The 57,308-nt window shown below is 66.3% G+C and carries 51 protein-coding genes and 1 riboswitch (2 of these 52 cut by a window edge); of the genes, 27 read left to right on the top strand and 24 right to left on the bottom strand.

Annotated elements, in window-relative coordinates; all coding sequences use genetic code 11:
- Positions 1-948, top strand: partial view of a cell division protein PerM gene (locus tag BACI349Y_RS13885; protein WP_159632603.1) — the 3' portion only. It extends 369 nt beyond the left edge of the window; 948 of the gene's 1,317 nt are visible here — the last part of the coding sequence; its start codon lies beyond the left edge, outside the window; it ends in the stop codon at positions 946-948.
- A 13-nt stretch (positions 949-961) separates the two neighbouring features.
- On the opposite strand, the gene BACI349Y_RS13880 is transcribed toward BACI349Y_RS13885, so the two are convergent.
- Entirely contained in the window at positions 962-1,393 is a 432-nt protein-coding gene (locus BACI349Y_RS13880; protein WP_159632602.1) for a hypothetical protein, read from the bottom strand.
- Positions 1,394-1,432: 39 nt separating this feature from the next.
- On the opposite strand from BACI349Y_RS13880, the gene purN reads away from it, so the two are divergent.
- A complete protein-coding gene (gene purN / locus BACI349Y_RS13875) occupies positions 1,433-2,023 on the top strand; it encodes a phosphoribosylglycinamide formyltransferase (protein ID WP_159632601.1) in 591 nt (196 codons plus the stop codon).
- Between the two features lie 120 nt (positions 2,024-2,143).
- Positions 2,144-3,082 (top strand): hypothetical protein, encoded by a 939-nt coding sequence (locus tag BACI349Y_RS13870; RefSeq protein WP_201302528.1) that lies wholly within the window; start codon positions 2,144-2,146, stop codon positions 3,080-3,082.
- A 68-nt stretch (positions 3,083-3,150) separates the two neighbouring features.
- Here BACI349Y_RS13870 and BACI349Y_RS13865 read toward each other — a convergent pair whose 3' ends face one another.
- Positions 3,151-4,503 (bottom strand): MFS transporter, encoded by a 1,353-nt coding sequence (locus BACI349Y_RS13865; RefSeq protein WP_159632600.1) that lies wholly within the window; start codon positions 4,501-4,503, stop codon positions 3,151-3,153.
- Positions 4,504-4,645: 142 nt separating this feature from the next.
- Between BACI349Y_RS13865 and purH the strand changes: the two genes are divergently transcribed.
- Positions 4,646-6,331, top strand: coding sequence for a bifunctional phosphoribosylaminoimidazolecarboxamide formyltransferase/IMP cyclohydrolase (gene purH, locus BACI349Y_RS13860; RefSeq protein WP_159632599.1), 1,686 nt, complete (start codon positions 4,646-4,648; stop codon positions 6,329-6,331).
- Between the two features lie 85 nt (positions 6,332-6,416).
- Here the strand turns inward: purH and BACI349Y_RS13855 are convergent, their stop codons facing one another.
- Together BACI349Y_RS13855 and BACI349Y_RS13850 are read right to left on the bottom strand one after the other, a co-directional pair.
- The gene (locus BACI349Y_RS13855; RefSeq protein ID WP_201302447.1) at positions 6,417-6,590 is read right to left on the bottom strand and encodes a hypothetical protein; all 174 of its coding nucleotides are present in this window, start codon (positions 6,588-6,590) and stop codon (positions 6,417-6,419) included.
- Complete coding sequence (locus BACI349Y_RS13850) at positions 6,574-7,542, bottom strand: trypsin-like serine peptidase (RefSeq protein WP_159632598.1); 969 nt, start codon at positions 7,540-7,542, stop codon at positions 6,574-6,576. The genes BACI349Y_RS13855 and BACI349Y_RS13850 overlap by 17 nt, the downstream gene beginning before the upstream one ends.
- A gap of 329 nt (positions 7,543-7,871) precedes the next feature.
- Between BACI349Y_RS13850 and BACI349Y_RS13845 the strand changes: the two genes are divergently transcribed.
- Positions 7,872-10,091 (top strand): NADP-dependent isocitrate dehydrogenase, encoded by a 2,220-nt coding sequence (locus tag BACI349Y_RS13845; protein WP_159632597.1) that lies wholly within the window; start codon positions 7,872-7,874, stop codon positions 10,089-10,091.
- Between the two features lie 87 nt (positions 10,092-10,178).
- Here the strand turns inward: BACI349Y_RS13845 and BACI349Y_RS13840 are convergent, their stop codons facing one another.
- From BACI349Y_RS13840 to BACI349Y_RS13790, 11 genes are all read right to left on the bottom strand, one after another.
- The gene (locus BACI349Y_RS13840) at positions 10,179-10,682 is read right to left on the bottom strand and encodes a hypothetical protein (protein WP_159632596.1); all 504 of its coding nucleotides are present in this window, start codon (positions 10,680-10,682) and stop codon (positions 10,179-10,181) included.
- Positions 10,679-11,974, bottom strand: a complete 1,296-nt coding sequence (locus BACI349Y_RS13835; protein ID WP_159632595.1) for a serine/threonine-protein kinase — start codon at positions 11,972-11,974, stop codon at positions 10,679-10,681. The genes BACI349Y_RS13840 and BACI349Y_RS13835 overlap by 4 nt, the downstream gene beginning before the upstream one ends.
- A 286-nt stretch (positions 11,975-12,260) precedes the next feature.
- Positions 12,261-13,541 carry a hypothetical protein gene (locus BACI349Y_RS13830; RefSeq protein WP_159632594.1) on the bottom strand — a complete coding sequence of 427 codons (1,281 nt, stop codon included), beginning with the start codon at positions 13,539-13,541 and terminating at the stop codon, positions 12,261-12,263.
- Between the two features lie 90 nt (positions 13,542-13,631).
- Complete coding sequence (locus BACI349Y_RS13825) at positions 13,632-14,591, bottom strand: hypothetical protein (protein WP_159632593.1); 960 nt, start codon at positions 14,589-14,591, stop codon at positions 13,632-13,634.
- A gap of 207 nt (positions 14,592-14,798) precedes the next feature.
- The gene (locus BACI349Y_RS13820; RefSeq protein WP_159632592.1) at positions 14,799-15,869 is read right to left on the bottom strand and encodes a Gfo/Idh/MocA family protein; all 1,071 of its coding nucleotides are present in this window, start codon (positions 15,867-15,869) and stop codon (positions 14,799-14,801) included.
- Positions 15,870-16,013: 144 nt separating this feature from the next.
- Positions 16,014-16,721, bottom strand: a complete 708-nt coding sequence (locus BACI349Y_RS13815) for an ABC transporter ATP-binding protein (RefSeq protein WP_159632591.1) — start codon at positions 16,719-16,721, stop codon at positions 16,014-16,016.
- 2 nt (positions 16,722-16,723) lie between these two features.
- The gene (locus tag BACI349Y_RS13810) at positions 16,724-18,157 is read right to left on the bottom strand and encodes an ABC transporter permease (protein ID WP_159632590.1); all 1,434 of its coding nucleotides are present in this window, start codon (positions 18,155-18,157) and stop codon (positions 16,724-16,726) included.
- Between the two features lie 199 nt (positions 18,158-18,356).
- Positions 18,357-19,451, bottom strand: a complete 1,095-nt coding sequence (locus BACI349Y_RS13805; RefSeq protein WP_159632589.1) for a substrate-binding domain-containing protein — start codon at positions 19,449-19,451, stop codon at positions 18,357-18,359.
- Positions 19,452-19,500: 49 nt separating this feature from the next.
- Positions 19,501-20,784 (bottom strand): multiple monosaccharide ABC transporter permease, encoded by a 1,284-nt coding sequence (mmsB, locus tag BACI349Y_RS13800; RefSeq protein ID WP_159632588.1) that lies wholly within the window; start codon positions 20,782-20,784, stop codon positions 19,501-19,503.
- Between the two features lie 44 nt (positions 20,785-20,828).
- A complete protein-coding gene (gene mmsA, locus BACI349Y_RS13795; protein ID WP_159632587.1) occupies positions 20,829-22,388 on the bottom strand; it encodes a multiple monosaccharide ABC transporter ATP-binding protein in 1,560 nt (519 codons plus the stop codon).
- Positions 22,389-22,519: 131 nt separating this feature from the next.
- Positions 22,520-23,710 carry an ROK family transcriptional regulator gene (locus BACI349Y_RS13790; RefSeq protein ID WP_159632586.1) on the bottom strand — a complete coding sequence of 397 codons (1,191 nt, stop codon included), beginning with the start codon at positions 23,708-23,710 and terminating at the stop codon, positions 22,520-22,522.
- 235 nt (positions 23,711-23,945) lie between these two features.
- Between BACI349Y_RS13790 and BACI349Y_RS13785 the strand changes: the two genes are divergently transcribed.
- Complete coding sequence (locus BACI349Y_RS13785) at positions 23,946-24,806, top strand: nitrilase-related carbon-nitrogen hydrolase (RefSeq protein ID WP_236560834.1); 861 nt, start codon at positions 23,946-23,948, stop codon at positions 24,804-24,806.
- Between the two features lie 35 nt (positions 24,807-24,841).
- Here BACI349Y_RS13785 and BACI349Y_RS13780 read toward each other — a convergent pair whose 3' ends face one another.
- Positions 24,842-26,449 carry a PucR family transcriptional regulator gene (locus tag BACI349Y_RS13780; RefSeq protein ID WP_159632585.1) on the bottom strand — a complete coding sequence of 536 codons (1,608 nt, stop codon included), beginning with the start codon at positions 26,447-26,449 and terminating at the stop codon, positions 24,842-24,844.
- A gap of 197 nt (positions 26,450-26,646) precedes the next feature.
- Between BACI349Y_RS13780 and BACI349Y_RS13775 the strand changes: the two genes are divergently transcribed.
- On the top strand, positions 26,647-28,173 hold the full coding sequence (locus BACI349Y_RS13775; protein WP_159632584.1) for an amino acid permease: 1,527 nt from the start codon (positions 26,647-26,649) through the stop codon (positions 28,171-28,173).
- Positions 28,170-29,906, top strand: a complete 1,737-nt coding sequence (locus BACI349Y_RS13770; protein ID WP_201302446.1) for a flavin monoamine oxidase family protein — start codon at positions 28,170-28,172, stop codon at positions 29,904-29,906. Before BACI349Y_RS13775 ends, BACI349Y_RS13770 begins: the two co-directional genes overlap by 4 nt.
- On the opposite strand, the gene BACI349Y_RS13765 is transcribed toward BACI349Y_RS13770, so the two are convergent.
- Positions 29,903-30,430, bottom strand: a complete 528-nt coding sequence (locus tag BACI349Y_RS13765) for a gamma carbonic anhydrase family protein (protein WP_159632583.1) — start codon at positions 30,428-30,430, stop codon at positions 29,903-29,905. The two genes, BACI349Y_RS13770 and BACI349Y_RS13765, sit on opposite strands and share 4 nt — an antisense overlap.
- An 82-nt stretch (positions 30,431-30,512) precedes the next feature.
- Positions 30,513-31,373 (bottom strand): formyltetrahydrofolate deformylase, encoded by an 861-nt coding sequence (gene purU / locus BACI349Y_RS13760; protein WP_159632582.1) that lies wholly within the window; start codon positions 31,371-31,373, stop codon positions 30,513-30,515.
- 43 nt (positions 31,374-31,416) lie between these two features.
- A riboswitch (ZMP/ZTP riboswitch) is annotated at positions 31,417-31,502 on the top strand.
- 146 nt (positions 31,503-31,648) lie between these two features.
- Here purU and glyA point away from each other — a divergent pair.
- The 10 genes from glyA (at position 31,649) to BACI349Y_RS13710 (ending at position 40,589) form a co-directional block, all read left to right on the top strand.
- Positions 31,649-32,947: a serine hydroxymethyltransferase gene (glyA, locus tag BACI349Y_RS13755; protein ID WP_159632581.1), complete on the top strand. Its 1,299-nt coding sequence runs from the start codon at positions 31,649-31,651 to the stop codon at positions 32,945-32,947.
- A gap of 3 nt (positions 32,948-32,950) precedes the next feature.
- The gene (locus tag BACI349Y_RS13750; protein ID WP_159632580.1) at positions 32,951-33,853 is read left to right on the top strand and encodes a bifunctional methylenetetrahydrofolate dehydrogenase/methenyltetrahydrofolate cyclohydrolase; all 903 of its coding nucleotides are present in this window, start codon (positions 32,951-32,953) and stop codon (positions 33,851-33,853) included.
- 183 nt (positions 33,854-34,036) lie between these two features.
- Positions 34,037-35,173 (top strand): sensor histidine kinase, encoded by a 1,137-nt coding sequence (locus BACI349Y_RS13745; protein ID WP_159632579.1) that lies wholly within the window; start codon positions 34,037-34,039, stop codon positions 35,171-35,173.
- Positions 35,170-35,835, top strand: a complete 666-nt coding sequence (locus tag BACI349Y_RS13740) for a response regulator (RefSeq protein WP_159632578.1) — start codon at positions 35,170-35,172, stop codon at positions 35,833-35,835. Before BACI349Y_RS13745 ends, BACI349Y_RS13740 begins: the two co-directional genes overlap by 4 nt.
- A gap of 152 nt (positions 35,836-35,987) precedes the next feature.
- Positions 35,988-36,305 (top strand): SHOCT domain-containing protein, encoded by a 318-nt coding sequence (locus tag BACI349Y_RS13735; protein ID WP_236560833.1) that lies wholly within the window; start codon positions 35,988-35,990, stop codon positions 36,303-36,305.
- A 75-nt stretch (positions 36,306-36,380) separates the two neighbouring features.
- Positions 36,381-36,944 (top strand): hypothetical protein, encoded by a 564-nt coding sequence (locus BACI349Y_RS13730; protein WP_159632577.1) that lies wholly within the window; start codon positions 36,381-36,383, stop codon positions 36,942-36,944.
- Between the two features lie 10 nt (positions 36,945-36,954).
- On the top strand, positions 36,955-37,788 hold the full coding sequence (locus BACI349Y_RS13725; RefSeq protein WP_159632576.1) for an exodeoxyribonuclease III: 834 nt from the start codon (positions 36,955-36,957) through the stop codon (positions 37,786-37,788).
- A gap of 15 nt (positions 37,789-37,803) precedes the next feature.
- The gene (gene trpS, locus BACI349Y_RS13720; protein ID WP_159632575.1) at positions 37,804-38,847 is read left to right on the top strand and encodes a tryptophan--tRNA ligase; all 1,044 of its coding nucleotides are present in this window, start codon (positions 37,804-37,806) and stop codon (positions 38,845-38,847) included.
- A gap of 121 nt (positions 38,848-38,968) precedes the next feature.
- Positions 38,969-39,556, top strand: coding sequence for a 2'-5' RNA ligase family protein (locus tag BACI349Y_RS13715; RefSeq protein ID WP_224027288.1), 588 nt, complete (start codon positions 38,969-38,971; stop codon positions 39,554-39,556).
- A gap of 58 nt (positions 39,557-39,614) precedes the next feature.
- Positions 39,615-40,589: a YihY/virulence factor BrkB family protein gene (locus tag BACI349Y_RS13710; protein WP_159632573.1), complete on the top strand. Its 975-nt coding sequence runs from the start codon at positions 39,615-39,617 to the stop codon at positions 40,587-40,589.
- 51 nt (positions 40,590-40,640) lie between these two features.
- Here the strand turns inward: BACI349Y_RS13710 and BACI349Y_RS13705 are convergent, their stop codons facing one another.
- Entirely contained in the window at positions 40,641-42,749 is a 2,109-nt protein-coding gene (locus BACI349Y_RS13705; protein WP_236561051.1) for a hypothetical protein, read from the bottom strand.
- A gap of 461 nt (positions 42,750-43,210) precedes the next feature.
- On the opposite strand from BACI349Y_RS13705, the gene BACI349Y_RS13700 reads away from it, so the two are divergent.
- Complete coding sequence (locus BACI349Y_RS13700) at positions 43,211-44,512, top strand: ABC transporter substrate-binding protein (RefSeq protein WP_159632572.1); 1,302 nt, start codon at positions 43,211-43,213, stop codon at positions 44,510-44,512.
- Positions 44,513-44,540: 28 nt separating this feature from the next.
- Here BACI349Y_RS13700 and BACI349Y_RS13695 read toward each other — a convergent pair whose 3' ends face one another.
- The 5 genes from BACI349Y_RS13695 to sdhC all read right to left on the bottom strand — a co-directional run bounded on the left by BACI349Y_RS13695 (position 44,541) and on the right by sdhC (position 48,957).
- Positions 44,541-45,314, bottom strand: coding sequence for an alpha/beta hydrolase family protein (locus BACI349Y_RS13695; protein WP_159632571.1), 774 nt, complete (start codon positions 45,312-45,314; stop codon positions 44,541-44,543).
- Positions 45,315-45,419: 105 nt separating this feature from the next.
- Complete coding sequence (locus BACI349Y_RS13690) at positions 45,420-46,202, bottom strand: succinate dehydrogenase iron-sulfur subunit (protein WP_159632570.1); 783 nt, start codon at positions 46,200-46,202, stop codon at positions 45,420-45,422.
- 1 nt (position 46,203) lies between these two features.
- Positions 46,204-48,003: a succinate dehydrogenase flavoprotein subunit gene (gene sdhA / locus BACI349Y_RS13685; RefSeq protein ID WP_159632569.1), complete on the bottom strand. Its 1,800-nt coding sequence runs from the start codon at positions 48,001-48,003 to the stop codon at positions 46,204-46,206.
- A 108-nt stretch (positions 48,004-48,111) separates the two neighbouring features.
- Positions 48,112-48,573, bottom strand: coding sequence for a succinate dehydrogenase hydrophobic membrane anchor subunit (locus BACI349Y_RS13680; RefSeq protein WP_159632568.1), 462 nt, complete (start codon positions 48,571-48,573; stop codon positions 48,112-48,114).
- Between the two features lie 3 nt (positions 48,574-48,576).
- Positions 48,577-48,957 carry a succinate dehydrogenase, cytochrome b556 subunit gene (gene sdhC / locus BACI349Y_RS13675; protein ID WP_081620212.1) on the bottom strand — a complete coding sequence of 127 codons (381 nt, stop codon included), beginning with the start codon at positions 48,955-48,957 and terminating at the stop codon, positions 48,577-48,579.
- 275 nt (positions 48,958-49,232) lie between these two features.
- Between sdhC and BACI349Y_RS13670 the strand changes: the two genes are divergently transcribed.
- The 8 genes from BACI349Y_RS13670 to BACI349Y_RS13635 form a co-directional block, all read left to right on the top strand.
- Complete coding sequence (locus BACI349Y_RS13670; protein ID WP_159632567.1) at positions 49,233-50,366, top strand: mannose-1-phosphate guanylyltransferase; 1,134 nt, start codon at positions 49,233-49,235, stop codon at positions 50,364-50,366.
- Between the two features lie 97 nt (positions 50,367-50,463).
- Positions 50,464-51,681 carry an amidohydrolase gene (locus tag BACI349Y_RS13665; RefSeq protein WP_159632566.1) on the top strand — a complete coding sequence of 406 codons (1,218 nt, stop codon included), beginning with the start codon at positions 50,464-50,466 and terminating at the stop codon, positions 51,679-51,681.
- 129 nt (positions 51,682-51,810) lie between these two features.
- A complete protein-coding gene (locus tag BACI349Y_RS13660) occupies positions 51,811-52,245 on the top strand; it encodes a MarR family winged helix-turn-helix transcriptional regulator (RefSeq protein WP_159632565.1) in 435 nt (144 codons plus the stop codon).
- Positions 52,246-52,288: 43 nt separating this feature from the next.
- Positions 52,289-52,720, top strand: a complete 432-nt coding sequence (locus BACI349Y_RS13655; RefSeq protein ID WP_159632564.1) for an organic hydroperoxide resistance protein — start codon at positions 52,289-52,291, stop codon at positions 52,718-52,720.
- On the top strand, positions 52,717-53,733 hold the full coding sequence (locus tag BACI349Y_RS13650) for an NADP-dependent oxidoreductase (RefSeq protein WP_159632563.1): 1,017 nt from the start codon (positions 52,717-52,719) through the stop codon (positions 53,731-53,733). Before BACI349Y_RS13655 ends, BACI349Y_RS13650 begins: the two co-directional genes overlap by 4 nt.
- Before the next feature lie 266 nt (positions 53,734-53,999).
- Positions 54,000-55,112, top strand: coding sequence for a BMP family lipoprotein (locus BACI349Y_RS13645; protein WP_159632562.1), 1,113 nt, complete (start codon positions 54,000-54,002; stop codon positions 55,110-55,112).
- 226 nt (positions 55,113-55,338) lie between these two features.
- The gene (locus tag BACI349Y_RS13640) at positions 55,339-56,934 is read left to right on the top strand and encodes an ABC transporter ATP-binding protein (RefSeq protein ID WP_159632561.1); all 1,596 of its coding nucleotides are present in this window, start codon (positions 55,339-55,341) and stop codon (positions 56,932-56,934) included.
- Positions 56,927-57,308, top strand: partial view of an ABC transporter permease gene (locus BACI349Y_RS13635; RefSeq protein WP_159632560.1) — the 5' end (the start) only. The gene runs 1,013 nt beyond the window's last position; 382 of the gene's 1,395 nt are visible here — the first part of the coding sequence; its start codon is at positions 56,927-56,929; its stop codon lies off the right edge, out of view. Before BACI349Y_RS13640 ends, BACI349Y_RS13635 begins: the two co-directional genes overlap by 8 nt.

The following is a 57,308-nucleotide window of genomic DNA, read 5'->3' as shown; positions in this document are numbered from 1 at the left end:
CAGGCGCTGCTTGGCTCGTGGGCAGTGTATGCAGCGTTCGGCGCCGCTACCGGGTTCGTCTGCCGCAGCGCCGACGTCGGCATCAACCTCTGGTTCGCCATGCTGGTTCCCCTGGTCCCGTTCGGGCTGGGAATGGTGGTTGGCGCCCGGAGGGAGGCCGGGTCCTGGAGCCGGCTCATCGGCGTTGACGCGGTGGACTGGATCTCGCGCACCAGCCAGCACTCACGCTGGGCCGGATCGTACTTCGCATCCGCGGCGAAAGCGGGGTCCGTCGCCGTGCTGTCCGCCCTCACCCTCGCCGCAGTCCTGCTGGCGGCAGACCTGTTCATCCACTGGAACCTGGTGGTTTCCGTTTATGAAGCGCTCGACGCCGGCCCGGTGGGAGGTGCCGCCCTCACCATCGCGCAGCTAGGTTTCCTGCCCAACCTTGTGGTGTTCGCCCTCGCCTGGACGTCGGGCGCCGGGTTTGCGATGGGGGCGGGCTCCCAGGCCGGGGCGCTGGGGACCGCCGTCGGGCCGCTTCCGTCCATACCGGTCCTGGCTGCCATCCCGTCGGGGTCCCTGGACTACGCCTTCGTGGCCCTGGTTGTTCCGGTGCTGGCAGGTGTCATGGCGGGATGGTGGTTCCTGCGGGAGGGCGAAAACCACTTCGACGAGTGGCTCGCCATCAAGGTGCATGCCCGCTGGTTCACCGCCACCGTCTCCACGCTGGTGCTCGGCGTGCTCGTGGGCGTGGCGGCGGGCCTGCTGACGGCCTGCCTGGCCTGGATCGCCAGGGGGTCAGCCGGCCTTGGCCGCCTGACGGCCATTGGGCCCGACCCCCTGTGGACCGGCCTGTGGGTGGCTGCCGAGGTAGGCATCGGCGTCGTTGTCGGTTACGCTGCCGGACCGTGGCTGGAGCGGGAGAACACCGGGGCGGCGGAACACGATGCGGAGCTGGTCCACTAGGACCAGGCCGCCGCTAGCGGACCTTGGTGGGCAGGAGGTCCTGGAACTGGGCCATGCACGCATGGGTGGCCCGGTCCGTCAGCGCCCGGCCCAGGCACGCCTGGTACTCGCGCACCTGGTCAAACAGGACCATGGTGGTGACGATCAGCAGCACCATGACGGCGGCCACCACCAGTCCGGAAATGGTGCCGAGGAGAACCAGCCTGGATTCCTTGAGGCGGATTGACCGGACCAGCAGGACGATCCCGAGGACCAGGCCCGCGGCGGTCAGCACGGTCGCCAGCCACAGGTAGCCGACGTCCAGCTGGTACACGAAGAACGATCCGAGGACCGAGACCACGAACATCCGGAACAGGGTGCGGGTCTTGGCAAGGGAGGCTTTCGCCGCCTCGCTGAGCGGGGGCCTGACCTGCTGCTGCCCGCTCCGGCCAGGTTCGCTGTTCATGTTTTCCAGCGTACGCGAGCCTGCACCTAAGCTGGACCAATGCGTATCGTCGTCCTCGTTTCCGGAACCGGGTCCAATCTTCAGGCAGTTATCGACGCCGTCAAGGCCGGGGACCTCGACGTGGACATCGCAGCGGTGGGCGCGGACCGCGAGGGAACCTACGGCGTCGAGCGTTCCGCTGCCGCCGGGATCCCCACCTTCGTGGTGGACTTCAAGGCCTACCCGGACCGCGCGGACTGGAACGCAGCACTGACCCGGGCTGTGGCCGCCTACAAGCCGGACGTGGTGGTTTCTTCCGGGTTCATGCGGATCGTCAGCCCGGAGTTCATCGACGCTTTCCACGGCAAATACCTCAACACACACCCGGCACTGCTCCCCGCTTTCCCCGGTGCGCACGGCGTCCGGGATGCCATGGCGTACGGCGTGAAGGTCACCGGCTGCACCGTGCACTGGGCAGACGCCGGCGTGGACACCGGCCCCATCATTGCCCAGGAAGCCGTGGCCATCGAGGACACGGACACCGAGGAAACCCTGCACGAGCGCATCAAGGTGGTGGAGCGCCGGCTGCTGGTCTCCACCCTGGCCGCCCTGGCGGCAGACCCTTCATTCGCCGCGCCCCAGCCCAACTAGGTCGCGCCAAGTGTCGTTTTACCCCCTCAAAACGACAGCTGGCGCTACCTACATTGTTTGAGTGGGCCGAGCCTGTGGATAACGTCCAGCAAGGACAGTTGCGGCTGCCACCATGGGCTGATGAAGGTTCCTCGTCCCATGCCCGGACAATTTGAGTCGCTGCCGTTCACCTTCCGGGAGGCAGTCGACGCCGGCATCACCCGCCGCCGGCTACGTCACCGCGGCTTGCAGCGGCCCAGCAGGGGCGTCCGGGTGCCGGACTCCTGCGGCCGAACGGATTTGGCCGCTTGCCTCCGGCCCTACACCCTGGTGACGGAATTTGCCGCGGCTTCCCACGCATCCGCTTTTCTGTTGTGGCAGTTTCCAGGGTTCCTGCCAGGCTGCAACGAACCGCTGTTGCATGTCTCCCGTCCCGACACGGTGGCCATCATGCGCCGGCCCGGTGTGAGGGGCCACCGGGGACAGTTTTTCGACGACGAGATTGTCAGCCACCAGGGCCTGCTGGTCACGTCGCGGACCCGGACGTGGCTGGATTGCTCCCGCAAGATGGGCATTGAGGAATTGACTGTTGTTGCAGACCATCTGATCCGATACCCGCGCCCGGAATTCGAAGGCAGATTCGAACCCTATGCAACGCTTGAAGATCTGGCCGAGATGCTGGACAGGCACAAGGGAACACCCGGAATACGCAAGGCCCGTCTTGCCCTTGATTTGGCCAGGGTGGGTTCCGACTCCGCACAGGAAACCAGGTTGCGGCTGGCTCTGGAGTATGCCGGCTTGCCCGAACCTCTACTGAACGTGCCCACGCCGCTGGCCCCCGGCGTCGTACGTCAACCCGACCTGAGCTATCCCGAACAGAAGGTGGCGGTGGAATACGACGGTGAGGGACATTCGGCAGCGGGACAGATTGAGCGGGACATTGCCCGCGAAGAGGATTTCGGACGCGGTGGATGGGTTCTTGTGCGAATCTCAAAGCGGCACATGGAACAAGACGCGAAGCTGGCGGTGGCAAAAGTGCAGCGGACCATGCTGGCCCGCGGCTGGTTGCCCGGAGGCTAGAACCAGGTAGCGCCAAGTGTCGTATTGAGGCTCCAGAACGACACTTGGCGCTACCTGGTTGGGAAAGGTTACTCCAGGCGGGCCTGGCGGGTTTCGGGGGAGAAGAACGCCATCCACAGCACGGAGGCCAGCACCAGGGCACCGGCCAGGGCGAAGGATGTGGCCAGCCCGAGTTCCGGCCAGAAGTAGTTGGCGAAGATCAGCGGCCCAAAACCCGCACCGAGCCGGGAGAATGTGGACGCCCAGCCGAATCCGGTGCCGCGCAGTTCGGTGGGATAGAGCTCGGAGACATACGCATAGAGCACCGGAATGGCCACCTGCACCACGAACCCGAACACCAGCAGCCAAAACACCGCGGCCGTGGGGATGTCCACCACGAATGCCACGATCACCAGGGTCAGCGCGGACAGCGGACCGGTGATGGCAAGGATCCATTTGCGCCCCACACGTTCCACCAGGAGCGCCGCCACCACCACGCCCAGGAAGCCGACGGCGGCCATGGACGCCGTGGTGACGAACGCCTTGTACTCGGCGAAACCTGCGCCGATAAGGATCCTCGGCATCCATGTCAGGGACAGGTAGTACACCAGCAGGATGCTGAAGAACAGGGCCCAGGCGGCAGCCGTGATCTTCCAGTTGAACTGCCACACCGAGCGCAGCTGGGTCCAGGCGCTGCCGGCGGAAAGCCGGGGAACGTCCCGGGCGTCGGGAAGGCTGTAGGCGCGGGGTTCCGCCCCGGTGGCTTCCACCAGCCCATCGATGATTTTGGCGGCTTCTTCCCGCCGCCCCTTCCTGATCAGGAACAGCGGGGATTCCGGCACGCTCCGCCGGATCCAGAAGACCAGCAGGGCGGGAAGCACCATCACCAGCATGGTCAGGCGCCAGTCGCCGTAGAGGGCCACCAGTCCGGCGGAGACGAACCCCGCCAGGGCTGCGCCGATGGGCCACCAGCCGTCCATGGCTGTCAGCACCTTGCCGCGCTGCTTCCGGGGGGTGAACTCACCCACCAGGGCGTAATCCACGGGAATGCAGCCGCCCAGGCCAAACCCGGCCATGAACCGGAAGACGCAGAACCAGATGAAGTCAGGGGCGAACGCGCCCAGGACGGTGAAGACCGAGAACAGCAGCAAGGTGGCGGTGAAGGCCTTCTTGCGGCCCACGGTGTCCGCGATCGTTCCCCAGATGAAGGCACCCAGGGCCATGCCGATCAGGTTTGCGGTACCCACCCAGGCGGCCTCTCCCGCGGAGAGCGACCAGTGCTTGGACAGCAACGGAATCAGGATGCCGTTCAGGGTCACATCCCAGGCGTCGAACATGAAGCCGAGGCCCCCGATCAGGAAGATCCTGCCCTGGACTTTCCATCGCCAGGGCAGTTCCTGGACCACCTGTTCGCCGCTGGGCACAGTGGTGTAAGTGTTCATCGCCGCCTCCTGTTCAAAACTCTAGCCCGCCCCCACGGCGTTCACACTCCGGCTGACACACCGGCCAACCGCGCCTTCGCGATAAACTGGCCCTATCCCCACCAACCGCGGCCCTGTTCCGCGAGATAAGACGGAGACATTTGTGAGCTTCACGCAGCATGAGCGCGTATCCATTGACCGTGTACCCATCCGCCGGGCCCTGATCTCGGTTTACGACAAAACCGGTCTGGAGGAGCTCGCAACGGGCCTGCACGCCGCGGGCGTAAAGCTCGTCTCCACCGGTTCCACGGCCAAGAAGATCGCCGCCGCGGGCATTCCCGTGCAGGAGGTTGAGGAAGTCACCGGTTCGCCCGAGATGCTGGACGGCCGCGTCAAGACGCTGCACCCGCGCGTCCACGGCGGAATCCTGGCGGACCGCCGCCTCCCCGCCCACATGGAAACCCTCGCCAGCATGGACATCGAAGCCTTCGACCTGGTGGTGGTGAATCTCTACCCGTTCGTGGAAACCGTCAAGTCCGGTGCCGCGCAGGATGACGTCGTGGAGCAGATCGACATCGGCGGCCCCGCCATGGTGCGGTCGGCCGCGAAGAACCACGCCGCCGTCGCCATCGTGGTGGATCCGTCCTTCTACGGCCAGGTGGTGGAGGCTGCCGCCGCCGGTGGCTTCGACCTGAAGACGCGCCGCCGCCTCGCTGCCAAGGCATTCGCCCACACCGCTGCCTACGACAACGCGGTGGCCACCTGGACCGCCAGCCAGTTCCTGGACGAGGACGGCGACGGCGTCATCGACTGGCCCGCCTACGCCGGCCTGTCCCTGGAGCGTTCCGAGGTCCTGCGCTACGGCGAAAACCCGCACCAGCAGGCCGCCCTGTACGTGGACAAGGCTGCGCCGATGGGCATCGCCCAGGCGGACCAGCTGCACGGCAAGGCCATGAGCTACAACAACTTCGTTGACGCCGACGCCGCCCTGCGCGCCGCCTACGACTTCGCTGAGCCCGCCGTCGCCATCATCAAGCACGCCAACCCGTGCGGTGTGGCCGTCGGGTCCGCCGATGCCGCGGACCCCATTGCCGATGCCCACGCCAAGGCGCACGCCTGCGATCCGGTCTCGGCGTTCGGTGGCGTCATCGCCGCGAACCGCACCGTGACTGCCGGCATGGCTAACACCGTCAAGGACATCTTCACCGAGGTGGTCATCGCTCCCGGCTTCGAGCCCGAGGCCGTGGAGATCCTCTCCAAGAAGAAGAACATCCGCCTGCTCGCCCTGCCCGAGGGCTACGGCCGCTACCCCACGGAGTTCCGCCAGGTTTCCGGCGGCATGCTGGTCCAAGTCACGGACAAGGTGGACGCTGAAGGCGACAACCCCGCCAACTGGACCCTCGCCGCCGGTGAAGCCGCGGACGACAAGACCCTCGCGGACCTCGCCTTCGCCTGGACCGCCTGCCGGGCCGCGAAGTCCAACGCCATCCTCCTGGCAGAGAACGGCGCCGCAGTGGGCATCGGCATGGGCCAGGTCAACCGCCTGGATTCCTGCCGCCTGGCCGTGGAGCGGGCCAACACCCTGGGTGTCACGGTGGAGTCCGACGTCGACGGTGCCGGCGGCGCTTCCAACGCGAGCGGTTCAGGCGCACCTGAGCGGGCCCGCGGTGCCGTGGCCGCCTCCGACGCGTTCTTCCCGTTCGCCGACGGACTGCAGATCCTGATCGACGCCGGCGTCCGCGCCGTGGTGCAGCCGGGCGGTTCCGTCCGGGATGAGGAAGTCATTGCCGCAGCGAACGCCGCCGGCATCACGATGTACTTCACCGGAGCCCGCCACTTCTTCCACTGATAGCCACGCTTCATCGCGGGCCCGGATTAACGAGACGGCGCCCGTCCCCTGTGCAGGGGACGGGCGCCGTCGTCGTTGTGCTGGTTCAGTCCTGGTCGTCTTGGCCGGGGCCGGGCTCCGGGAGCTGAATCTCCCGGGGCTTCGCCGCCGCCATCCGCTCCTCTGTCCAGTACTCGAGGACTTCCTCGGGGGACTGGTTCAGGTCCACGTGGCTGACGGGATCCTCCTTCGGATCAGGTGCCTTAGGACTTTGCTGCACTGTTGAAGGTTGCCTGGATGACTTTGCCCCAGTACGGGCCGTACATCACCGCTGAGCCGTTGTAGCCATAGCTGTTGATGGAGTTCTGTACGCCGTCTGAGCCGATGCCGATGAACCACGGGCCGCCCGAGGAGCCGCCCGTCATGTCGCACGGGATGCCCTGGGTACCGAACTGGGGGTTGTTCGGGTCATCCGTGGCCGTACCGGTGCAGCTGAACAGTGACGTGCCGTTGAACGGCGAGGCCTGCGGGTAGCCGTACGAGGTGTAGGTCAGGCCCCGTGCCTGGTTGAAGGCAGTGCCAGAGCCGCCGACAACGTCGGTGAGCCGGTCACCGTTGCTGTCCGTATTCACGACGGCGAAGCCGGTGTCGTAGGTCATGTCGCCGTTGGAGGCCCACTGGGTGGGGGCGTACAGGGCCCTGGCGGTCCACTTGCCGTAGGGTGCCGCGCCGTTGTCGTAGGCGGGCACGAAGACGAAGTTGGTGGCGTACGCGCCCGGGCCCTCGTTTACGCAGTGACCGGCGGTAGCCACGGTGCTGCCGTTGGTCGAGGCGACGGCGTTGCCCGAGCACACATAGTTGGTGCCGCCCATGGTGAAGAAGACTTTGCCGATGTGGGAGACGGGATTCTCGCTCTGGGCAATGGTGGGCTTGCCCTTGGTCCCCTTGGTGGAGGAAGGCTTGCCCTTCTCGACCAGGGCGGCGCTGGAGCGGTTGCCGCGGCCCAGCGCCTTGCCGGCCAGGGTGTCACCTGAGACGGCGCTCTGCATGCGCTCCGGAGTCCAGTAATCCGCTGCGCCGTCGGCATTGAGCGTGACGCCGGCCACGGACGGGGCTTCATGTCCATCCGACGGTGCGGGCGCGGCAGAGGCCCCGCCGGCCGAGGTGAGTGCCAGCACGGCGGCAGCCGAGAAAGTCAGGAGGCCGGAAGCCAGAGACCTGGTGCGTGTCATTGTTGTCCTGTCTGAACGGGGTTTGGGCCCTGGATCGGGAGTGACTTAGCGAATTTATCGCCACCGGACAAGTTTGTACACAGTAGTGAGATATCAAATACCGGCTTAGGACCCTTTCACTGCCCCGGCCGCCCCCTTGGTGGCGACGGCGGCCCCGGCACCCGGGCGTGTCCCGCCGTCGGCCGTTCTCCATCGCTGTAATCCTGCCCACCGCCGGGGTAACGCTGGGACTCCGGTACGGTTCAACGCCATGTCCTCGGGTAAGTTGTACATGGTGAAATAGACCGAATTTTTCACAACCAAGCCGACCCACAGGGAGACGCCCGCGCATGTCCAAGATTATCTACACCCACACCGACGAAGCGCCGATGCTGGCTACCTATTCGTTCCTGCCCATCATCGAGGCGTTCGCTTCGACTGCAGGTGTGGAGGTGGAGACCCGCGACATTTCGCTCGCCGGCCGCATCATTGCTGTGTTCGGTGACTACCTCACCCCGGAGCAGCAGATCGGTGACGCCCTTGCTGAACTCGGTGAGCTGGCGAAGACGCCGGAAGCCAACATCATCAAGCTGCCCAACATCAGCGCCTCCATCCCGCAGCTGAAGGCGGCCATCGCCGAGCTGCAGGGCAAGGGCTACGCCCTGCCGGATTACCCGGACAACCCCTCCTCCGACGAGGAAACCGCCATCCGCTCGCGCTACGACAAGATCAAGGGCTCCGCCGTGAACCCGGTCCTGCGTGAAGGCAACTCGGACCGCCGCGCGCCGCTGTCCGTCAAGAACTACGCACGCCAGAACCCCCACTCCATGGGCGCCTGGACCTCCGACTCCAAGACCAACGTGGCCACCATGGGCCAGGACGACTTCCGTTCCAACGAGAAGTCCGTGGTCATCGAGTCAGACGGCACCATCGCCATCCAGCTGGTCCGTGAAGACGGGTCCGTGAAGGTCCTGAAGAAGGCTTTCCCGGTCCTGGCCGGTGAGGTCATCGACGGCACCGTGATGCGCGCCGCCGCCCTGGACGAGTTTTTGAAGGCCCAGGTTGCCCGCGCCAAGGAAGAAGGCGTGCTGTTCTCCGCGCACCTGAAGGCCACCATGATGAAGGTCTCGGACCCCATCATCTTCGGCCACGTGGTCAAGGCCTACTTCTCGGAACTGTTCCAGACTTACGGCAAGCAGCTCTCCGCCGCCGGCATCAGCCCCAACAACGGCCTTGCCGCCATCCTCAGCAGCCTCGAGGACCTGCCGGAAGACGTCCGCGACGGCGTGCAGAACCTGATCAAGAAGGGCCTGGAAGACGGTCCCGCCCTGGCCATGGTGGACTCTGACAAGGGCATCACCACCCTGAACGTCCCCAGCGACGTCATCGTGGACGCCTCCATGCCCGCCATGATCCGCAGCTCGGGCCACATGTGGGGCCCGGACGGCAAGGAAGCGGACACCCTGGCCGTGCTTCCGGACAGCTCCTACGCCGGCATCTACCAGGTGGTCATCGATGACTGCCGCGCCAACGGCGCCTACGACCCCACCACCATGGGCACCGTGCCCAACGTCGGCCTCATGGCACAGGCGGCCGAGGAATACGGCAGCCACGACAAGACGTTCGAGATCCAGGAAGCCGGCAAGGTACAGGTCGTTGACGGCTCCGGCAACGTCCTGATCGAGCACGAAGTCTCCGAGGGCGACATCTGGCGCGCCTGCCAGACCAAGGACGCCCCCATCCGCGACTGGGTCAAGCTGGCCGTCACCCGCGCCCGCGCCTCCCAGACCCCCGCCGTGTTCTGGCTGGACGAGGAACGTGCCCACGACGCCAACCTGATCGCCAAGGTCAACGAATACCTGAAGGACCACGACACCGAGGGCCTGGACATCCAGATCATGGCCCCGGTCAAGGCCACTGCCTTCACCCTGGAGCGCATCCGCAAGGGCCAGGACACCATCTCCGTCACGGGCAACGTGCTCCGCGACTACCTGACGGACCTGTTCCCCATCCTGGAACTGGGCACCAGCGCCAAGATGCTCTCCGTCGTCCCGCTGATGAACGGCGGCGGACTCTTCGAGACCGGCGCCGGCGGCTCGGCCCCGAAGCACGTCCAGCAGCTGCTCAAGGAAAACCACCTCCGCTGGGACAGCCTGGGTGAGTTCCTGGCCCTGGCCGTGAGTTTCGAACACCTGGCCACCACCACGGGCAACGCCCGCGCCCAGGTCCTGGCCGACACGCTGGACCGCGCCACCGGCACCTTCCTGCTGGAGAACAAGTCCCCGAGCCGCCGTGCCGGCGAACTGGACAACCGTGGCAGCCACTACTTCCTGGCCCGCTACTGGGCCGAGGAACTGGCCAAGCAGACGGACGACGCCGACCTGGCCGCCGCGTTCAGCTCGGTCGCCAACGAGCTTTCCTCCAAGGAGGAAACGATCGTGGGCGAGCTGGCCGAGGCCCAGGGCTCACCTGTGGACATCGGGGGCTACTACCGCCCGGATGACGCCAAGGCTTCGTCCGTGATGCGTCCTTCCGCCACCCTGAACAAGGTCATCGCCAGCCTGGCCTAGTACCGGCTGGTAAGGCAGAGAGAAGCGGTGCCCCGGTTTCCACCGGAGCACCGCTTCTTTTGCTTTGTCACTTAGCCTGGGCGCGGTTCAGTTCTTGCCTTTGCCCTTGTCACCGTTGTTCTTGCCGCCGTCCGCTCCGTTGCCGCCGGCACTGCCCTGTGCCGGGGCCGGTGCGGGAGCTGCCTGAGACGCAGGTGCGGGGGAGGGATCCTGGGCTGCCTGGGCGGCGGCAACGCGGGCGTCTTCGGCAGCCTTCGCGGCCGCCGCCTGCGCGGCAACCGCTTCGGTGAGGTCTGCCCGGACGGCGGTGGCCACGGTGGTGATGCTGCGGCGCCGCTCTTCGGAGACCTGGCCCTTCGCCTGGGCAGCCGAAAGGTCCGCTTCGAGGCCCTCCAGTGCCTTGAGCGCGGCTGCGGGATCGTTTTGGGAGGAAGCCTGGGTTACCTCAAGGACCCGCGCCTGGAGCTGTGTTGCCGCTTCGCGCTGCAGCCCGCTCCCAGGGGCGGCACAGGCGTTGAGGAAGGTGGCTGCCAGCAGGGCCGCCACGCAGGCCAGCAGCAGCCGGCCCGGCACGGCCTGCCGAAGGGTCACGGCGCCACGCTCTTTTGAAGTTCCTGCAGGTGGTCGCCCAGGACACCGGTCACCGTGGGGTAGGGGACGACGTCGGCGGGCCGGGCGGAGATGCTCATCATCACCGCGGCAGCGGCTGCGGCAATCACCAGGGCAGCGAGCACCACGGCAAGCCAGATCCGCTGGTTCCGTGAGAGGCGGGGCTTGCCGGCAGCCTTGGCCGGGGAGGGGGTGGCCGCCGTCCCGGAACCGGATTGCCGGACAGAATCAGATGCGGGCGCAGGATCAGATGCGGTCGCAGGAGCCTGGGCCGACGGATCGTCAGAGGACCCCGTCGCTCCGGTGGCCCCGGCTGCCTCCCGGACGTCATCCACCGACTCTTCGGCAGTGATGGTCGGAGGGTGGAAGGGCATGGCCGGCAGTACCCGCGTGGTCTCCGGCACCAGTTCTCCGGGCGTTGAGGCCGGGGAAACCAACGCCTGGCGGAGGGCGGTCTCGATGTCGGCGGCCGATGGCCGCTCCAGCGGCTCGACGGTGGTCATGGAACGGATGAGGTCGGCCCACTCCGCGGGGACGTCGTCGGGAATTTCCGGGGCGCGGTGAAGCCGGGCAACCGCGGATTCCACCGCGCTGCCGGGGTATTCCACGGTGCCCTTGATGCATTCCAGCAGCACCAGCCCGAAGGAGTAGATGTCCGTGGCTGACGACAGCGGCTTGCCCAGGGCCTGTTCCGGGCTGAGGTAGGCGGCGGTGCCCACCATGGTGCCCGTGGCAGTGAGCCGGGTGGAATCCACGATCCTGGCGATGCCAAAGTCCGTGAGTTTGGGCCGCAGAGGCTCGCCGGGCCGGATCTGGACCAGGAGGATGTTGCCCGGTTTGATGTCGCGGTGAATGATGCCCAGACCGTGCACATAGGCCAGCGCGTCCGCGATGCCCGCGCCGATGACGCTCAGCTCTTCAAGGGGTACCCTGCTGTGCCGGATACGGGCGCGCAGGTCCTGGCCCTCCACGAGCTCCATGGTCAGGAACGGCCGGGGCTCATCCGGAATGCGGTCATCGATACCGGCGTCGAAGAGGGTTACCAGACCGGGGTGGTTGAGTGTGGCGAGGAGCCGGATCTCCGCTTCCTGGCGCTTGAGTTCATCCGCGTCCGGGGCCTGCGGGGCGAAGAGCTTCAACGCGACGTCGCGGCCCAGGTTTTCGTCCCGCGCACAGTACACCGATGACATTCCGCCGCGGCCGATGACATCACCCAACCGGTAGCGACCGCCGACAACTTCATTCTTGATGGAGCTAGGCGATTCCGCCACCATGACCGTTCCTCCCGGTGCGCTGCGGCACTGTCGTACCTCAAATTATACGGGCGGTGAGGTGGAAGCAGCGATTGACCAGGCTTTCCCGTTCCGGCACGCCGACGGCCCGGCGGCGATTTTACGAACCTTCGCCGCCGGACCACCGGCTTCAAGGACATGTGTGCTGACGACATGTTTCTTGTGCTGTTGTTGTGTTTCGGGGCTGCTGTCCTCCTTCCGTCAGCCCGCCGGGTGCTGCCGCTTCAGGCGCACAGTCGCGGGCGGTTACTGTCCTGCCGTGGGGCCGCTAGGACACCTTGCGCTTGCGGAGCGCCAGGAGTCCGGCGGCCAGGAGCAGCAGGGCCAGGGGGACCAGCGATCCGTCCCAGCCGGTCTTGGCGAGGCCGGTGTGGGCAGCGCCTCCGTTGGCAAGGGCGGCATTACCGGCGGCCGTGGTGCCGCGGGGGACCGATACGGTACCGATTGCCCCGCTCACCGCGGTTGAGCCGGCCGGTGCTGCCGCGAAGCCCTCTGTTCCTGTATCACCGGCGCCACCGCTGGAGTCGCCGCCCGTGATGTCCGAGCCCGGGGTGCTGGTGCCGGGATCCATCGTTCCGGGATCAGCTGTTCCCGGGTCAAGGGTTCCGGGGTCAAGGGTTCCGGTGTCGCCCGTGGTTCCGTCACCCGGGGTGGTGCCGGGATCGGAAGTTCCCGGCGTGCCTGTGGTGTTGTCGCCGATGAGCCCGATGCCGAGGTCGATGCCAAGGTCGACCACAGCATCCAGGCCGCTGCCGTCTGCTGTCCCGGCGCCCACAGCAGCACCAAGGTCCGCGCCTGCATCGATGACACCTGCCGTGTCACCGTCCGTGACAGCCCCGAGGGTGATGTCGAGGGCTGCGTCCACCGTGCTGCCGGCACCGGTGGCGTCACCATCGGTGAGGCCGCCCAGGCCCAGGCCTGCGGCTGCATCGACCGCGAGGTCTGCCACGGTGCCGTCCGTAGTCCCGGTGCCGGTGGTGCCGAGGCCGAGGTTGACGTCTGCTGCCGCTGCCAGGTCGGTGGTGCCGGTGGTTGCGGGGTCGGTGGTCGTCGCGGTCCCGAGGCCGAGGTTGACGTCTGCTGCCGCTGCCAGGTCGGTGGTGCCTGTGGTGGCAGGATCAGTGGTGGTCACTGTGCCGAGGCCGAGGTTGACGTCTGCCGCGGCTGCCAGGTCGGTGGTGCCGGTGGTTGCGGGATCAGTGGTGGTTACAGACCCGAGTCCGAGGTCCACGGCGGCACCGACGGCGAGGTTCGCCGTGGTGCCGTCCGTTGTTCCGGTGGCGATGGCGGCGGGATCAGTGGTCGCCACAGTCCCCAGTCCGAGGTTGACGTCCACTGCGGCGGCGACACCTGTTGATCCGGCCGGCGTTGGGTCACCCAGCAGGCCCAACGACGTCGAGTCAGCGGGTGCCGCCGCCGAGATAAGGGCGGAGGCGGAAAGATCCGTCCCGCTGGTGGTGTCCGCCGCGTTGGCGGTGGCGCAGCCGAAGGCCAGGAGGCCGCCGGCAAAGAGGGTGCTCAGCAACCCCCTGCGAAGGGTGCAGTTCATGGTGTTTACTCCTGAAATAGTTGAGTGTCCGGGCGCTGGACAGCTGCCCGTAAAGCCGCGTGCTGCCCTCGGGAGGGCAGAGGGCCTCAACTAGTCAGGGGAAGAGCCGGGGTCGAACGACACCGGCGCAGGGGCATGCTCGGAGGACCGGTCGGCGCGAACACTTCCGGCCCGGTCAAAATCGAAGTCGAAAGGGTCGAGCCACGCAGCGGCAGGGGACGCTCCGCCCGCTGATCCTCCGCTGCCCGTGCCGGACGCCGGGGCTGCCGGAGCCTGGGCACGCAGGGGCAACGTGTCCGGCAGGGGCTGCTCCTGGACGGCGCCAGCCGTCACGGATTCCCCGGACTGCGGCGCCGCCGTATGGGCCAGGATGCCCGCGCCCGCGGCTTCCATGAACGCGCCGGGGTGGGCTGCTGGTGCCGTGGATGAGACTTCAACAGCCTGGTCAGATTCCGGGGCCGTGTTCATGGCACCCGGCGCATCGTCCACGGCTGCCGGTTGATCCTGCGCGGGAGCAGGGACCACCTCGGCGGGAACGTCCACTTGCACGGCATCCAAGGGCGGGACGGGCAACGGAACAGTTCCGGTCAAAAGATCTGAAACCGGTTGGAGCACAGGCTCCAGGACCGGAACCGCCTCGGCTGCAGGGGCTGCGACTTCCTGGGCTACACCGGCAGCCACGGTATCGGCCAGCTCAGCAAGGGGAGCCGAGACCTCTGAAACCGTTCCGGCCGGAACCACTTGGTCCACCACGGGAACGGCGGCAATAAGGTTGTCCGCGAGGCCGGCAACCGGCGTTACGACAGGCTGCAGCAGCCCGGGGGACGCGGCTGGTCCAGCCGCCGACCCGGCAGGGGCCGGTGAAACCGCAGCTGCAAGATCCTGGCTCAGGGAAGACACCGAACTGGTGGCGCCGCCGAGCAGTGAAGTGGAATCGGTGCCGGCATCGGCAGTTGCAGCCGTAGATGAGAGAGTCAACCAGGTGGCCGCGGCTGCTCCTGCCAGGAGCAGTGGGCGCAGGGCATGCCATGGCGAACTACTACGAGCCATGCGTACCACCCCCCAGTGACCGGCGCAATCGATGCTTTCTAAATGCTAAGACTGCTTATCGCCTGAAGTCCAGCATTCACTAAAGGGAATTTACAAATGCCGGACACGGGCGCAGAAAACTGTCAAGGCAGAATCGGGCAGCCACAGTGGTGTGACCAGCGGGCCAAAGCTGCCCGCCGCCGTCGAACGCAGCCTTTGATGATCCTGCTAGTGGCTGTCGTTGGGGTAGGTCACGCCGAGCTGTGCGCGCACACCGTCGAAGAGGCGCATGGTGTTCAGGGTGTCCTCAAGCGGCATGACCGGACTCTCAGTCAGCCCCTGCTGGACACACCTCATCACCTCGCGCAGCTCGTAGGCGTAGCCCTTTCCCACGACGTCGAAGGTCTCCGTCCGGCGGTCCTCCCACCCCTTCGCGATGACCAGTTCGCGGGGGTTGTTGATGGAGCCCACGCTTTGCAGGAAGCCCAGGCTGCCGGCCACCGTGGCAGTGCGGGGTCCGTGGGCCAGCAGGGAGGAGGTGAGCTGGACCTGGGCGGCGTGGCCGTAGCCAAGGCTCAGGGCGTTCTGCGCATCGACGCCGTCGTCGTTGACGAAGCCCGTGGCGCTGACGGTCTGCGGGAAGCCAAGCGTGCCGAGCGCCCACAGGAGTGGGTACACGGACAGATCCAGCAGTGCGCCCCCGCCGTCCTTCCGGGCCCACAGCCTGGCGGTGGGGGAGTACGGTGCCGGGAACCCAAGGTCAGCGGTCACCCAATGGATGTCGCCCAGCTCTCCGGAAGCAGCGATGTCGAAGGCACGCTGCATCGAGGGCAGGAACCGGCTCCAGACCGCCTCCATGAGGAAGAGCTTCCGGCTGCGCGCCACCTCGATGAGTTCCGCCGCTTCCCGGGCGTTGATGGTGAAAGCCTTCTCGCACAGCACGTGCTTGCCGGCGTTGAGGGCGGCGAGAACCATCTCGTGGTGCTGCGCGTGCGGGGTCGCGACGTACACAACATCCACGGCGTCATCGGCCAGCAGCCGCTGGTAGCCGGGCACCCCGCCGTCGTCCCCGTACGCCTTGGAAAAGTCGTACGCCACGGCGAACGCGTCCGCGGTGTCCTGCGCCCTGGAACTGACCGCATACAGCTCGGCGTCATCAAGCAGCGCGAGATCCTGCGAGACGGCGCGGGCAATGCTGCCCGTGGCGATGATTCCCCAGCGCAGGGGAGCCCCGGTGGCGGACCGGGGATCCTGGTTGGGCTGGCTGGAAAGCCACGGCTTTGCGATCGGAGCAGTCATAGCTGCAATCCTGTCACAGGGCCGCCGGACGGCCCCGGAATTCCGCGCCCCGTGCGGTGGCTGGCAGCGGAAAGAGGCCGACGGCGGGAGGACGCTTTGGGCGTTTCCCCCGCCGCCGGCCCTGCCGGGCCCGGTTTCTCCGGGTCAGGCCGTGGCGGCGACGGCGCTCCGTCCCCGGACCGGCTCTTCCGTCAGCTGGCCCTGCTGCAGGCGGAACCGGCGGTCGGTCTTGTTCGCCAGGACCCTGTCGTGGGTGACCACCAGGATGGTGGTGTTGTGGTCGCGGCTCAGCGAGTTGAGGAGCTCGATGATGTGGTCGCCGGTCTGCTCATCCAGGTTGCCGGTGGGCTCGTCCGCCAGGATCAGTTTCGGCTCATTGGCCAGGGCGCGGGCAATGGCCACGCGCTGCTGCTCGCCGCCGGAGAGCCTGTTGATCCGCCGGTCGTGCTTGGACGGATCAAGCTGGACCTGTTCCAGCAAGTCCTTGGCGCGCTGCAGCCGCGCGGCCTTGCGGACCCCGGCGAACTCCATGGGCAGCATGACGTTGTCCACGGCGGACAGGTTGGGGATCAGGTTGAACTGCTGGAACACGAAGCCGATGTCCCTGCGCCGGTATTCCGTCAGCTTGGTGTCCGGCAGGCTTGCCAGGCTCACGCCGTCCACCACGACGTCCCCGCTGGTGGGTTTGTCCAGCGCACCCAGCAGGGACAGCAGGGTGCTCTTGCCGCTGCCGCTCTTGCCCACGATGGAGGCCAGGGTGCCCTGCTCCAGGACAAAGCTGACATCGTTGACCGGCTTGATGGTGCGGTCACCGGAGTTGAAGGTGCGGACCAGGTTCTTGACTTCAATCATGGCTATTCTCCTCGCAGGACTTCGATGGGACGGATGCGCGCGGTAAGCAGCGCGGGTACCAGGGCGCCGATAATGGCCACGCCGAACACGGCGGCGATGCCACTGGCGATCACGCCCGGCGATGCGCTCGCGGTGACCGAGTTCAGGAGCTGGGAGGCGCCGCCGAAGGGGCCGCCCTGGCCGCCCGGGAAGCCGCCCGCCCCGCCGGGGCCGCGGCCCGTGCTGGCAGTGGTTGTGGTGGTGTTGCTGCTGATCAGGGCGGACGCGATGCCGCCGCTGGCGAAGGATGCTATGGCTGCGCCCACTGCGCTGCCCAGGGCCGCGAGGACCAGGGCTTCGAGGACGAACTGCAGGCCGATGGTGCGGTTGGGTGCGCCGATGGCTTTCAGGACCCCGATTTCGTGGCGGCGCTCGCGGACCAGCATCACCATGATGAGCAGGATGATCAGCCCGGCGGTTCCGAGGGCGGCGATGAAGGCGATGAAGGAGATGTTCTTGACGCTGTCCAGGGAGCTGACGGCGGTCTGCAGGTTCTGCCCCTGGGTGACGTCTGCCTTGTCGGTGCCGAGGGCGGCCTGCAGGGCCGTCTTGGTGGTCGCGACGTTGTCCATCGAGTTGACCGTGACGATCATGCTGGACAGTTCACCGGGCGTCCCGGCGAGTGTTTGGGCCGTGGGGAGGGTGACATAAACAGCGTTGTTGCCGAAGGCCGTTCCGGCGTCGAACAGTCCGGTTAGCGTGTAGGTCTGGTCATTGATGGTGAAGGTGGAGCCGACGGATAGGCCGTTCTTCTCCGCCAGGGTGGTTCCCAGCAGCGCCCCGGTGGAGGCTGCCGAGTAGTCGCCCAGCCCGGTGCCCTGGGTAATGTTCAGGGTTTTGCCGGTGGTGTCCACTTCAGCGCCGATACCCGTGGCGGTGATCGGCAGCGACCGGACCGGCTGCTGCGTGCTTCCGGTGGATCCAGTGGTTCCGTTGGCCTGCTGGTTGCGGTTGCCCAGGGTGCCTGCGTCCACCGCGGCGGTAAGGCTCGTGGTCAGGGTCGCTGCGGCCTGGCCGCCGGGGCCCGCCTGCCCGGTTTGGCCGCCCGGTGCGGTTTGTCCAGCCTGCGCCGTTTGTGCTGCGGCAGCAGCCGCGTTCCGCAGCCGCAGGGATGAGGTCCCGACGACGGCGCTGACGTTGGGGACGCCGGCGGCGGTGGCTGCCTGGTCGGCTGTGAGCGGCTCTCCGCCGCCTTCGAAGCCTTGGCCGCCGGCGGGGTTGACGGTCAGGACGGTGCCGACGGAGGCGTTGAGCTCCTGCACTTTCGCCCCGACTGCCTGGTTCGCCACCAGCATGGCCAGTGCCAGGCCAATGGCGACGGCCAGCACCGCAACAACAGCTGCGGTGCGGACCTTGTTTCTGAAGGCATTGCCTACGCTTCGGGCAAGGACGCTCACGTTACTCCTATGGCTCAGGTGCCGGCGCGGGAGGCCGGCTTCCCATCAACCCTCGCCGGGCATCCTGTGCCGCAATCCGGCCGGACCTGTGTTTGGCCTGTGAAGGATGTTGCTGTTGAGGCAGGACGCAGGAAAGCCCGGTCCTGTTGAAGGACCGGGCTTTCCGCTTGCCGGGGTTTACCCGGCGTTACCGACTGTGTTACTTGGTGATCGGGCCGAGTACGGGATCGTCCGTGTAGGCCGTCTTGACGTTGGCCGAGGTCACGATGACCGGCTCCAGCAGGTAGGCGGGAACAACCTTGTTGCCATTGTTGTAGGACTTGTCGTCGTTGACCTCAGGCTTCTTGCCGGCCTGCAGGTCCTTGACCATGGTGATGGCGTGCTCAACGAGCTTGCGGGTGTCCTTGTTGATGGTGGAGTACTGCTCGCCTGCGATGATCGACTTGACCGACTCAACCTCGGAGTCCTGGCCGGTGACAACCGGGATCGGCTTGCCGGCAGCCTTGACCGAGGTCAGGATTGCGCGGGCCAGGGTGTCGTTGGGGGAGAGGACGCCGTCCACGTTGGCGCTGGTGTAGCTGCCGCTGAGCAGGGTGTCCATGCGGCGCTGGGCGTTTTCAGCCTTCCAGCCCTGGGTCACGGCCTGCTCGAAGCTGTTCTGCCCGGAGACGACCTTCAGGGTGCCGTCGTCGATCTTGGGCTTCAGGACGCTCATGGCACCGTTGAAGAACACCTTGGCGTTGGCATCGTCCGGGGAACCGGCGAACAGTTCGATGTTGTACGGACCAGTGGGCTTCTTCGCCTTCATGCCGTCCAGCAGGGCCTGGCCCTGGAGCACGCCGACCTTGAAGTTGTCATAGGCCACGTAGTAGTCCACGTTGTCCGTGTTCAGCAGGAGGCGGTCGTACGCGATGATCGTGGCGCCGGCGTCCTTGGCCTGCTTGAGCTGGGTACCCAGCTGGGAGCCGTCGATGGCGCCCACGATAATGACCTTGGCACCCTTGGTGACCATGGCGCTGATCTGGTTCTGCTGCTCCGACACGCCGCCGTTGGCGAACTGGACGTCAGCCTTGAACCCGGCACCGTTGAGGCCGTCGTTGAACAGCTTTTCGGCCAGGACCCAGTTTTCACTGGTCTTCTGGGGGAGGGCAACGCCGATGGAGGACTTTTGGTCGAATCCCGTGGCACCGGTGCTGGACCCGCCGGACGGCTCCGAGCGGCCGCAGCCCGTCAGCGCCAGTGCTGCGATGGCAGCTACCGCTGCGGCCTTTCCTGCTTTACCAAACATTCGCATTGTTGGTTCTCTTTCTTTGAGTGATGGAACGGTATTCAGGCTGCAAACTTCAGGCTTCCCTGGCGATCGCTTCCTTGGTGGAGGTGGTTTCGTCGGGCTGGATGGGGCTGCTGGGTCCGCCGGAGGGACGGTTCATGTTCCGGGTCAGCATGCCGATGATGGAGCGTTTGCCCTGGGACTTGTTGTAGACGTCGAAGGCGACGGCGATCAGGAGCACCAGGCCCTTGATGATCTGGGTGAGGTCGGCGCCGACGCCGAGGAGCTGCAGGCCGTTGTTGAGCACTGCCATGACCAGGCCACCAATGATGGAGCCGACCACGGTACCCACACCGCCGGTCACTGCCGCGCCGCCAATGAAGACGGCGGCGATGGCGTCCAGCTCCCAGCCCACGCCGTCGAAGGGTCCTGATGCGGTGGAGCGGCCCACGAAGATCATGCCGGCCAGGCCGGCCAGGATGGACATGTTCATCATGACCAGGAAGTTGACCTTCTTGGACTGGACGCCGGAGAGTTCGGCCGCATGCCGGTTGCCGCCGACGGCGTAGACGTGGCGGCCCAGGATGGTGCGGGAGGAGATGAAGCCGTAGATCAGTACCAGCACGGCCAGGATTAGGCCGGGGATGGGGAACGAGGTGCCGGGACGGCCGGTGGCGAAGAGGTACGTGGCGTAGAGGATGGCGGCGCAGATGAGCACCAGCTTCAGCACGGTGACCCACATTTCGGGGACCTCGGCGCCGAGCGCCTTGGCCCGGGCCCGGGAGCGGAGTTCGCCCACCACGACGAAGACCGCGACTGCGACACCCATCAGGATCGTGAGGTTGTTGTAGCCGGTGTCCGGACCCACCTCGGGCAGGTAGCCGGAGCCGATGTACTGGAAGTCGTTGGGTACGGGAATGGTGTTGGACTTGCCCACGAACTGGTTGAAGCCGCGGAAGAGGAGCATGCCGGCCAGCGTCACGATGAAGGCGGGGATGCCCACATACGCGGTCCACCAGCCTTGCCAGGCGCCGATGACCGCACCCAGCACCAGGCCCAGCAGGACGCCTGCCCACCACGGGATGCCCCAGTCGCGGATGGCGAGGGCGACGGTGACGCCGACGAACGCGGCGACGGAGCCGACCGAGAGGTCGATGTGGCCTGCGATGATCACCAGCACCATGCCGATGGCCAGGATCAGGATGTAGGAGTTGCCGTTGAAGAGGTTGATGACGTTGCCGGGGGTCAGCGTCCGGCCTTCGGTGGCGAACTGGAAGAAAATGATCAGGGCCACGAGGGCAAAGATCATGCCGAATTGGCGGGTGTTGCCGCCAAACAGCTTTTTGAGGGCGTTCATGGTGTCAGTCCTTGTGTCCGGAAGGTTCTGGATGGGCCAGAGGGTCAGGCGGCTTTTCGGGTGGCGGAGGTCATCAGCTTCATCAGGCTTTCCTGGCTGGCCTCGTCTTTGTTCAGGACACCTGTGATGGCGCCTTCGAAGATGGTGTAGATGCGGTCGGACAAGCCCAGGAGCTCGGGCAGTTCGGAAGAGATGACGATGACTCCCTTGCCCTGGTTGGCCAGCTGCTGGATGATCCCGTAGATCTCGTATTTGGCTCCGACATCGATGCCGCGGGTGGGTTCATCCAGGATCAGCAGGTCCGGGTCGGTGAACATCCACTTGGCCAGGACCACCTTCTGCTGGTTGCCGCCGGACAGCTTGGCCACGCCTTCCTCCACGGAGGGCGTCTTGGTGCGCAGTGACTTGCGGTACTGCTCGGCCACCGTGAACTCCTGGTTGGGGTCAACCACCGAGTTGTGGCTGATCTTCTTCAGGGCGGCTGCCACGGTGGTGGTCTTGATGTCATCGAGGAGGTTCAGGCCCAGGGTCTTGCGGTCCTCGGTGACGTATCCCAGCCCGGCGTCGATCGCCTGGCGGACGTTCTTGAGGACCACTTCCTTGCCGTCCTTGTAGATGTGGCCGTCAATGAAACGGCCGTAGGAGCGGCCGAAGACGGAGCGGGCCAGTTCGGTGCGTCCGGCGCCCATGAGGCCGGCGAACCCTACGATTTCTCCGCGGCGGACGTAGAAGTTGGAGTTCTTGCAGATCAGGCGGTCCTGGACGTTGGGGTGGCCCACGGTCCAGTTCTTGACCTCGAAGAACACCTCTCCGATCTTGGGGGTGTGGTCCGGGAACCGGGATTCGAGGGTGCGGCCCACCATGCCCTTGATGATGCGGTCCTCATCCACGCCGTCCTTCTTGACGTCGAGCGTCTCGATGGATTTGCCGTCGCGGATGATGGTGATGGAATCGGCGATCTGCTCGATCTCGTTGAGCTTGTGGGAGATGATGATCGACGTGATGCCCTTGGCCTTCAGGCCCAGCATCAGGTCCAGCAGGTGCTGTGAATCCGATTCGTTCAGGGCTGCGGTGGGCTCGTCCAGGATGAGGATCTTCACGGACTTGTTCAGGGCCTTGGCAATTTCCACCAGCTGCTGCTTGCCGACGCCGATTTCCTTGATGGGGGTATCGGGGTCGTCCCGCAGGCCGACCCTGGCCAGGAGGTCCAGGGACCGCAGGCGGGCCTCGCCCCAGTCGATGATGCCGCGCTTGGTGGGCTCGTTGCCCAGGAAGATGTTCTCCATGATGGACAGTTCGGGGATCAGCGCCAGTTCCTGGTGGATGATCACGATGCCGGCGTGCTCGCTGGCCCTGATGTCCCGGAACTGCTGGACCTGCCCCTGGTAGACGATGTCGCCGTCGTAGCTTCCGTACGGGTACACGCCGGACAGGACCTTCATGAGGGTGGATTTGCCGGCGCCGTTTTCGCCGCAGATGGCGTGGATTTCGCCTGCCTTCACCCGGAGGCTCACGTTCGACAAGGCTTTAACGCCGGGAAATTCCTTGGTGATGGACCGCATCTCGAGAATGACCGGGTCCGCGTGCGTGGTCTGGGACGTCATGAGCCCTAACCCTCCAATGCAATGACTTCTTTGTCCGGCCGGCAAAGCGCAGGGCCGTCTGAACCAAAAGTAAACTGGATCACAGCTATTGTCGTCAAGTCTTTAACGCAATTGCTGGATAACGAAATGGTCTACGCCTTGCGGATCCCGGCGTGCTGGAACACCAGGGCGGCGGCGCCAAGCGCCTCCGCCCGGTCCCCGAGCGAGGACATGGTGAGGGTTGTCGTCTCGCCGATCACGGGCACTGCATGGCGGATCAATCCTCTGCGGATGGGGTCCAGCAGAATGTCGCCCAGGCCCGCCAGGGGCCCTCCCACCACGATGACCTCAGGGTTGATCAGGTTGGCCACATTGCCCAGTGCGCGGCCCACGGCCAGTCCGGCATCGTCCACGACCCTAAGGGTGGCGGAGTCGCGGTTCAGGGCCTTGCGGACAATGTCGGCCGGAGTCATCGGCGGGTCTTCGCCGCGGCTGAGGAGCTCGATCATGGTGGTGGTGGAGGCGATGGTTTCCAGGCAGCCGCGGTTGCCGCAACGGCACACCAGGCCCTGCTCATGGATGGTCGCGTGCCCTATTTCGCCGGTGATTCCCACGTTGCCGTAGTAGGGGGCGCCGTTGAGGATCAGGCCGGCACCGATGCCCGATCCGATCTTCATGAACATCAGGTTGCTGACCCCGGAGTGCTGCCCCCACGTCACCTCGGACCAGGCGCCGAGGTTGGCGTCATTGTCAACAAAGACGGGGATTCTCAAGGTTTCCTCAAGGTGCTGGAGGATGTTGATGCCTACCCATTCGGGAAGGATTGCGCCCTGGGCCACCGTCCCTGTCCGGCGGTCGATGGGGCCCGGAATTCCGACGCCGGCGCCCACGACCGAGGAGCGCTCCACCCCGCTTTCCCGCAACAGTTTCTCCAGGAGCGCCACCGCGGCCTGGATGCCGTCATCCGCCTGGTGGCCCAGGGGGAGCATTATCGATTCTTCGGCGATGACGTGGTAGCTGAGCGAGGCGAGGACCACCCGCAGGTGCCGCCGGCCGAAGTCGATGCCCACGGCCACGGCGCCGTTGCTGTTCAGCCGCACGTTCAGTGCCCGCCGCCCGGAGCTGGTGATCGGCTCGGTGGATGCCAGACCGGAATCGAGCATGATCTTGACGATGTTGGAGACGGTGGCGGTGGACAGCCCCGTCTGCCGGGCCAGTTCCGCCTGGGTGGACGGGCCGCCCATCAGGGTCTCGATAATCCGCTGCTGGTTCAGCTGCCGCAGGGCGGACTGCGATCCGGGATTTTTAGGTTTGCTCCTCGTTGAGCGCGTAGTTGCGGACATGCTAAGAAGATTGCCCTACCGCTGCGCTTGTAGTCAAGAAGTTAACGCATGGCTGCGTCGAATGCAGTTGGGAACGGTACGCAGGGCCCACGCCGGATCCCCGTGCATTCCGTCCCGGCATGCCTGCGGGTGGGTCCAAACGACCCGTCATCCGCCGCCTGCGGCTGGCTAGGCTGGTAGGCGGAAACAATCCAGCCCAGCCCTGTTCCCGTGGCCGGGCATGAAGAAGGTGGTAATGATGCTGCTCTCCGTCCTGCAGGCGAATGCGGTGGTCCTGGATATTGGGGCCAACCTGCGCACCGTGGACGATGCCGCCCGCTGGGCCGCGCAGGCCGGTGCCGACGTGCTGCTCACGCCGGAACTGTTTCCCGTGGGCTATGCCCCGCTGCGGCTGCGCAGCGAACTGGATCCGGCGGCCCTCCCCGCCATCCGCGCCCGCCTGGCGGACACCGCGCGCCGGCACAGGATCGCGCTCGTCTACAGCCTGCCCGTCCCGGTGCGCACTGAACCACCATCCGCCGGTGCGGCCGGATGGCACATTTCAGCCACCCTGGTGGACGCCCACGGCATGGAAATCCTCAACTACGCCAAGGTGCACCTCTTTGGCAACGAGGAACGCGAGGCATTTGTCGCAGCCGCGGAACCTCCCGCCGTCGTGGATTTCCACGGCATCCCTACCTCACTGCTGATCTGCTACGACATCGAGTTCCCCGAGGCCGCACGGGCGGCTGCTGCCCGGGGTGCCGAGCTGCTCCTGGTGCCCACCGCATTGTCGGCCGGCTTCGAGGCAGTACCGCAGGTGCTTGTCCGCGCCCGTGCGCTGGAAAGCCAGCTCACTGTGGCGTACGCCAACCACTGCGGAAGCGAGGACGCCTACGCTTTTGGGGGCGGAAGCGTGGTGGCGGGGCCCGACGGGACGCTCCTCGCCGAGGCCGGCGATGCCCCGGCGCTGCTGTTTGCCGAGGTGGGCACGGAGGCCGTCCGGGCAGCACGCAATGCAGTCCCGTACCTGCGGGAACGCCGGCCCAGGCTGTACCGGGAGTGGGAGGCAGCCCTGCTGCGGGAACCGGGCCACCCTGGGGGCATCGGCGCCTAGCCGCTGCCCGTCAGCCCGTCAGCCAGTCCCGTCCCTCAGTCAGCCCTGCCCGCCAAGCTGTCTGCGTACTGCAGCGCAATCCACAGCTCTGCCCGCACCTGTGCCTGGTTCAGGTCCATCTGGAGCAGCTCGCCAAGGACGCCGATCTGCCGCCGAACGCTGTTCCGGTGCAGGCCCAGCAGTTTGGCGGACGCGTCCCAGCTGCCGTTCTCGCTGAGCCAGCCGCGGAGGACAGACAGCAGCGGATGGCGCCGGTCCGGCTCCAGCGCCAGGACCGGCTGCAGGAGGCGTTCGGCCAGCAAAGTCCCGGCCTCACGGCCCAGCAGTCCGGTGACGGACCAGGACACCTCATCGGCCCGGATGCTCTGCCCGCTTCTCTGGACCTGGCCGCGCAGGGAGGTGGCCCGCTGGTAGGCGGCGGACAAGCCGGCGAGCTCGGTCGGTTCGCCCACCACCAGGCGCCACCCGAGCTTCTCCACATCGGCAAGCAGGGCATCATCCACCCTGAGCCGGGTCACGGCGGCGAAGCCGTAGTCAGTGATCTCCACCAGTTTTGTGTCGAGCATCCGGCGCCACTGCAGCAGTTCCCGGACGGGGCCGTCTCCTGCCGGCCACTGGGGCGCTTCCACGTTGATGCCCTGCACAACCCGCATGGGCGCGGACCGGGTGGAGGAAAGGCTCTGCGCCAGCAGGTCCTTGAGCCCGTTCACATGCCTGGTCCCGCCCGCGGTGAGGCTTTCGGGGTGCAGCAGGACGGCGGTGGCCAGCTGGCTTGGAGCCAGCGACCCGCTGGTGCGTTGCCGCACCAGCAGTTCGAGCAATCCGACCGCGGACTGGACCACGTTGTTCTGTGCGGGGGTCAGCGGAACGTCGGAGCCCAGAACCAGGGCGCCAAGATTGGCATCCTTGGTGCTGCGCAGCGGGTGGCCCACCACCAGCGCCGAGCCCGGCAGGTCAAAGCCGTCCATCTCCACCCGGGGGCCCCGGCCGGACAGCAGCCGTTCCAGCATCGGTTCCAGCAGGGAAAGTTCGACGGCGGTGCTGCCGCCGGCACTGGTGCCGCGTGCCCGGACCCGGCCGTCCGCCCCCACCATGACCGCCCATACCGGCACGCGCTGGACCAGGGCGGCCAGCAGTTCATGCTCCGGCCTGGGGGAGAGGACGGCCCGCATGAGTCGCCGGTTGGTCTCCGCCAGCTGCCGGAAGACCCGGGCATTGTCAGTCTCCAGGAGCTGTGAGAACTGGAGGCCGATCGCCGCGAACGGAAGCGACTCAGGCACCTCGAACAGGGTGAGGTTGTGCCGCCGGCACGCGTCCAGCACCACGTCCGGGACGGCATCGAAGTAGGGCCTGATCCCGAACCCGAGGGCCGCCACCTTGGCCTCCACCAGCCGCCGGACATACGCATCCACCCTGGCCGGAGTGCCGCCGTCGCCCAGGAAGGGAAGCCCGGCGGTGAGCAGGAACTCACCCTCCGGCAAATAGGGTGTGGGGTCCTCCAGTTCGCTGGGTTCAACCCACCGCAACAGACGGCCGCCGCTGCCGCCGTCGTGGAGCGTTTTCAGCAGCGGCGGCAGCTGGTCAAGGAACTGCTGGAGGGTGACGAAGCTCAGCCGTCCGGACTCCGCGGGTCCCACAGTCATGGCTCGCACCGGCGTCGACCGGCACCCGGCAGCCGGCGCACCCGGCGGCTGCAGGCGCCGGATTGCAGGATCCGCTGCGTTTGTGCATAAAGTCTCACGGTGGATCACTATAAGTCATTTTGCACCAGGTTGAGAGTTGGCTCACATGCCAATGTTGGTCAGGGGAAACCGACAACTACTCTGAAGGGACGTCAACGGTGACTGTGCCTGTAACCACCGAAAAACCCATCGCGCCAACCATCGGACGGCCCGGCCTCCGGGCCCAGCTGCTCCGGCGTAAACCAATAGGCCACATGGTCAGCGAAGCCGAAGGCGCCGGTGGGGGAACCGGCCTGGTGCGCAGCTTCGGCGTCCTGCACCTGACGATGATCAGCGTGGGTGCCACCCTGGGGACGGGCATCCTGGTGATCCTCGGCGAATCGGTTCCACTGGCCGGACCGGCCATCTGGATTTCATTCATCATCGCCGGCCTGGCCGCGCTGCTCTCCGCGGTGTCGTACGCCGAGATGGCCGGCCTGGTCCCGGCCGCAGGGTCGAGCTACTCCTATTCCTACGCCACCATGGGGGAGGGCATGGCCTGGATCTGCGGATGGTGCCTCGTCCTTGAATACGCCGTTTCCGTGGCCGCCGTGGCCGTCGGCGCGGGCCAGTACGTCAACGAAACGCTGGCTGTGTTCGGGCAGGTGCTGCCCGACGCGATGTCCCAGCCTCCCGGCGACGGCGGCCTGGTGAACGTTCCGGCGGTGGCCATCGTCGTGCTCGCCACCATCCTGCTGGTCCGCGGTGCCCGGGAAAGCGCCTGGATCAACACCGCCATCGTCATCGTCAAAGTAGGCATCCTGCTGTTCTTCTGCGCCGTGGCTTTTACCGCCTTCAACGCAGGAAACTTCGAGCCGCTCATGCCCATGGGGGCCGCAGGCGTCTCCGCCGCCGCCTCCAGGGTGTTCTTTTCCTACATTGGGTTCGACGCCGCCTCCACGGCCGGCGAGGAAGCCCGGAACCCCAAGCGCGACCTGCCCCGCGCCATCCTGCTGTCCATGGTGATCGTCACCAGCATCTACGTCCTGGTGGCCGTTGCCGCCATCGGCGCCCGCCCCTGGGGCTGGTTCGACGGAACCGAAGCCGCCCTGGTCCAGATCCTCGAGGAGACCACGCACCAGCCGTGGGTTGCGTTGGTCTTCTCCGTCGGCGCTGTCCTTGCGATCGCCAGCATCGTCCTCACCGTCCTCTACGGGCAGACCCGCATCCTCATGTCGATGTCCCGGGATGGACTGGTGCCCGCGGTCTTCAGCCGCGTCTCACCCCGCACCGGCACCCCGGCCGCCGGTACCCTGATCGTCGGCACCGCCGTCGCCCTCACCGCAGGGCTGGTGCCGCTTGGCGCCCTGGCCGACGCCACCAGCATCGGAACCCTGTTCGCGTTCGCGCTGGTCAACGTGGCCGTTATCTACCTGCGCCGCAACCGCCCGGACCTGAAGCGCAGCTTCCGGGTGCCGCTGTACCCCATCACCCCCGTCCTGGGCACGCTCATGTGCGCCTACCTGATGGCAAACCTTGGCGCCGAAACCTGGGTGGTGTTCGGCGCGTGGATGCTCGTGGGCATCGCCATCTACTTCGGCTATGGACGCCGGAACTCCAAGGTAGCGGCCCTGAGCGAGCTCGACTACCGTGAACTGACCGCCAAGGCCCCCGGCCAGGAACCTGTGAAAGCAGAACAATCATGACCATCGCCACCGAGCTGCCTGCCTCCGACCCCTCCAGCACCTCCACGCCGCCGGCGGACGCGGCAAGGCGGGGCGCCGGTGAACAGGCAGCTCCCATCACCATGCTGAACCCCGATTTCCCGTTCAGCTACGACCACTACCTGGCCCACGCGGACGGACTGGGAACCGTCCCGCCGGAGCTGTACGGCACGGAGGTGGCCGTCATCGGCGCCGGGCTGTCCGGGCTGGTGACCGCCTATGAACTGATGAAACTCGGACTGCGGCCCGTGGTCTATGAAGCGGACCAGATCGGCGGCCGTCTCCGCACCGCAGCCTTCCCGGCGGCCCCCGGCGTGGTGGCGGACCTGGGCGGCATGCGGTTCCCGGTCTCCGGCAAGGCCTTCTACCACTACGTGGACCTGCTGGGCCTGGAGACCCAGGACTTCCCCAACCCCCTGGCCGAGGCCACCTCCAGCACGGTGATCGAACTGGCAGGCAAGAAGTACTACGCGGAAAAGCCGGGCGACCTTCCGCCGTTCTTCCGCGAAGTGGCCGACGCCTGGAAGGCAGCAGTCAACGACGGCGCCAGGTTCGTGGAGATGCAGGACGCCATCAAGGCGCGGGACATGGCCAGGATCAAGGAACTCTGGAATGAGCTGCTCCCGCTCATGGATGAGCAGACCTTCTACGGTTTCATCGCCGCCAGCGAGTCCTTTAAGAAGGCAGGCTTCGCCCACCGTGAAGCCTTTGGCCAGGTGGGGTTCGGCACCGGCGGCTGGGACACGGACTTCCCCAACTCCATCCTGGAAATCCTCCGCGTGGTCTACACCGACGCAGACGACCAGCACCGGCTGATCCGCGGGGGAGCGCAGCGGCTGCCCGAGGCACTGTGGCAGCACGCGCCGTCGGACATGGTGCACTGGCCGGCCGGCACCTCCCTGGCCTCGCTGCACTCCGGCTCGCCCCGCGGCGCTGTGGGGAAGATCAGCCGGGACCCTGACGGCAACCTGCGGGTCCGGGAGCGTTGGGGCCGCGAGGCCAGCTACCCGGCCGTCGTTACCACCTGCCAGTCGTGGCTGCTGTCCACCCGCATCCACACCGAGGAGGCACTGTTCCCGGCCGAACTGTGGACCGCCATGGAGAAATCGCATTACATGCAGTCCTCCAAGACCTTTGTGATGGTGGACCGGCCCTTCTGGAAGGACATCGACCCCGAAACGGGCAATGAGGTCCTGTCCATGACGCTGACGGACAGGCTGAACCGCGCCACCTACCTGCTGGACAACGGCCCGGACCAGCCCGCCGTCATCCTGTTGTCCTACACCTGGAATGACGACGCCCTGAAGTGGCTGGCCCTGGACGCGGACGAGCGCGTGGAACTGATGCTGCACTCGCTGGAGCAGATCTACCCCGGCGTGGACATCGCCGGGCACATCGTGGGCCAGCCCATCACCGTGTCCTGGGAGGCGGACCCCAACTTCATGGGCGCCTTCAAGGCCAACCTCCCCGGACACTACCGCTACCAGCAGCGGCTGTTCACGCACTTCAAGCAGGACAGGCTGCCGGAATCCCAGCGCGGCATCTTCCTGGGGGGCGACGACGTCTCCTTCACCGCCGGCTGGGCAGAAGGCGCCGTGACCACCGGGCTGAACGCGGTGTGGGGCGTGGTGAAGCACCTGGGCGGGTCATCGGCGCCGGGGAACCCGGGCCCAGGCGACCTGCTGGACGAGTTCGGGCCGATCAGCCTGGATTAGCCTTCAGAAGCGTGGAGCTCGCGGTGTTTCGCCGCGAGTTCCACGTAGCGCGCCGCATTGGCGCGGACGCCGTCGAACTCTTCATCGGTGAGTTCGCGGCGCACCTTGGCGGGCACGCCCGCCACCAGCGAGCGGGGCGGAACCACCGTACCTTCGAGCACCACGGCGCCGGCGGCCACCAGCGAGCCGGCGCCGATCACTGCCCCGTTGAGGACGGTGGCGCCCATGCCGATCAGGCAGTCGTCCTCCACCGTGCAGCCATGCACGACGGCGGCGTGCCCCACGCTGACCCGCTGGCCCAGCGTGCAGGGGAAGCCGGGGTCGGCGTGCAGCACCACATTGTCCTGCAGGTTGCTTCCGCCGCCCACGGTGATGGCCGCGGTGTCGGCCCGGACGGAGACGCCGTAGAAGGCGCTGGCGTCCGGGCCCAGGATGGCATTGCCGATGATCGAGGCCGACGGGGCCACGAACGCTGATTCATGGACAGCCGGGGAATTGCCGGCGAAAGGGTAGAGAGGAGCCATGGCTTCACCCTAAGCCACCCCTCCACCCAACTGAGTAGCAAAAGATGCCGTTTTGGGGCTTCAAAACGGCATCTACTGCGACCTAGTTGAAGACCACCGTACGGTTGCCGTCCAGCAGCACCCGGTGCTCGGCGTGCCACTGCACGGCCTGCACCAGCGTGCGGCCCTCCACGTCGCGGCCCATCTGCACGAACTGCTCCGGCGTGCGCGCATGGTCCACGCGGATGACTTCCTGTTCGATGATCGGGCCCTCGTCCAGGGCGGCGGTCACATAGTGTGCCGTGGCGCCGATCAGCTTCACGCCGCGGGCATGCGCCTGGTGGTACGGCTTGGCACCCTTGAAGGACGGCAGGAACGAGTGGTGGATGTTGATGGCCTTGCCGGTCAGGTCGGTGCAGAGCTCGTCGGAGAGGATCTGCATGTAGCGGGCCAGGACGGTCAGCTGGATGTCGTGTTCGGCGATGAGGGCGCGGAGCTTGTCCTCGGCCTGGACCTTGGTGTCCCTGGTCACGGGGATGTAGTGGAACGGGATGCCGTAGAACTCGGCGAGCCCTGCCAGGTCCTGGTGGTTGGAGACGATGGCGGGGATTTCAATGGGGAGCGTGCCGGAACGCTGCTGGAAGAGCAGGTCGTTGAGGCAGTGCGCCGAGGTGCTGGCCATCACCAGGGTGCGCACCTTGTCACCAACGGTATCGAGGTTCCACTGCATGGAGAACGCTTCCGCCACCGGTTCCAGCGCCGCCCGCAGCTCGGACTTGGGGGCTGCCGTGGTCACCTCCACGCGCATGAAGAAGTTGCCGGTGGAAGGGCTGCCGTACTGCTGCGAGTCCATGATGTTGCACCCTGCAACCAGCAGGGCTCCGGCCACGGCGTGGACGATTCCGGGGCGGTCCGGGCAGGACAGGGTGACGACGTACGCTTGGTTCAGCTGCTCTTGATTCACGCGTAATAGCCTACCCGCGCCGCGGGTGCCGGTTTTGGTAGGCTGGAAGGGTCGCAACTGGCGTTGGGTGGCTAACCACCAGGGAGCGGCAATCACGAAGACCACGGATCGTACGCCTGGGCCGAGGGTCATGTCTTGCCGGAATTGGGGTTGCCCCTGCGTCAGCACAGCAGCACCATGCCGGGCTTTCACGCCCTGTCATCAACGCGGTGCGGAAGCGCGCCAGCCGGTAGCCTGACCTAAGCAGTGCCCGTATCCCTAGCCAGGAGTTCTTCGTGACTACTACAGCCACCTCAACCACAGCCGTCAGCAACCAGCCGCTGGCTGAGCTTGACCCCGAAATTGCCGCAGTCCTTGATCAGGAGCTCGGCCGCCAGCGCGGCACCCTGGAAATGATTGCTTCCGAGAACTTCGCGCCCCGCGCCGTGATGGAAGCCCAGGGCTCCGTCCTCACCAACAAGTACGCCGAGGGCTACCCGGGCCGCCGCTACTACGGCGGCTGCGAATACGTCGACGTTGCAGAACAGCTGGCCATCGATCGGGTCAAGGCCCTGTTCGGCGCCGAGTTCGCCAACGTCCAACCGCACTCCGGCGCGCAGGCCAACGCCGCCGCGCTCTCCGCCATGATCACCCCCGGCGACAAGATCCTGGGCCTGTCCCTGGCCCACGGCGGCCACCTGACCCACGGCATGAAGCTGAACTTCTCCGGCAAGCTGTACAACGTGGCTGCCTACCAGGTGGAGGAAGACAACTTCCGCATCGATATGGACAAGCTCCGCGAGCAGGCCATCGCCGAAAAGCCCCAGGTGATCATCGCCGGCTGGTCCGCCTACCCGCGCCACCTGGACTTCGCCGCCTTCCGCTCCATCGCCGATGAAGTGGGCGCGCTCCTCTGGACCGACATGGCACACTTCGCCGGCCTGGTGGCAGCCGGTCTGCACCCCAGCCCGGTGCCGCACTCCGACGTCGTCACCTCCACCGTGCACAAGACCCTCGCCGGTCCCCGCTCGGGCGTGATCCTTGCCAAGGAACAGTGGGCCAAGAAGCTCAACTCCAGCGTCTTCCCGGGCCAGCAGGGCGGCCCGCTGATGCACGTCATCGCTGCCAAGGCCGTGGCCTTCAAGATCGCCGGCACCCAGGAATTCAAGGAGCGCCAGGAGCGCGTCCTGGAAGGCGCCCGGATCATCGCCGACCGCCTGAACCAGGCCGACGTCGCCGAAGCCGGCGTCTCCGTCCTCACCGGCGGCACCGACGTGCACCTGGTGCTGGTTGACCTTCGCAACTCGCAGCTGGACGGCCAGCAGGCCGAGGACCTCCTGCACTCCGTGGGCATCACCGTCAACCGCAACGCCGTGCCGTTCGACCCCCGCCCGCCGATGGTCACCTCCGGCCTGCGCATCGGCACCCCGGCCCTGGCCACCCGCGGCTTCGGCGCCAACGAGTTCACCGAGGTTGCCGAGATCATCGCCACCGCCCTCAAGGCAGGCAGCAGCGCCGACGTCGAGGCCCTCCAGGCCCGCGTGGACAAGCTGGCGGCCGACTTCCCGCTCTACCCGCAGCACGAGCAGTGGTAAGCAATGACTGAAACCACAACCGCACAGATCCTTGACGGCAAGGCCACCGCCGCTGCCATCAAGGCCGAGCTGACCGAACGCGTGGCCGCACTCAAGGCCAAGGGCGTCACTCCCGGCATCGCCACTGTGCTGGTGGGCGCCGACCCTGCCTCGCAGCTGTATGTCTCCATGAAGCACAAGCAGTCGGTGCAGATCGGGATGAACTCCATCCAGCGCGAGCTCCCGGCGGACGCCACCCAGGAACAGGTAGAGGCCCTCATTGACGAACTCAATGCGGACCCCGCCTGCCACGGGTACATCGTGCAGCTGCCGCTGCCCAAGCACCTGGACACGGACGCCATCCTGGAGCGCATAGACCCCGCCAAGGACGCCGACGGGCTGCACCCCACCAACCTTGGCCGGCTGGTGCTGAACGTCAACAACAAGATCACCACCCCGCTGCCGTGCACCCCGCGGGGAGTCATCGAGCTGCTGGAGCGCAACGGGTACAGCCTGGCCGGCAAGCACGTGGTGGTGGTGGGCCGCGGCGTCACCATCGGCCGCTCGATCGGCCTGCTGCTCACGCGGCGGGACGTCAACGCCACCGTGACCCTGACCCACACCGGCACCACCAACCTCTCGGAGCTGCTGAAGCAGGCGGACGTCATTGTGGGCGCGGCGGGCGTGAAGCACATCGTCAAGGCCGCGGACGTGAAGCCGGGCGCTGCCCTGCTGGACGTCGGCGTCACCCGCGAGACCGATCCGGAGACCGGCAAGAGCCGCGTCTACGGGGACATCGATCCTGCCGCCGCCGAGGTGGCCGGCTGGATCTCACCGAACCCCGGTGGAGTAGGCCCCATGACCGTGGCGCTGCTGATGACCAACGTTGTGGAGGCTGCCGAACGCGCAGCAGGCGTCGGGGAGTAGTCCCGGCCCAAACCGCTCGACGGCGGCACGGTACCTTTCGCAGGGAAGGTGCCGGGCCGCCGTCGGCCGTTTAATCGCAGCGCAGGCTAAGCCAGGCGCGGCCGTGCACCTACTCCCGGGGGAGTACGGGCGCTACGCCGCCTATCTGATTACTTTCGCGGCCCGCGGGAATAGGCTCGGACCATGCAGCGCCGATTCAGGGGACCACCCACCGCCGTCATCGTGGTGGTGGTCGCCGTGATCCAGGTGGCGGGGTCGGCGTTCGCGTCGGTGCGCCAGCCTGGACACGCGCCGCTGGACCCCCTGGCGCTGGCATTGCTGCTGCTGGGGCCCGCCGCGCTGGCTTTCCGCCGGCGCGCGCCGCTGGTGATGCTGCCCGTTGCCGCCGGGGCCACCGCAGCCTACCTTGCCCTGGGCTACGCGTGGGGCCCGGTGGTCCTCTCCTTTGCGCTGGCACTGATCCTGACGGCGGCGGCCGGAAAGCGCGCTGTGGCATGGTCCGGGGCCGCGGCGGGAATCCTGGCATTGTTTTTGGCCGCCGCGCGCAGCGGCGATGAAGCGGCGTTCGTCCGCGCCTTCGCCGGGTCCTCATGGCTGGCCATCCTCGTCCTGATCGGGGAAGGGGTGCGGTTCCGCGGCGAACGGGTGGCCGAACGGCGCCGCCAGGAGGCCGCGGCGGAGCAGGCTGCCCGCGATGAATACCGGCTTGCCCTGGCGCGGGACATCCATGACGTGGTGGCACATTCGCTGTCCCTGATCAATGTCCGGGCCTCGGTGGCGCTGCACCTGGGCGAGAAGGATCCGGCGCAGTTCCGCCCTGCCCTGGAGACCATCAAGGCAGCGAGCAGGGAATCACTGGCTGAAGTCCGCCAGCTGCTGGGCGTGCTCCGGGAAGATGCGCCGTTGAGCCCCACCAGCCGGCCCAGCCTGGCCCGGGTCCCGGAAGTCGTTGACAACGCGCGGCGGGCCGGGCTCGATGTCCGGTTCCAGGCCGGCCCGGGCCTGGACCACGTTCCCGCTGCAGCCCAGGAAGCGGCATACCGGATTGTGCAGGAGGCCCTGACCAATGTGGTCCGGCATTCCGGGGCGCGGACGGCCCGGGTCTCCATCCACGCGGCGAAAGGGGAACTGCTGGTGACCATTGACGACGACGGCGCCGGGGCCGGCACAGCGCCCGAAGGCAACGGCATCACCGGCATGCGGGAGCGGGTGGCAGCTTTGGGCGGCAGGCTTGAGCTGGGGCCGGCGCAGTCCGGTTCGGGCTGGCGGGTCCGCGCGGTCCTCCCGCTGGCCGCCCATGCAGGGCAGGGACCAGGATGATCAGCATCCTGCTGGCCGATGACCAGAACCTGATCCGTGCGGGCTTCCGGGCTCTGCTGGACGCCGAAGCCGACATGAAGGTTGTAGCCGAATGCGGGACCGGGCGCGACGCGGTGCGGCTGGCCCGCCAGTGGCATCCCGACGTGGTCCTGATGGATATCCGCATGCCGGACGGTGACGGCCTGGAGGCTACGCGGCAGATCCTCTCCGATGCGGCGCTGCCAGGTACCCGGGTGGTCATTCTCACCACCTTCGAGCTGGACGACTACATCACCGAGGCGGTGCGGGCCGGGGCCGCCGGTTTCCTGGTCAAGGACACTGAACCGGCCGAGCTGCTGCGCGCAGTCCGCATTGTGCACGACGGAGACGCGCTGCTGTCGCCCTCGGTGACCCGGCGGATCATGGCCCAGCTGGCGCGGAACTCCCGCGCCGCCGAACCGCCGGTGGCACTGGACCGCATCACCGACCGGGAACGGGAAGTCCTCCAGCTTGTGGGGGAGGGTTTGAACAACGCGGAAATCGCCGGACGCCTGTTCATCACTCCGCTCACGGCAAAGACGCATGTCTCGCGGATCATGGCGAAGCTGATGGTCAGGGACAGGGCGCAACTGGTGGTGCTGGCCTACGAATCCGGCCTGGTCCGGCCCGGCTGGGCCGGCTGAGTCCGGCACGGGATGCAGCAGCAGGACTCCCCAGGGAGTACGCGGCCCCGTACAGGTGACTCCCGCCGCCGGACGCGCCGGCCGGGGTGCGGCAACGAGACTCGATACAAGGCCGGATCCCCGGCCGGTTAAAAGAGTCTGGAGAACAAAAAATGTTGGCTTCACTGAGCACCGCCCTGTCCACCACCGCCCTGTCTGCGGCTGCGCAGGTGCCGGCCGATACGGTCGCCTACGGACCCTGGCACGGTGCCTTTTCCCCCTGGTTCCTGTTGTTCCCGCTCTTCTGGATCCTGGTCATCGCGCTGTTCATCTTCGTGGCCCGCAGGGCCTGGCGCCGCAACCAGCACTGGGCAGCGGCCCAGGGGGCCGAAGGAGTGCTGCGTGAGCGCTATGCCCGGGGCGAGGTTGACGAGACCGAGTACCGCCAACGGCTGGAGGTCCTGCGCAGCGGGGACCGGCGGCAGAAGTGACCCGGGCCGCCCGGGGCTGTTCGCCGGGGGTGGAAGGCGGCCGAAGCACAGGCCGGGGTTTGAGACAATAGCTCCATGCGAACTTTGGGCAGCTCCTCGTCATCCGCCAAACCCGCAAGGGCCGGTTTTTCGATGTTCCGGATCAGCGGGCCGGGCCTGATGGTCCTGGTGACGGCGTTCATTGTTGCCGTCATCTTCGCCGCCAACCAGAACGACGTCGTGGGCTGGGTTGTTGCCGTCATCGCCGCGTTCTGGCTGGCACTGGCCGCGTTCGTGGTCTTCAGCATCCAACGGGCCGCCAAAAAGGCCGGTGCCAAGCTGTCCGAGGCACAAAGCGCCTTCCACACCGCAACCGGCCGCGCCCCGGCGCAGGCATCGGCCGACCATGGGAGCACCCGTGTGGTGTACGAGCGCACCGAGGCCGACGAAGTACGCGACCTGAAACTGGACCACTCCTTCAAAATCGTCCAGGTGCAGATCCGCGTGGTGGAAGAGGAACGGGCCAAGGGCGCCGCCGCCAACCAGGACACCATCAACCGCGCCCTCGAGACGATCGAGATCACGGCCACCAATGCCCGGGACATGATCAAGTCCCCCGGCGGCAGCGGAGAGCCGGTGACCGGAACCATCATCGACTAGAGTGGAGCGGGTGAGCTCGGCATTGAACAAGGACCACCTTCGCATCGCATCAATCAACGTCAACGGCCTCCGGGCTGCCTACAAAAACGGCATGGCGGCGTGGCTGGAACCGCGCGAAGTGGACATCCTCTGCCTGCAGGAAGTGCGCGCCCCTGACGCGATCGTCCGGCAGCTGCTCGGCGAAGGCTGGCATATCCTGCACGCCGAGGCGGAAGCAAAAGGCCGTGCCGGCGTCGCCATCGCCTCCCGCCAGGAGCCGCTCGAAACCAGGAACGGCATTGGGGATGATTACTTCGCCACCGCCGGGCGCTGGGTGGAGGCCGATTTCCGCGTCCCTGACGCTGCGGGAAACCCCGTCCAGCTCACCGTTGCCAGCGCCTACGTGCACTCCGGCGAGGTAGGGACTCCCAAGCAGGACGACAAGTACCGCTTCCTTGACGTCATGAGCACCCGGCTTCCGGAGCTGACCAAGCACAGCGACCATGCGCTGGTGGTGGGGGACCTCAACGTCGCCCACACGCCCCGGGACATCAGGAACTCCAAGGGCAACCTCAAGAAGGCCGGCCACCTGCCGGAGGAACGCGCGTACTTCGACCGGTTCTTTGGTGAGGAAATCGGCTGGCATGACGTCCACCGGAACCTTGCCGGCGACGTCGACGGGCCATACACATGGTGGTCCTGGCGCGGCAAGGCGTTCGACAACGACACCGGGTGGCGCATCGACTACCACATGGCCACCCCCGGACTGGCAGCATCCGCCATTTCCGCCGTTGTCGACCGTGCAGCCACCTGGGATACCCGCTTCTCCGATCACGCCCCGCTGGTAGTGGACTACCAGCTCTAAGCCCGAAAGTTTTCCATGACCACCCAGACTCCCTCCACTGCCAAGAAGCGCATCCTTTCCGGCGCCAAGCCCACCGCGGATTCCCTGCACCTGGGCAACTACATCGGCGCCGTGCGCAACTGGGTGGACATGCAGGCGGAATACGACGCCGTCTTCTTCATCCCGGACCTGCATGCCATCACGGTGGATTTCGATCCCGCCGAACTGGCCAAGCGCACCCGCATTGTGGCGGCGCAGTACATCGCCGCCGGCATCGACCCGGACAAGAGCATCTTCTTTGTCCAGTCCCATGTCCCGGAGCACGCACAGCTTGCCTGGGCGCTGAACTGCATCACCGGCTTCGGTGAGGCGTCCCGGATGACCCAGTTCAAGGACAAGACCCAGAAGTCGGGCGCTGACGCCGCAACGCTGGGCCTTTTCGCCTACCCCACGCTGATGGCCGCGGATATCCTCCTGTACCAGAGCGATCTGGTGCCGGTCGGCGAGGACCAGCGGCAGCACCTGGAACTGACCCGGAACCTCGCGCAGCGTTTCAACACCCGGTTTGGCCACACCTTCACGGTTCCCGAGGCGACGATCGTCAAGGAAAGCGCCAAGATCTACGACCTCCAGAACCCCAGCGCCAAGATGTCCAAGACGGGGGAGTCCCCCAACGGTGCCATCCAGCTGCTGGAGGATCCCAAGATCGCCGCCAAGCGCATCAAATCGGCAGTGACGGACGCGGGCACGGACATCCGCTTCGACGCCGAGGAGAAGCCCGGGGTCTCCAACCTGCTGACCATCTACTCTTCCCTGACCGGGAAGTCGGTGGCGGAGCTCGAAGCCGAGTACCAGGGGAAGATGTACGGCCACCTCAAGGTGGACCTCGCGGAGGTGGTGGTGGACTTCATCACCCCGCTCCGCAACCGGACCAACGAGCTGATGGCTGATCCCGCCGAGCTTGACCGGCTGCTGGCCCTCGGTGCGGAACGGGCCCGGGAAATTGCCTCCGTCACGCTGGGCCAGGTATACCAGCGCATGGGCTTCCTGCCGTCCCTCAGCCTCGCAGGAGTCCGCTAGCGCTATGTCTTCGAGAAACGTCACCGCCAGGGGAGGTGCCTTCTCCGCCGGCCAGGCGGAGCGGAACCTGGCTGACCGCTTCGAAGACCAGTCCGGCCACAACGCGGCAACGGACCGTGAGATGCCCCGCAGCGACGAAATCAGTGTGGGCGTCATCCTGGGCTTTCCCGCCGAGATAGCTGACGAACTGCAGCGCTGGCGCGCGTCCTTTGGCGATCCCCTGGCCGGGGTGGTGCCCGCGCACATCACGCTGGTCACCACCACTCCCACCCAGGACTGGGAGGCCACCCGCCGGCACGTCCGCGAGGTGGCCCGCTGCCAGAGCCCCTTCATGGTGACCATCGCCGGAACCGGAACTTTCCGGCCGGTTTCGCCGGTGGTGTTCATCAACGTGGAGGACGGCTTCGAGGAGTGCGTGGACCTGCACCGCAAGCTGCAGCAGGGTCCCCTTCACCGGGAACTGCCCTTTGCCTACCATCCCCACGTCACCATCGCCCATGATGTCGCCCCTGAAAGCCTGGATGAAGCCGAAACGGTGTTAAAGAACTACAGGGCCACCTTCCCCGTGGTTAGCATGGGACTCTATGAGCATGATGCCGACGGCATCTGGCAGCTACGGGAAGAGCTGGACTTTGGGACCGAAACTGACAACCACGCCGGCACCAGCTTCACGGACGCTGCCGCGGACACCACAACCGAAGGCGGCTGACCGGTCGCCGCTGCCCACGCAGCATGCCCAGCTGAAGCTGGCCGTCATCCAAAAGCGGATGGAATGGGGAAAAGCCAGGAGAGCGGGCGGCGGCGTGGTGCCGGGCCTGATGGCACTGATCCAGTGGCTGCTGGCCAAACTCAACACTTTGCGCCCCATGCGGGCCTTCCAGCACTACAACCTCCAGCACGGGCCCCTGCTGAGCGCCGGCATTGGCTTCCGGATGTTCTTCTCCATCACCGGCCTCCTCACCACCGGGTTTTCGATAGCCGGGCTTGTCCTCAGCGGACAGCCGGCCCTCCTCGACACCATTGTTGCCACGGTGGCGCACAGCGCCCCCGGTCTCCTGAAAGTCGGCAACGGGGACGGACTGGTGGACCCGAAGGACCTCCTGAACCCGGGCGGCCTCGGCTGGACGGCGGTTATTGCCGCTGTGGTCACCATCATCACCTCGCTGGGCTGGATCAACGGGATGAGGGACGGGCTGCGCGGCGTGCTGCAACTTCCTCCGCTTGTGGTCAACCCCATCCTGGTGCGGCTGCGCGACGCCGGTACCCTGCTGCTGCTGGGGCTGGCCCTGGTGATCAGCGCGGGCGCCTCCCTTGTCTTCGGCACGGCGGCGGGTTGGGTGGTGGGTTTCCTGCATCTCAGCGACGCCGTGGCTGGTCCCCTCACCACGTCCGTCAAGATCGTGGTGCCGCTGGTCCTGAACTGGGTCACCGCGCTGATCATGTTCCGGCTCGCCGCCGGACTGAAACTGTCCCGGCAGGCGCTGCTCGAAGGCACCATTCTGGCCGCCGTAGGCACTACCGTTCTGCAGATCTTCAGCACTGAGCTGCTGGCAGGTGCCAGCCGGAACCCAATCCTGGCCTCATTCGCCATCATCATCGGACTGCTGATCTGGTTCAACCTGGTCAGCCAGGTCTACCTTGTCTCAGCCGGGTGGTCGGCGATCCGTGAGGCTGACCTGGAGTCCGGCGGCGCTCCGCGGAAAACCATCCTCGGCGCGCGGCGGGCCACGCCCCAGACCTGACCTGCCGTGCCGGGTGAGGCCTGCAGGGATATCGGGCCGTGGCCGGCTGTTTTACGGCGCCGGCACCAGCCCCTCCCACGCCACCGTCCAGCCCGCTGGAAAGCCGGGGGCGTGCCGGTCCGGGCCGTTATCCCAGCCGGCTGCCATCAGGGCGACGGCGGCAAGCAGGCCGCCATTGCCCGGCAGGTACAGGGGCAGCGAGTCCGTCTGGCGGTTGTGCCCGTTGGACAGCACCGTATTCTTTCCGGCCTCCCGCAGGAGCGCGTTGACTGCGGCCTCGGGGCGGCCCAGGCGCGCAGCGGTCATGGCCATGACCGGATAGTCCCAGCCCCACGTGCTGTCCCAGTCCCAGTCCGCCAGGACATCCTCAAGCGTGGCGTTCATGATGCCTTCGTCGATCAGGTCCGTCAGCGGCAGGACGCCGAGCGCACAAAGCATTGAGGGGTGGTCTGTCCTGATGGTGAAGGGTTCCACGTCCATGGCTGCGTAGACGCCATTGAGCACGCGCGGAGGCACCAGGCCGTCCGCCACCGTGAGCCAGGACTGCAAGGGTTCCAGCCCCAGCCGCTCCCGCCAGGCGGCGGCGGTGCGCAGGCCCCACTGCCAGTACGCGAGTTCAAAGGTGGGGTTGGTGACCGTCCCGCGGAGGGAACCGTAGCATTCCTGCGCGGGAATGAGGGGCGGGCCCAGCTCAAATCCGCGCGGTGTGGGGTGGGCGAAGCCGGCCATGAAGTGGGCGGATTCGAAGACGATGTCCGCAAATTCCTCCAGCACCTCCCGGCACGGACGGCTCCGGTACACCAGTTCCGCCAAGTGGATGGGATGCGGCTGCTGCCAGATAAGGAAGGTGCCGATCGGGCTGGGGCTCTCCCTTCCGTCCGGACCTGTCTGCTTTGGCCAGCGGGCGCCGTCGAACCCTTGTCCCCGGGCCGTTTCCCGTGCGCCCTCCAGCACCGTGGCGTACCAGCGCAGGGACGGCAGGAGGAGCTCCACCCGGTTCCAGTGCGCAAAGTGGGCGGCGTGCCACCAGTGCATCTCCAGGTGGAAACGTCCGCGCCAGGAATTGCAGACCAGCCCGGTTTCCTGCGGCGGCAGGGACCCTGAACAGTTGACGGCCGTGAGGTATTGGGATAGCACGATGCGCCGTTCCAGCTCAGCGGCCCGGGGATCCGCCGTGGCAGCCAGTTCCACGGCACCGCCGGATCCCCAGAAGCGTGGCCAGTGCGACGCCGACGCGGCGGCGACAGTGCTGCCAGGCAACGGAGGAGTCCCCAACGGATGCCCGGCGCCGGGAGGCAGCGGAGTGCTTGCCTCCGCCTTTCCGGCCACCCGGGAAAGGCCCGCGCCGCCGCGCGGAATACAGTCACCATCTCCGGCGCTAAGGAAGGCGATGGACAGGTCCAGGACGGCCGGATCGGCATCCACGCACGAATGTATCCTCACGTGGTGCGTCCCTGTTTGGTCCACGGTCAGGCCCTGCCCCGAAACCACCACCTGGTACCGCGCGTTATCCAGTTCGCGGTGCACGATCCAGCTGGTGGATCCGGGGTGGAGCTCTGAGGGGTGTGGTTGGCCAAGGCGGGTTGTGTGCGCCTCGGGCTGCTCCCAGCCGGCCGCGTTGTGCCACGCCTCTGAGCCGTACGGAAAGTCAATGCCGATCACCAGCCCGTCCCGGACCGCAGTCGACTCCACCCGGATGCCCAGTTCGTCGCGGTCCGGATGGCAGGCTGTGGTGACCTTGGCCGGATGGCCCGCAACCGTGAACGTACTGGTGACGGTGCCGGTCCACAGATCCAGGGTCTGGCTGGTGCCGGAGAGTTCGCCGCTGCTGAGCGGCCGGCCGGTGCCGCCCTGCAGCAGGTGGAAGCCGATGCGTCCGAGGTCCAGGCGGTGCGGGTTGGCGCGAAGCCATGTTTCTGCTGCTGAGGTGCCCGTTTCACGGTCATTGACGATGTCTCCCACCATGTCCACGTACGGCACCGGGCCGCGCGGTGAATCGTAGAGGACAGTGGACCCTGCCAGGGTGCAGTGTTCCCCGCCCGGCGTGGAGTGCCAGCCCCACGCGGACTGTGTCCCCAGCAGGGTTCCCGGCGGGAGTGCGTCCTCGCGCGGCCCCACAGGGTAATCGCGCGGAAGCGTCTGCAGCCCGGTGAGGTCCATGGTGAAAGCGAACTCGCCGTTGCCCACGGAGAGGGGACTGCGAGGATCAAGCGTCCGCTGCCGGACATTGTGGCGCCGCACCAGTGCTTCCCGGTCGATGGGGGCTGGACCGTCTGAAGGGACTCCTCCGGCTCTGTCCGGTCCTGCAGTGCTGCCGTGGCTGCGCAAAGTGCACGTCCTCCTGGGGGATGGCTGGTGACCGGGATGTCCGGCGCACGACGCGCCGTCCCGTCCACTGCGGACCAAGGTTCCCGGACGGTGAGAAAGCGGTTTCCGCGATCCATCATTGGCTGGTTCCAGGGCGGTGTCAAGGCCTTCCCGGGCGCGGAACGGCCCGAAAGTTTTCGGCGGCAACGCCGTGCGGACCAGGATACCCGCCGCCTATTGACGGCCTGCAAAACGTGTTGATACGTTTCACGAAACCGTTTTCCAGCCCCCTGATCCAGGAAGAAGCCTGCCCAATGACGCGCCACGGTATGCCCCGCATTCGTCAGTCCATTGCCATCCTGTCAGCAGCAGCCATGCTGGCCGTGACCGCGGGTTGTTCCAGCCCATCGTCCAACAAGGCCGAGGATGGGCCGGTGGAAATCCGGTTCTCCTGGTGGGGCAACGCCGGCCGCGCCGACCTGACCAACAAAGCCATCGCGGAATTCGAGGCAGCCAACCCCACCATCAAGGTCAAGCCGGAGTACGGGGACATCGGCGGTTACTTCGACAAGCTTGCCACCCAGATGGCCGCCAACGACGCCCCGGACGTGATCACCATGGGCGGCGCGTATCCCGCGGAATATGCCAACCGCGGGGCGTTGCTGGACCTGTCGAAGGTAGAGGGGTCACTCGACTTGTCCAAGCTGGACCAGGGTGCGCGGGAAAACGGCCAGGTCAAAGGAAAGCAGTACGGGGTCTCCACGGGAGCCAACGCACTGGCGATCGTGGTGAACCCCGCAGTCTTCACGGCTGCGGGCGTCCCCATGCCGGATGACAGCACCTGGAGCTGGGATGACTTTGCCAGGATTGCCGGCGACATCACGGCCAAGAGCCCGAAGGGGACCTACGGAACGGCGACCGTCCTCACCCATGACTCTCTGGATGCCTTCGCCCGCCAGCGTGGAGAATCGCTCTACACCCAGGACGGCCAACTGGGACTGGGCAAGGAGACGGTGCGGGACTACTTCGATTACTCACTGAAGCTCAGCGAATCCGGCGCCGCCCCCAGTGCTTCCGAAACGGTGGAAAAGCTCAACGTCAGCACCGAGCAGACGCTCATGGGCATGGGCAAGGCCGGGATGATGCTGACCTGGAGCAACTCGCTGACTGCCCTCAGCAAGGCTTCAGGCGCAGACCTAAAGCTGCTCAAGCTTCCCGGCGAAAAACCCACTCCGGGAATCTGGCTCCAGTCCTCGCAGTTCTACACCATCTCCGCCCGCAGCAAGCACACCGACGCTGCGGCTAAGCTGGTGGACTTCCTGGTGAACAACCAGGCCGCCGCCAGGATCATCCAAAGCGACAGGGGCATCCCCGGCAACGCCGATATGCGGGCCGCTATCCAGGACGGCCTCACGCCGCAGGGGAAGGTCGAAGCCGGGTACATCGACCAGATCGGCAAAATGGACTTCGCTCCCACCTACATCGGCCCTACCGGTTCCACCGCGGTTTCCGAGATCACCGCCCGGATCAACACCGACGTCCTGTTCAAGCGGCTCACACCGGAGAAGGCGGCCGAACAGTGGATCAGCGAGAGCAAGGCAGCCATCGGCAAGTAGGCTTCCCGCCACAGGCGGCGCGGCCGGATCAGGCGGGGGTTGCGTCCAGGTACTGGTCAGCCCAGGCAGCGATAATCCGCGCGGCCCGTGCGGCCTGCCCCTTGCCGGTCAGGAGGTGGTCGCTTCCCTCGAGCGAGACGAAGTTCCGCGGGTGCCGTGCGGTCTGGAAGATGGTGCTGGCATTCTCAATCCCCACGGTGTTGTCGGTAGGGGAGTGGAGCACCATCAGCGGCTTGTGCAGCTGCCTGATGCAGTCCGTGAGGTCCGCGTTCTCCAGGTCCTCCACGAAATGCCGGCGGATTTCCACGCGTTTGCCGCCCAGGTCCACCTCGGCGCTGCCCTCACTCAGGATCCGGTCCAGTGCGGCATCGAACACATGGGCCACGTGTTTGGGGGAGAAGGGCGCTCCCACGGTGGCAACGGCGTCCAGTTCGGGAATTTCCCGGGCAGCGGCGAGGACCGCAGCGCCGCCGAACGAATGGCCCACCAGCAGCGAGATTTCCTTCCCCTCGCTGCGCATGAATTCCGCCGCCTTCACCGTGTCCGCAACCTTGTGGCTGAAGGATCCGGCAGACCATTCCCCGGCGGAGCCGCCCAGGCCCACATTGTCGAAACGCAGCATGCCGATGCCGCTGTCAGCCAGGGCCTTGCACATCCGTGCCGCGGAGGGACTGTCCTTGCCCAGCGTGAAGCCGTGCGAAAAGACGCCCCAGCCTTTGACGGGGCCCTCGGGAACATCGATGATGCCGGAGAGCATCTCTCCGGTGGAGCCGGCGAAGGACACTTTTTCGGAGCGGGACATGCTGTCCCCTTTCTGTGCGGAAAGGCTGTGCGGAAACGAACGACGGCGCCCTCCACCACGTGTGGTGGGTGACGCCGTCGGCCGTTGTTTCTGTGTTGAACGCGCCTAGATCCTGCGGGCCAGGATGGCCTGCTTGACCTCCGCGATGGCCTGCGTGACCTGGATGCCGCGGGGGCATGCCTCCGAGCAGTTGAAGGTGGTGCGGCAGCGCCACACGCCTTCCTTGTCGTTGAGGATCTCCAGGCGCATGTCGCCGGCATCATCGCGGGAGTCGAAGATGAAGCGGTGCGCGTTCACGATGGCGGCGGGGCCGAAGTACTGCCCGTCGGTCCAGAACACGGGGCAGGAGGACGTGCACGCAGCACACAGGATGCACTTGGTGGTGTCATCAAAGCGCTCACGGTCCTCTGCGGACTGCAGGCGCTCCCGGGTGGGCTCGTGGCCCTTGTTGATCAGGAAGGGCATGACTTCGCGGTACGACTGGAAGAACGGCTCCATGTCCACGATCAGGTCCTTTTCCACCGGCAGGCCCTTGATGGGCTCCACCGTGATGGGCTTGGACGTGTCCAGGTCCTTCAGGAGGGTCTTGCAGGCAAGGCGGTTGCGGCCGTTGATGCGCATGGCGTCCGAGCCGCACACGCCGTGGGCGCAGGAGCGGCGGAACGACAGGGTGCCGTCCATCTCCCACTTCACCTTGTGCAGGGCGTCCAGGACACGGTCCGTGCCGTACATGGTCAGGTGGAAATCGTCCCAGGTTGATTCCCCGGAGACCTCCGGGTTGTACCGGCGGACCCGCAGGTGGACGTCGAACGTGGGGATTTCCCCGCCCCCGCCAACGCCGGCAGGAAGTTCAACCTTTGAGGCTGGCTCAGCGATTTCAGCGGTCATCTTAGTACTTCCTCACCATCGGCTCGTAGCGGGTAAAGACAACCGGCTTGGTGGCCAGGCGGATGCCGGCGATTGATTCTGCCGATCCGTCAGCCGGCGCATGGTCATCCTTGTACGCCATGGAGTGCTTCATGAATTTCTCGTCGTCACGCTCGGGGAAGTCCTCGCGGAAGTGTCCGCCGCGGGATTCCTCACGGTGCAGGGCGGCCACGGTCATGACCTTGGCCAGTTCCAGCAGGAAGCCGAGTTCAACGGCCTCGAGCAGGTCCAGGTTGAAGCGCTTGCCCTTGTCCTGGACGTTGATGCGCTTGTAGCGCTCTTCGAAGGATTCGATGTCGCGCAGCACCTGGTTCAGGGTGTCCGCCGTACGGAACACCTGCATGTTCGCGTCCATCGTGTCCTGCAGTTCCTTGCGGATCTGCGCCACCTTCTCGTCGCCGGTGCCGTTGCGGGCAATGTCCAGCAGCTCGGTGGTGTATGCCAGCGGGTTCTCCGGCAGTTCCACGTAAGGCGCGGTCTTTGCGTACTCCGCGGCGGCGATGCCGGCGCGCTTACCGAAGACGTTGATGTCCAGCAGCGAGTTGGTGCCCAGGCGGTTGGAGCCGTGGACGGAGACGCAGGCAACTTCACCAGCGGCGTAGAGGCCGGGGATTACGGTGTCGTTGTCCTGCAGCACCTCGGTCTGGATGTTCGTGGGAATGCCGCCCATGGCGTAGTGCGCGGTGGGGAACACCGGCACCGGCTCGGTGTACGGTTCCACGCCCAGGTAGGTGCGGGCGAACTCGGTGATGTCCGGGAGCTTGGCGTCAATGTGCGCCGGCTCCAGGTGGGTCAGGTCCAGGAGGACGTAATCCTTGTTTGGGCCGCAGCCGCGGCCCTCGCGCACCTCGTTGGCCATGGAACGGGCCACGATGTCACGCGGCGCCAGGTCCTTGATGGTGGGGGCGTAGCGCTCCATGAAGCGCTCACCCTCCGAGTTGCGGAGGATTGCACCTTCACCGCGGGCGGCCTCGGACAGCAGGATGCCCAGGCCGGCCAGGCCGGTGGGGTGGAACTGGAAGAATTCCATGTCTTCCAGCGGGATGCCGCGGCGGAAGGCGATGCCCATGCCGTCACCGGTCAGGGTGTGGGCGTTGGAGGTGGTCTTGAAGACCTTGCCGGCGCCACCGGAGGCGAACACCACGGACTTGGCCTGGAACACGTGCAGTTCACCGGAGGCGAGGTCGTAGGAGACGACGCCGGCCACGCGCTTCTGCTTGTAGGCAGTGCCGTCTTCGCGGACTGCGTCCTCTTCAACCGTCAGCAGGTCCAGGACGTAGTACTCGTTGTAGAACTCAACGTTGTGCTTGACGCAGTTTTGGTACAGGGTCTGCAGGATCATGTGGCCGGTACGGTCCGCGGCGTAGCATGCACGGCGGACGGGAGCCTTGCCGTGGTCACGGGTGTGGCCACCGAAGCGGCGCTGGTCGATGCGGCCCTCGGGCGTGCGGTTGAAGGGCAGGCCCATCTTTTCCAGGTCCAGCACGGCGTCGATGGCTTCCTTGGCCATGACCTCGGCGGCGTCCTGGTCAACCAGGTAGTCGCCGCCCTTGACGGTGTCGAAGGTGTGCCATTCCCAGTTGTCTTCCTCGACATTGGCAAGGGCTGCACACATGCCACCCTGTGCCGCACCCGTGTGCGAGCGGGTGGGGTAGAGCTTGGTCAGTACTGCTGTGCGCGCGCGCTGACCGGACTCGATCGCGGCGCGCATGCCAGCGCCACCGGCACCGACGATGACGACGTCGTACTTATGGACCTGCATACCAGACGCTCTTTCTCTCAAAATTCGCTATAAAACAACGGGGCGGCTTTGCCTGCTCCGCAAAACAGGGCCCGCGGACAAGCCCGCGGGCCCAGGGTCGTGCCAGTGCTAGGCAGGGCAGAAGCCGCCCGGAAGGGCAACGCCGTTCACTACGGGGCACGGGTTGAAGGTGAAGATGACCAGAGTGCCCAGGAGGATGATGACCACAGCGGCCGCGTAGAGAACGGTCTTCAGCCAGCGGCGGGTGGACGTCTTCTCGGCGTAGTCGTTGATGATGGTCCGCACGCCGTTGGTGCCGTGCAGCATGGCCAGCCACAGCATGGCCAGGTCCCAGAACTGCCAGAACGGGTCGGCCCACTTGCCGGCCACGAAGCCGAAGTCAATGGCGTGGATGCCGTCGCCGACCATCAGGTTCACGAACAGGTGGCCGAAGATGAGGACCACCAGCACCACGCCGGAAAGGCGCATGAACAGCCAGGCGATCATCTCGAAGTTGCCCTTGGACCCGCCGCTGCGGCGGTACTGCGGAGCGATCCGGCCGCTGCGGGGGCTCTCGATGGTTGCAGTCATGGCTTAGTGACCTCCGAGGGCGAGGGACAGGTGGCGGATGGAGAAGGCGACCATGGTCACGACCCAGAGGGCCAGGACTGCCCACAGCATCTGCCGCTGGTACTTGGCGCCCTTCTTCCAGAAGTCGACCGCGATGATCCGCAGGCCATTGAAGGCGTGGAAAACGATGGCAGCCACAAGGCCGGTCTCACCCAGCGCCATCAGCGGATTCTTGTAGGCGCCGATCACGGCGGTGTAGGCCTCCGGTGACACACGCACCAAGGAGGTGTCCAGGACGTGGACCAACAAGAAGAAAAAGATCACTACACCGGTAATACGGTGTCCTACCCAGGACCACATGCCTTCACGGCCGCGGTACAAGGTGCCAGCTGGTTTTGTCGGCACTGATAAACCTCCCTGCAACACAGCGGCGCTGGCATGAGATCCATGCGGGGGGAACGCCTGCTGCGAGAGCACTCGTAGCTCAGGCCTAAATCTAGGCTTCGCTAACAGCTTATTCAATTTAGGCGTTTGTTGGTGCCCAGTGCTGGAGCGGATTTTCCGGGGAAATGAGACAAACACCACATCCGTGCGGGCCCAAAGGCCGGGGCGGAGGCCAAAACGCGGGCCCATGCGCCGCCACAGGAGCCGCCCGCGGCCCTTCAGCTAAAGTAGCCGTGATGAGTACAGACAAAGTGACAAGCCCGGCTTCACCCCTTGACCGCTTCATTGCGGTGATTCCGGCAGGCGGAGTGGGGACCCGCCTCTGGCCTCTGTCACGAGCAGCAGCTCCCAAGTTCCTTCACGATCTCACCGGATCGGGCAGCACGTTGCTGCGCGCCACCTACGACCGGCTGCACCCCCTCGCGGGCAACCGGATGCTGGTGGTGACCGGCCAGGCGCACCGTGAAGCCGTGTGCCGCCAGCTACCTGAGGTGCGCGACTCCGACCTTGTCCTGGAGTCCGAGCCCAAGGACTCCGGTGCGGCAATCGGCCTTGCGGCGGCAATCCTGCACGAACGCGATCCCGACACCATCATGGGTTCCTTCGCCGCCGACCAGGTGATCAGCCCGGACAACCTCTTCCAGGAGGCCGTCCGGGAAGCCATCCATACCGCTGCTGCCGGCAAGATCGTGACCATCGGCATCAAGCCCACCCACCCGTCCACCGGTTTCGGTTACATCCGTTCCGGCAAGGCCCTCCACATCGAAGGCGCCCCCAGCGCCCACGACGTCGTGGAATTCGTCGAAAAGCCGGACGAGACGGTGGCCCAGCAGTACGTGGACAGCGGTGACTACGTGTGGAACGCCGGCATGTTCGTGGCGCCCGTGTCGCTGATGCTCAAGCACCTCGAGGCCAACCAGCCCGAACTGTTCCAGGGCCTGCAGGAAATCGCGCGTGCCTGGGACACCCCCCAGCGTGACGAGGTCACTGCCCGCATCTGGCCCACCCTGCCCAAGATCGCCATCGATTACGCGGTGGCCGAACCTGCCGCCGAAGCCGGGGACGTCGCCGTCGTGCCAGGTTCCTTCCGCTGGGACGACGTCGGCGACTTCGCCTCGGTCGGCCGCCTCAACAGCGCCAAGGAAGTGGACGACGTAACGGTCCTCGGTGAAGGCGCCCGCGTGTTCACCGAGAATTCCAGCGGCGTCGTTGTCACCGACACCAAGCGTGTCATCGCCCTGATCGGAATCCAGGACGTTGTCATCGTGGATACGCCGGACGCCCTGTTGGTGACCACCATGGCCAATTCCCAGCGCGTGAAGGCTGCCGTGGACGCCCTGAAGGCTAGCGGGGACACGGACGTCCTCTGACCGGGAACCTGCCGGCACTCCGTGTGCCGGCAGGGCCGGGATGTAACGCGGCTCAGTGAATGGGCGCTAATGCCGCCACCCTCGCTAGAGTGAAACAGTGCGCAACTACACTACTGAAGCCGAGCCCACCGCCCTGGTGGCTCCCTGGCTCGAACCGCTCCTGCCGGAACTGATCGAATTCCGCCGGGACCTGCATGCGCACCCGGAACTGTCGTTCAAGGAGTTCCGCACCACGGACAAGCTCGCCGAACGGCTCGAAGCCGCAGGCCTGAGCCCCCGCCGCCTGGAAGGCACCGGCCTGACGGTGGACGTGGGCGAAGGCCCCATCGCCACGGCCCTGCGCGGTGACATCGACGCCCTGCCCATCATCGAGGAGACGGGCCTGCCGTTCGCGTCGAAGAACCACGGCGTGACCCACGCCTGCGGCCATGATGTGCACACCACCACCATGCTGGGCATTGCCCTGGTCCTGCACCGGATGCACCAGGAAGCACCCCTCGGCGCCACCGTCCGCATCATCTTCCAGCCTGCCGAGGAAACCATGCCCGGCGGCGCACATGCCTGCATCGAGCAGGGTGTCCTGGACGGCGTGCCCCGGATCCTTGCCCTGCACTGCGACCCGCGGATCGAAGTGGGCAAGGTGGGCACCAGGATCGGTGCCATCACATCGGCCTCGGACACCATCCGGATCGAACTGTCCGGGCGTGGCGGCCACACCTCCCGCCCGCACCTCACTGAGGACCTCGTGTTCGCGCTGGCGCAGATTGCGGTCAACGTGCCGGCTGTGCTGTCCCGCAGGGTGGACGTCCGCAGTGGCGTTTCCGTGGTGTGGGGTCAGATCACCGCAGGTTCGGCGCCCAACGCGATCCCCGGCAGCGGCTACATGGCGGGAACCATGCGCTGCCTGGACCGGGATGCCTGGCATGCCGCCGGTGAACTGCTCGACGAGGTGGTGCACCAGGTGGCCGCGCCCTACGGCGTGGACGTCCACCTTGAACACACCAGGGGAGTGCCGCCGGTGGTGAACTCCGAGCATGAGACGGCGATCATCGAGGCTGCTGCCCGCGCTGAGATCGGGGAAAGCGCCGTGGTGCTGACACCCCAGTCCATGGGCGGCGAGGACTTCGCCTGGTTCCTGGCCGAACTTCCGGGCGCGATGATGCGGCTGGGCACCAAAACGCCCGGCGGCGAGGACTACGACCTGCACCGCGGCGACTACATCCTGGACGAACGGTCCCTGGGCCTGGGCATCAGGGTGCTCACCGCGGCCGCCCTGCGCACCATCCGGGACCTGGAGCAGGCGCCCCTTTCCTAGCCCCGTCCCGCCGCAGGGCCGGCCGGCAGGTGCGGATCCCGCGGCGGGAACGCACGACGGCGTTTCAACCGGGGGCGGTCCGCGCTGCGGTAAGTTGTGCACAATTTAGTTGTGCGCTACGGTAGTTCCATGACCGAAGCACCCCGCCTGGACCGGCAAGTATGTTTTGCGCTCTATTCGGCGTCCCGGGCCGCCACCGCCGTCTACCGGCCGGTCCTGGATGAGCTGGGACTCACTTACCCGCAGTACCTGGTGATGCTGGTCCTGTGGGAAAGCGAACCCCGGGGCGTGAAGGAGCTTGGCGGGGAACTTGGCCTCGATTCCGGCACCCTGTCGCCCCTGCTCAAACGGCTGGAAACGCTGGGGCTGGTGGAACGGCGGCGGTCCGGCGAGGACGAGCGCCGCGTTGCGATCCACCTGACGCCCGCCGGACGGAACCTCAGCGGCCCGGCGAGTGCCATTCCGCAGCGGCTGGCCGATGCCGCGGGGCTCTCCCTGGGCGAACTTGAACAGCTGCGGACCACCCTGGGCAAGCTCACGGCGGCACTGCACGAATCACTGTGACCCCGACTACTGCACCATCCCAACGACAGGACGGATATCTTTCGTGAAGACTCTCTACACCGCAGAGGCCCTGGCCTCGGGCGAAGGCCGTGACGGCGCTGCCCGCAGCAACGACGGCAAGCTCGCAGTGGCCCTCGCCAGCCCGGTCGAACTCGGTGGCAGCGGCCAGGGCACCAACCCCGAACAGCTCTTTGCCGCAGGGTACGCCGCCTGCTTCCACTCGGCCCTGCGCCTGGTCGGCCGCAAGGCAGGCGCAGACCTCACGGATTCGGCAGTGGCAGCGAAGATCCATCTCGGGCAGCTGGACGGCGGCGCCGGCTTCGGGCTGGCCGCCGAACTGGAAATCGCCCTTCCGGCCCTGGACTTGGCCACCGCAGAGGACCTGGTGGCCAAGGCACACCAGGTCTGCCCCTATTCGAACGCCACGCGCGGCAACATCGCCGTCGACCTCAAGATCCTGGAGTACGCAGCATGAGCACAGCCCTCGCAACCACCACCCGTGAAATCCGGCTCGCCTCCCGCCCCGTGGGGCGCCCGTCCGGTGAGAACTTCGAACTCGCAGAGTCACCGCTGCCCGCACTTGAAGACGGCCAGATCCTGGTGCGCAACCTCTTCATGTCCGTGGACCCGTACATGCGGGGCCGCATGAACGACGTCAAGTCCTACTCCGCCCCCTTCGCCGTGGGCAAAGCGCTCGACGGCGGTGCGGTGGGTAAGGTGATCGCGTCCCGTTCGTCGGCACACAAGGAGGGCGACGTCGTCGTCCATTCCCTGGGTTGGCGGGAGTATGCGGTGGTGGACGGCAATGCTGCCACCCCTGCCCGCACTGACCTGGCACCGGCGTCGGCTTTCCTCGGCGCCCTGGGCATGACCGGGCTGACGGCCTACACCGGCCTGTTGAAGGTAGCGGAATTCAAGCCGGGGGACGCCGTGTTCGTCTCCGGCGCCGCAGGTGCGGTGGGCTCCCTGGTGGGCCAGATCGCCAAGGCCATGGGCGCCTCCCGCGTCATCGGTTCGGCCGGCTCGCCCGCCAAGGTGGCCCGGCTCCTGGAACTCGGCTTTGACGCTGCCTTCGACTACCACGACGGCCCCGTCCTCAAGCAGTTGGAGAAGGCAGCCGGCCCGGCCGGCATCGACGTCTACTTCGACAACGTAGGGGGCGAGCACCTCGAGGCCGCCCTGGCGGTCCTGAACGTCGGCGGCCGCGTGGCGATGTGCGGCGCCATCGCCCAGTACAACTCCACGGAACCCACCCCCGCCCCCCACAACCTCATGCAGGCAATCGGCAAGCAGCTGACCCTGCGCGGCTTCCTGGTGGGCGGTCAGCGGCAGCACGCGGCTGAGTTCGCGGAGAATATGGCTGGCTGGCTGGCGGATGGGACGGTGCGTTACGACGAGACGATCGTGGACGGGCTGGAGAACGCTCCGCAGGCCTTCATGGACCTCCTGGACGGGGCAAACACCGGCAAGATGCTGGTCCGGCTGTAGCCCAAGCACTGATCCAACCGAAGAACCATAAGCAGTAGGGGCGCCTCCATTGGAGGCGCCCCTACTGCTTGGTAACAACTTGTAAACAATATTCGGGGTCAGCTCCCACCGTGCTATGGGGACGTGGCGCAGGCCACTAAAGTGATTGCCATCAGTGCGCTCCGGCGCAGTGCTGCGTGCCTTCAGTGAAAACAGAATTTCAGCGCCGAAACGGACACTCATTGAATTCCGCCCGTAGTGCCACTCGCATCATCCCTGGAGGAAAATTGAAGAAATCACTGCGTGCCGGCTTCAAGCGCGGTTCAATGGCCGGTGTGGCCACCCTCGGTGCGTCCGCTTTGCTGCTCACCGGTTGCGGAGCCGCCCCGTCTGCGTCCGGCCCCTCCGGTTCAGCGACCGCCTCGGACTACACCGCATGCATGGTGTCCGACTCCGGAGGATTCGACGACAAGTCGTTCAACCAGTCCGGCTACGAGGGCCTGCAGAGCGCCGTGAAGGACCTCGGCATCAAGGAAAAGCACGTCCAGTCCAAGGCTGACACGGACTACGATCCCAACCTCCGCTCCATGGTCCAGCAGGGCTGCAAGCTGACCGTTACTGTCGGCTTCCTGCTCGGCGACGCCACCAAGTCCATCGCGACGGCCAACCCGAACAGCCACTTCGCCATCATTGACTACAACGACCCCACGTTCCCCAAGAACGTCAAGCCGATCGTCTATGACACTGCCCAGGCCGCGTTCCTGGCCGGCTACCTGGCAGCAGGCACCTCAAAGACGGGGAAGGTCGCAACCTTCGGCGGCATCAACATTCCCACCGTCACCATCTTCATGGACGGCTTTGCCGATGGCGTGAAGTACTACAACGAGAAGAAGGGCAAGAGCGTCCAGCTCATCGGCTGGGACAAGGACAAGCAGGACGGCACCTTCGTTGGTGACTTCAAGCAGGTGGACAAGGGCAAGGTCCTGACCCAGGGGTTCCTTGACCAGGGCGCAGACATTGTTCTTCCGGTGGCCGGACCCGTTGGCGGCGGCGCGGGCAGTGCGATCCTCGATGCCAAGTCCAAAGGCAAGGACGCCAAGCTCATCTGGGTTGACTCCGATGGCTACCTGACTGCCCCGGATTACAAGTCCGTGATCCTCTCCTCCGTCCAGAAGACCATGTCCACCGCTGTGGAGACGGTCATCAAGGACGACAAGGACGGCAAATTCGACGCGTCGCCCTACATCGGAACCCTGGCAAACGGCGGCGTGGCCCTGGCGCCGTTCCACGATCTGGATTCCGCCGTGCCGGCAGACCTGAAGAGCGACCTGGACCAGCTCAAGAAGGACATCATCTCCGGCACCGTCAAGGTCGAGTCGAAGTCCAGCCCCACCAAGTAAGCACCGAACCGCGGGGCGCGCTGCCCTTCCGCCGTTACCCCGGCCGAAGGGCAGCGCGTTCTGTTTTGCTGGCAACAGACGGTCGCCGGCACCATGCAGGCGGTGCCCATTGCCGCCTTCCTGCCCTGCCCAGGAACCATCCGTGACACTAGGCTGGGACTACCCGCTGCCTCGCCGCCGACAGCGCGCCGGAGCAGATCCATACACACACAGATTGGTTGGGGTCTTGAAACTCGAACTGAAAGGGATCACGAAGAGATTCGGGTCCCTGGTAGCCAATGACCACATTGATTTGGTCGTTGAACCCGGGCAGGTGCACTGCCTCCTGGGCGAGAACGGCGCAGGGAAATCCACCCTGATGAACGTGCTCTACGGCCTGTACGATCCGACCGAAGGTGAAATCCTGGTCGATGGCAAGCCCGTCGTCTTCAAAGACCCCGGCGAGGCCATGGCGGCCGGCATCGGGATGGTCCACCAGCACTTCATGCTCATCCCGGTCTTCACCGTGGCCGAGAATGTGGCGCTGGGCAATGAGGCCACCAAAGCCGCCGGCCTGCTCAACCTGGAAGCCACGCGCGAAAAGATCCGCCGCATCTCGGACCAGTACGGGTTCGACGTCGACCCCGACGCCATGGTGGAGGACCTGCCCGTCGGCGTCCAGCAGCGGGTCGAGATCATCAAGGCGCTGGTGCGTGATGCCGAGGTACTCATTCTCGATGAACCCACCGCCGTGCTGACGCCGCAGGAAACCGATGAGCTCCTGGACATCATCCGGCAGCTGAAGCGCGACGGTAAGTCAATCGTCTTCATCTCCCACAAACTGCGTGAAGTCAAAGCCATCTCAGACACCATCACGGTCATCCGCCGCGGCAAGGTGGTGGGGCAGGCGGATCCCACGGCTTCCCCCACTGAACTGGCGTCCGCCATGGTTGGCCGCACGGTGAGCCTGACCCTCGACAAGGCGCCCGCCAAGCCCGGTGACGTGACCTTCAAGGTCCGCAACCTGACAGTGACGGACCACAACGGCCAGCACGTGGTCAATGACCTGTCCTTCGACATCGCCAAGGGCGAAGTGCTGGCCATCGCAGGAGTGCAAGGCAACGGCCAGACTGAACTGACCGAGGCGATCCTTGGCGTGCAGCCGCACGTAGCCGGGTCCATCACGCTCGACGGCGAGGAACTGCTGGGCAGGAGCGTCAAGCACGTCCTAGGTGCCGGTGTGGGCTTCGTCCCCGAGGACCGCACCATTGACGGTCTGGTGGGCACGTTCACCATCTCCGAAAACATGATCCTGGACCTCTACGACAAAGCGCCCTTCGCACGCGGCGTGGGGATGAAGCCGGGCGTGATCGCGGAGAACGCCGCCAGGAAGGTCGAGGAATTCGACGTTCGCACGCCCTCCGTGTCCGCGGCGGTGGGCACCCTTTCCGGCGGCAACCAGCAGAAGGTGGTCCTGGCCCGTGAGCTCTCCCGTCCGCTGCGGCTGTTCATCGCCTCGCAGCCCACACGTGGTCTCGACGTCGGCTCGATTGAGTTTGTGCACAAGCGGGTCATCGCCGAACGCGACCACGGGACGCCGGTCATGATCGTGTCCACAGAACTGGACGAAGTACTTCAGCTGGCCGACCGGATCGCCGTGCTCTACCGCGGCCGGCTGGTGGGAATCGTACCCGCCACCACGTCCCGCGACGTTCTGGGCCTGATGATGGCCGGTGTCCCGGCCACCGAAGCCGAAGCCAGCGCCGCCGCCCCTGTTTCCGGCGCCACCACCACGGCGGCGGTATCGGAGCCTGCCGGCCACGAAGGAGAATCCCATGTCTGAAAAGACAACCCCGGAACCGCGGACCGGCCGCAACGGCGCCCCGGAGCCCGTCGACACCCCGGTGCCCGGCGGCACCACCTCCGAGGCTGTGGCCTCCGACGTCGTCCTTGACACCGCCGGTGGCCAGATGCCGCCGTCTGCCGTTCCGGCAGCCACCCAGCGGCGCGGCCGGGACCATGACCGGGATGGAAGCGGTTCCGTCCTGCACCAGATCTTCACCGGCAACGCCATGGTCTCCTTCCTCTCCGTGCTGCTGGCGATCGTGCTCGGCGGCATCCTGATGGCAGTGACCAACCCCAAGGTCGCCGTCACGGCCGGTTACTTCTTCGCCCAGCCCGGGGACCTCCTGACCGAGGTCATCCGTCCCTACACTG

This window comes from Arthrobacter sp. 8AJ (genome assembly GCF_902506025.1).
In the GTDB taxonomy this organism is placed as follows: Bacteria; Actinomycetota; Actinomycetes; order Actinomycetales; family Micrococcaceae; genus Arthrobacter.
This window is presented reverse-complemented; position numbering and strand designations above follow the sequence as displayed.

Bases quoted from the DNA above. Each gene is read 5' to 3' on its own strand.
- BACI349Y_RS13880 (WP_159632602.1), bottom strand. From the start codon at position 1,393: ATGAACAGCGAACCTGGCCGGAGCGGGCAGCAGCAGGTCAGGCCCCCG.
- purN (WP_159632601.1), top strand. From the start codon at position 1,433: ATGCGTATCGTCGTCCTCGTTTCCGGAACCGGGTCCAATCTTCAGGCA.
- BACI349Y_RS13870 (WP_201302528.1), top strand. From the start codon at position 2,144: ATGAAGGTTCCTCGTCCCATGCCCGGACAATTTGAGTCGCTGCCGTTC.
- BACI349Y_RS13865 (WP_159632600.1), bottom strand. From the start codon at position 4,503: ATGAACACTTACACCACTGTGCCCAGCGGCGAACAGGTGGTCCAGGAA.
- BACI349Y_RS13850 (WP_159632598.1), bottom strand. From the start codon at position 7,542: ATGACACGCACCAGGTCTCTGGCTTCCGGCCTCCTGACTTTCTCGGCT.
- BACI349Y_RS13845 (WP_159632597.1), top strand. From the start codon at position 7,872: ATGTCCAAGATTATCTACACCCACACCGACGAAGCGCCGATGCTGGCT.
- BACI349Y_RS13835 (WP_159632595.1), bottom strand. From the start codon at position 11,974: ATGGTGGCGGAATCGCCTAGCTCCATCAAGAATGAAGTTGTCGGCGGT.
- BACI349Y_RS13830 (WP_159632594.1), bottom strand. From the start codon at position 13,541: ATGAACTGCACCCTTCGCAGGGGGTTGCTGAGCACCCTCTTTGCCGGC.
- BACI349Y_RS13825 (WP_159632593.1), bottom strand. From the start codon at position 14,591: ATGGCTCGTAGTAGTTCGCCATGGCATGCCCTGCGCCCACTGCTCCTG.
- BACI349Y_RS13820 (WP_159632592.1), bottom strand. From the start codon at position 15,869: ATGACTGCTCCGATCGCAAAGCCGTGGCTTTCCAGCCAGCCCAACCAG.
- BACI349Y_RS13815 (WP_159632591.1), bottom strand. From the start codon at position 16,721: ATGATTGAAGTCAAGAACCTGGTCCGCACCTTCAACTCCGGTGACCGC.
- BACI349Y_RS13805 (WP_159632589.1), bottom strand. From the start codon at position 19,451: ATGCGAATGTTTGGTAAAGCAGGAAAGGCCGCAGCGGTAGCTGCCATC.
- mmsB (WP_159632588.1), bottom strand. From the start codon at position 20,784: ATGAACGCCCTCAAAAAGCTGTTTGGCGGCAACACCCGCCAATTCGGC.
- mmsA (WP_159632587.1), bottom strand. From the start codon at position 22,388: ATGACGTCCCAGACCACGCACGCGGACCCGGTCATTCTCGAGATGCGG.
- BACI349Y_RS13790 (WP_159632586.1), bottom strand. From the start codon at position 23,710: ATGTCCGCAACTACGCGCTCAACGAGGAGCAAACCTAAAAATCCCGGA.
- BACI349Y_RS13785 (WP_236560834.1), top strand. From the start codon at position 23,946: ATGATGCTGCTCTCCGTCCTGCAGGCGAATGCGGTGGTCCTGGATATT.
- BACI349Y_RS13780 (WP_159632585.1), bottom strand. From the start codon at position 26,449: ATGACTGTGGGACCCGCGGAGTCCGGACGGCTGAGCTTCGTCACCCTC.
- BACI349Y_RS13770 (WP_201302446.1), top strand. From the start codon at position 28,170: ATGACCATCGCCACCGAGCTGCCTGCCTCCGACCCCTCCAGCACCTCC.
- BACI349Y_RS13765 (WP_159632583.1), bottom strand. From the start codon at position 30,430: ATGGCTCCTCTCTACCCTTTCGCCGGCAATTCCCCGGCTGTCCATGAA.
- BACI349Y_RS13750 (WP_159632580.1), top strand. From the start codon at position 32,951: ATGACTGAAACCACAACCGCACAGATCCTTGACGGCAAGGCCACCGCC.
- BACI349Y_RS13745 (WP_159632579.1), top strand. From the start codon at position 34,037: ATGCAGCGCCGATTCAGGGGACCACCCACCGCCGTCATCGTGGTGGTG.
- BACI349Y_RS13740 (WP_159632578.1), top strand. From the start codon at position 35,170: ATGATCAGCATCCTGCTGGCCGATGACCAGAACCTGATCCGTGCGGGC.
- BACI349Y_RS13735 (WP_236560833.1), top strand. From the start codon at position 35,988: ATGTTGGCTTCACTGAGCACCGCCCTGTCCACCACCGCCCTGTCTGCG.
- BACI349Y_RS13730 (WP_159632577.1), top strand. From the start codon at position 36,381: ATGCGAACTTTGGGCAGCTCCTCGTCATCCGCCAAACCCGCAAGGGCC.
- trpS (WP_159632575.1), top strand. From the start codon at position 37,804: ATGACCACCCAGACTCCCTCCACTGCCAAGAAGCGCATCCTTTCCGGC.
- BACI349Y_RS13715 (WP_224027288.1), top strand. From the start codon at position 38,969: ATGCCCCGCAGCGACGAAATCAGTGTGGGCGTCATCCTGGGCTTTCCC.
- BACI349Y_RS13710 (WP_159632573.1), top strand. From the start codon at position 39,615: ATGGAATGGGGAAAAGCCAGGAGAGCGGGCGGCGGCGTGGTGCCGGGC.
- BACI349Y_RS13705 (WP_236561051.1), bottom strand. From the start codon at position 42,749: ATGGACCTCACCGGGCTGCAGACGCTTCCGCGCGATTACCCTGTGGGG.
- BACI349Y_RS13700 (WP_159632572.1), top strand. From the start codon at position 43,211: ATGACGCGCCACGGTATGCCCCGCATTCGTCAGTCCATTGCCATCCTG.
- BACI349Y_RS13695 (WP_159632571.1), bottom strand. From the start codon at position 45,314: ATGTCCCGCTCCGAAAAAGTGTCCTTCGCCGGCTCCACCGGAGAGATG.
- BACI349Y_RS13690 (WP_159632570.1), bottom strand. From the start codon at position 46,202: ATGACCGCTGAAATCGCTGAGCCAGCCTCAAAGGTTGAACTTCCTGCC.
- sdhA (WP_159632569.1), bottom strand. From the start codon at position 48,003: ATGCAGGTCCATAAGTACGACGTCGTCATCGTCGGTGCCGGTGGCGCT.
- BACI349Y_RS13680 (WP_159632568.1), bottom strand. From the start codon at position 48,573: ATGACTGCAACCATCGAGAGCCCCCGCAGCGGCCGGATCGCTCCGCAG.
- BACI349Y_RS13670 (WP_159632567.1), top strand. From the start codon at position 49,233: ATGAGTACAGACAAAGTGACAAGCCCGGCTTCACCCCTTGACCGCTTC.
- BACI349Y_RS13660 (WP_159632565.1), top strand. From the start codon at position 51,811: ATGACCGAAGCACCCCGCCTGGACCGGCAAGTATGTTTTGCGCTCTAT.
- BACI349Y_RS13650 (WP_159632563.1), top strand. From the start codon at position 52,717: ATGAGCACAGCCCTCGCAACCACCACCCGTGAAATCCGGCTCGCCTCC.